Source organism: Pseudoalteromonas pernae (assembly GCF_039831865.1).
Classification (GTDB): domain Bacteria; phylum Pseudomonadota; class Gammaproteobacteria; order Enterobacterales; family Alteromonadaceae; genus Pseudoalteromonas; species Pseudoalteromonas pernae.
Map to the genome: position 1 here is coordinate 865,073 of NZ_JBDODM010000001.1, position 57,671 is coordinate 922,743.

The 57,671-nt window shown below is 44.6% G+C and carries 51 protein-coding genes (2 of these 51 running past the window's edge); 19 read left to right on the top strand and 32 right to left on the bottom strand.

Going from position 1 to position 57,671, the window contains the following annotated elements:
* From V1358_RS03755 to V1358_RS03765, 3 genes are all read right to left on the bottom strand, one after another.
* Window positions 1–987: the 5' portion of a TolC family protein gene (locus tag V1358_RS03755; RefSeq protein WP_347392636.1), read on the bottom strand. It extends 411 nt beyond the left edge of the window; only the first 987 of its 1,398 coding nucleotides appear in the window; its start codon is at window positions 985–987; its stop codon lies off the left edge, out of view.
* A complete protein-coding gene (locus V1358_RS03760) occupies window positions 987–1,481 on the bottom strand; it encodes a DUF411 domain-containing protein (protein WP_347392637.1) in 495 nt (164 codons plus the stop codon). Before V1358_RS03760 ends, V1358_RS03755 begins: the two co-directional genes overlap by 1 nt.
* A 101-nt stretch (window positions 1,482–1,582) precedes the next feature.
* The gene (locus tag V1358_RS03765; RefSeq protein WP_347388899.1) at window positions 1,583–1,981 is read right to left on the bottom strand and encodes a hypothetical protein; all 399 of its coding nucleotides are present in this window, start codon (window positions 1,979–1,981) and stop codon (window positions 1,583–1,585) included.
* A 220-nt stretch (window positions 1,982–2,201) separates the two neighbouring features.
* On the opposite strand from V1358_RS03765, the gene V1358_RS03770 reads away from it, so the two are divergent.
* Window positions 2,202–3,065, top strand: a complete 864-nt coding sequence (locus tag V1358_RS03770; protein WP_347388898.1) for a helix-turn-helix domain-containing protein — start codon at window positions 2,202–2,204, stop codon at window positions 3,063–3,065.
* A gap of 83 nt (window positions 3,066–3,148) precedes the next feature.
* Window positions 3,149–4,543, top strand: coding sequence for a S41 family peptidase (locus V1358_RS03775; protein WP_347392638.1), 1,395 nt, complete (start codon window positions 3,149–3,151; stop codon window positions 4,541–4,543).
* Between the two features lie 132 nt (window positions 4,544–4,675).
* Here V1358_RS03775 and V1358_RS03780 read toward each other — a convergent pair whose 3' ends face one another.
* From V1358_RS03780 to V1358_RS03800, 5 genes are all read right to left on the bottom strand, one after another.
* A complete protein-coding gene (locus V1358_RS03780) occupies window positions 4,676–4,924 on the bottom strand; it encodes a hypothetical protein (RefSeq protein WP_347389497.1) in 249 nt (82 codons plus the stop codon).
* A 68-nt stretch (window positions 4,925–4,992) separates the two neighbouring features.
* Complete coding sequence (locus V1358_RS03785) at window positions 4,993–5,805, bottom strand: hypothetical protein (RefSeq protein WP_347392639.1); 813 nt, start codon at window positions 5,803–5,805, stop codon at window positions 4,993–4,995.
* Between the two features lie 12 nt (window positions 5,806–5,817).
* Entirely contained in the window at window positions 5,818–6,075 is a 258-nt protein-coding gene (locus V1358_RS03790; protein ID WP_347392640.1) for a hypothetical protein, read from the bottom strand.
* A 51-nt stretch (window positions 6,076–6,126) separates the two neighbouring features.
* The gene (locus tag V1358_RS03795; RefSeq protein ID WP_347392641.1) at window positions 6,127–7,113 is read right to left on the bottom strand and encodes a nuclease-related domain-containing protein; all 987 of its coding nucleotides are present in this window, start codon (window positions 7,111–7,113) and stop codon (window positions 6,127–6,129) included.
* A gap of 115 nt (window positions 7,114–7,228) precedes the next feature.
* Window positions 7,229–7,483, bottom strand: coding sequence for a DUF3297 family protein (locus tag V1358_RS03800; protein ID WP_347388894.1), 255 nt, complete (start codon window positions 7,481–7,483; stop codon window positions 7,229–7,231).
* Between the two features lie 183 nt (window positions 7,484–7,666).
* On the opposite strand from V1358_RS03800, the gene V1358_RS03805 reads away from it, so the two are divergent.
* Window positions 7,667–8,815 (top strand): PA0049 C-terminal domain-containing protein, encoded by a 1,149-nt coding sequence (locus V1358_RS03805; protein WP_347392642.1) that lies wholly within the window; start codon window positions 7,667–7,669, stop codon window positions 8,813–8,815.
* A 221-nt stretch (window positions 8,816–9,036) separates the two neighbouring features.
* On the opposite strand, the gene V1358_RS03810 is transcribed toward V1358_RS03805, so the two are convergent.
* From V1358_RS03810 to V1358_RS03825, 4 genes are all read right to left on the bottom strand, one after another.
* On the bottom strand, window positions 9,037–10,038 hold the full coding sequence (locus V1358_RS03810) for a family 43 glycosylhydrolase (RefSeq protein WP_347392643.1): 1,002 nt from the start codon (window positions 10,036–10,038) through the stop codon (window positions 9,037–9,039).
* Window positions 10,039–10,208: 170 nt separating this feature from the next.
* Window positions 10,209–10,565, bottom strand: coding sequence for a cupredoxin domain-containing protein (locus V1358_RS03815; RefSeq protein ID WP_347392698.1), 357 nt, complete (start codon window positions 10,563–10,565; stop codon window positions 10,209–10,211).
* Between the two features lie 12 nt (window positions 10,566–10,577).
* A complete protein-coding gene (locus V1358_RS03820) occupies window positions 10,578–12,818 on the bottom strand; it encodes a heavy metal translocating P-type ATPase (protein ID WP_347392644.1) in 2,241 nt (746 codons plus the stop codon).
* 240 nt (window positions 12,819–13,058) lie between these two features.
* Window positions 13,059–13,709 (bottom strand): cupin domain-containing protein, encoded by a 651-nt coding sequence (locus V1358_RS03825; protein ID WP_347392645.1) that lies wholly within the window; start codon window positions 13,707–13,709, stop codon window positions 13,059–13,061.
* Window positions 13,710–13,917: 208 nt separating this feature from the next.
* On the opposite strand from V1358_RS03825, the gene V1358_RS03830 reads away from it, so the two are divergent.
* On the top strand, window positions 13,918–14,607 hold the full coding sequence (locus V1358_RS03830; RefSeq protein WP_347392646.1) for an alpha/beta fold hydrolase: 690 nt from the start codon (window positions 13,918–13,920) through the stop codon (window positions 14,605–14,607).
* 88 nt (window positions 14,608–14,695) lie between these two features.
* Here the strand turns inward: V1358_RS03830 and V1358_RS03835 are convergent, their stop codons facing one another.
* The 3 genes from V1358_RS03835 to V1358_RS03845 all read right to left on the bottom strand — a co-directional run bounded on the left by V1358_RS03835 (window position 14,696) and on the right by V1358_RS03845 (window position 19,407).
* On the bottom strand, window positions 14,696–16,189 hold the full coding sequence (locus V1358_RS03835; RefSeq protein ID WP_347392647.1) for a hypothetical protein: 1,494 nt from the start codon (window positions 16,187–16,189) through the stop codon (window positions 14,696–14,698).
* A 275-nt stretch (window positions 16,190–16,464) separates the two neighbouring features.
* Window positions 16,465–18,240: a sodium:solute symporter family protein gene (locus V1358_RS03840; RefSeq protein WP_347392648.1), complete on the bottom strand. Its 1,776-nt coding sequence runs from the start codon at window positions 18,238–18,240 to the stop codon at window positions 16,465–16,467.
* A gap of 27 nt (window positions 18,241–18,267) precedes the next feature.
* Complete coding sequence (locus V1358_RS03845) at window positions 18,268–19,407, bottom strand: Gfo/Idh/MocA family protein (RefSeq protein ID WP_347392649.1); 1,140 nt, start codon at window positions 19,405–19,407, stop codon at window positions 18,268–18,270.
* Between the two features lie 438 nt (window positions 19,408–19,845).
* Between V1358_RS03845 and V1358_RS03850 the strand changes: the two genes are divergently transcribed.
* Both V1358_RS03850 and V1358_RS03855 read left to right on the top strand, forming a co-directional pair.
* Complete coding sequence (locus V1358_RS03850; RefSeq protein WP_347392650.1) at window positions 19,846–20,631, top strand: IclR family transcriptional regulator; 786 nt, start codon at window positions 19,846–19,848, stop codon at window positions 20,629–20,631.
* Between the two features lie 321 nt (window positions 20,632–20,952).
* Window positions 20,953–23,751, top strand: coding sequence for a TonB-dependent receptor (locus tag V1358_RS03855; RefSeq protein WP_347392651.1), 2,799 nt, complete (start codon window positions 20,953–20,955; stop codon window positions 23,749–23,751).
* A 100-nt stretch (window positions 23,752–23,851) separates the two neighbouring features.
* On the opposite strand, the gene V1358_RS03860 is transcribed toward V1358_RS03855, so the two are convergent.
* Both V1358_RS03860 and V1358_RS03865 read right to left on the bottom strand, forming a co-directional pair.
* On the bottom strand, window positions 23,852–24,298 hold the full coding sequence (locus tag V1358_RS03860; protein WP_347392652.1) for a MarR family winged helix-turn-helix transcriptional regulator: 447 nt from the start codon (window positions 24,296–24,298) through the stop codon (window positions 23,852–23,854).
* 113 nt (window positions 24,299–24,411) lie between these two features.
* Window positions 24,412–25,239, bottom strand: a complete 828-nt coding sequence (locus V1358_RS03865; protein ID WP_347392653.1) for a helix-turn-helix transcriptional regulator — start codon at window positions 25,237–25,239, stop codon at window positions 24,412–24,414.
* Window positions 25,240–25,351: 112 nt separating this feature from the next.
* Between V1358_RS03865 and speB the strand changes: the two genes are divergently transcribed.
* Together speB and V1358_RS03875 are read left to right on the top strand one after the other, a co-directional pair.
* Window positions 25,352–26,314 (top strand): agmatinase, encoded by a 963-nt coding sequence (speB, locus tag V1358_RS03870; protein ID WP_347392654.1) that lies wholly within the window; start codon window positions 25,352–25,354, stop codon window positions 26,312–26,314.
* Window positions 26,315–26,361: 47 nt separating this feature from the next.
* Entirely contained in the window at window positions 26,362–27,765 is a 1,404-nt protein-coding gene (locus V1358_RS03875) for an APC family permease (RefSeq protein WP_347392655.1), read from the top strand.
* 81 nt (window positions 27,766–27,846) lie between these two features.
* Here the strand turns inward: V1358_RS03875 and V1358_RS03880 are convergent, their stop codons facing one another.
* Window positions 27,847–29,436, bottom strand: coding sequence for a Na/Pi cotransporter family protein (locus V1358_RS03880; RefSeq protein ID WP_347392656.1), 1,590 nt, complete (start codon window positions 29,434–29,436; stop codon window positions 27,847–27,849).
* Window positions 29,437–29,651: 215 nt separating this feature from the next.
* Here V1358_RS03880 and V1358_RS03885 point away from each other — a divergent pair, with 215 nt between their 5' ends.
* Window positions 29,652–30,416, top strand: coding sequence for a substrate-binding periplasmic protein (locus tag V1358_RS03885; protein WP_347392657.1), 765 nt, complete (start codon window positions 29,652–29,654; stop codon window positions 30,414–30,416).
* Between the two features lie 15 nt (window positions 30,417–30,431).
* Here the strand turns inward: V1358_RS03885 and V1358_RS03890 are convergent, their stop codons facing one another.
* The 5 genes from V1358_RS03890 to V1358_RS03910 form a co-directional block, all read right to left on the bottom strand.
* A complete protein-coding gene (locus V1358_RS03890) occupies window positions 30,432–31,079 on the bottom strand; it encodes a lysoplasmalogenase (protein ID WP_347392658.1) in 648 nt (215 codons plus the stop codon).
* 326 nt (window positions 31,080–31,405) lie between these two features.
* Entirely contained in the window at window positions 31,406–32,626 is a 1,221-nt protein-coding gene (locus tag V1358_RS03895) for a S8 family peptidase (protein ID WP_347388878.1), read from the bottom strand.
* Between the two features lie 11 nt (window positions 32,627–32,637).
* A complete protein-coding gene (locus V1358_RS03900) occupies window positions 32,638–33,195 on the bottom strand; it encodes a hypothetical protein (RefSeq protein WP_347392659.1) in 558 nt (185 codons plus the stop codon).
* A gap of 358 nt (window positions 33,196–33,553) precedes the next feature.
* Window positions 33,554–34,174, bottom strand: coding sequence for a response regulator transcription factor (locus V1358_RS03905; protein ID WP_347392660.1), 621 nt, complete (start codon window positions 34,172–34,174; stop codon window positions 33,554–33,556).
* On the bottom strand, window positions 34,171–37,692 hold the full coding sequence (locus tag V1358_RS03910; RefSeq protein ID WP_347392661.1) for an ATP-binding protein: 3,522 nt from the start codon (window positions 37,690–37,692) through the stop codon (window positions 34,171–34,173). Before V1358_RS03910 ends, V1358_RS03905 begins: the two co-directional genes overlap by 4 nt.
* 296 nt (window positions 37,693–37,988) lie before the next feature.
* Between V1358_RS03910 and V1358_RS03915 the strand changes: the two genes are divergently transcribed.
* The gene (locus V1358_RS03915; RefSeq protein WP_347392662.1) at window positions 37,989–38,336 is read left to right on the top strand and encodes a hypothetical protein; all 348 of its coding nucleotides are present in this window, start codon (window positions 37,989–37,991) and stop codon (window positions 38,334–38,336) included.
* Window positions 38,337–38,371: 35 nt separating this feature from the next.
* The gene (locus tag V1358_RS03920; RefSeq protein ID WP_347392663.1) at window positions 38,372–39,610 is read left to right on the top strand and encodes a hypothetical protein; all 1,239 of its coding nucleotides are present in this window, start codon (window positions 38,372–38,374) and stop codon (window positions 39,608–39,610) included.
* A 248-nt stretch (window positions 39,611–39,858) separates the two neighbouring features.
* Here V1358_RS03920 and V1358_RS03925 read toward each other — a convergent pair whose 3' ends face one another.
* Complete coding sequence (locus V1358_RS03925; RefSeq protein ID WP_347392664.1) at window positions 39,859–41,211, bottom strand: M24 family metallopeptidase; 1,353 nt, start codon at window positions 41,209–41,211, stop codon at window positions 39,859–39,861.
* Window positions 41,212–41,534: 323 nt separating this feature from the next.
* Here V1358_RS03925 and V1358_RS03930 point away from each other — a divergent pair, with 323 nt between their 5' ends.
* The gene (locus V1358_RS03930; RefSeq protein ID WP_347392665.1) at window positions 41,535–43,316 is read left to right on the top strand and encodes a PKD domain-containing protein; all 1,782 of its coding nucleotides are present in this window, start codon (window positions 41,535–41,537) and stop codon (window positions 43,314–43,316) included.
* 61 nt (window positions 43,317–43,377) lie between these two features.
* Here V1358_RS03930 and V1358_RS03935 read toward each other — a convergent pair whose 3' ends face one another.
* A complete protein-coding gene (locus V1358_RS03935; protein ID WP_347392666.1) occupies window positions 43,378–43,935 on the bottom strand; it encodes a hypothetical protein in 558 nt (185 codons plus the stop codon).
* Window positions 43,936–44,403: 468 nt separating this feature from the next.
* Between V1358_RS03935 and V1358_RS03940 the strand changes: the two genes are divergently transcribed.
* The gene (locus tag V1358_RS03940; RefSeq protein ID WP_347392667.1) at window positions 44,404–45,171 is read left to right on the top strand and encodes a hypothetical protein; all 768 of its coding nucleotides are present in this window, start codon (window positions 44,404–44,406) and stop codon (window positions 45,169–45,171) included.
* Window positions 45,172–45,375: 204 nt separating this feature from the next.
* Window positions 45,376–45,954: a hypothetical protein gene (locus tag V1358_RS03945; protein ID WP_347392668.1), complete on the top strand. Its 579-nt coding sequence runs from the start codon at window positions 45,376–45,378 to the stop codon at window positions 45,952–45,954.
* A 134-nt stretch (window positions 45,955–46,088) separates the two neighbouring features.
* Here V1358_RS03945 and V1358_RS03950 read toward each other — a convergent pair whose 3' ends face one another.
* Window positions 46,089–46,790, bottom strand: coding sequence for a hypothetical protein (locus V1358_RS03950; RefSeq protein WP_347392669.1), 702 nt, complete (start codon window positions 46,788–46,790; stop codon window positions 46,089–46,091).
* Between the two features lie 221 nt (window positions 46,791–47,011).
* Here V1358_RS03950 and V1358_RS03955 point away from each other — a divergent pair, with 221 nt between their 5' ends.
* Window positions 47,012–47,320 carry a hypothetical protein gene (locus V1358_RS03955; protein ID WP_347392670.1) on the top strand — a complete coding sequence of 103 codons (309 nt, stop codon included), beginning with the start codon at window positions 47,012–47,014 and terminating at the stop codon, window positions 47,318–47,320.
* Between the two features lie 136 nt (window positions 47,321–47,456).
* Here V1358_RS03955 and V1358_RS03960 read toward each other — a convergent pair whose 3' ends face one another.
* Together V1358_RS03960 and V1358_RS03965 are read right to left on the bottom strand one after the other, a co-directional pair.
* A complete protein-coding gene (locus V1358_RS03960; protein WP_347392671.1) occupies window positions 47,457–47,849 on the bottom strand; it encodes a hypothetical protein in 393 nt (130 codons plus the stop codon).
* A 15-nt stretch (window positions 47,850–47,864) separates the two neighbouring features.
* Window positions 47,865–48,539: a hypothetical protein gene (locus tag V1358_RS03965; protein ID WP_347392672.1), complete on the bottom strand. Its 675-nt coding sequence runs from the start codon at window positions 48,537–48,539 to the stop codon at window positions 47,865–47,867.
* A gap of 172 nt (window positions 48,540–48,711) precedes the next feature.
* Between V1358_RS03965 and V1358_RS03970 the strand changes: the two genes are divergently transcribed.
* Window positions 48,712–49,020, top strand: a complete 309-nt coding sequence (locus V1358_RS03970) for a hypothetical protein (protein ID WP_347392670.1) — start codon at window positions 48,712–48,714, stop codon at window positions 49,018–49,020.
* Window positions 49,021–49,299: 279 nt separating this feature from the next.
* Here the strand turns inward: V1358_RS03970 and V1358_RS03975 are convergent, their stop codons facing one another.
* Window positions 49,300–49,917: a YkvA family protein gene (locus V1358_RS03975; protein ID WP_347392673.1), complete on the bottom strand. Its 618-nt coding sequence runs from the start codon at window positions 49,915–49,917 to the stop codon at window positions 49,300–49,302.
* A 275-nt stretch (window positions 49,918–50,192) separates the two neighbouring features.
* Between V1358_RS03975 and V1358_RS03980 the strand changes: the two genes are divergently transcribed.
* The 3 genes from V1358_RS03980 to V1358_RS03990 are packed head-to-tail and all read left to right on the top strand — an operon-like array spanning window position 50,193 to window position 52,121.
* Complete coding sequence (locus V1358_RS03980) at window positions 50,193–51,308, top strand: hypothetical protein (protein ID WP_347392674.1); 1,116 nt, start codon at window positions 50,193–50,195, stop codon at window positions 51,306–51,308.
* A gap of 12 nt (window positions 51,309–51,320) precedes the next feature.
* Window positions 51,321–51,638 (top strand): STAS-like domain-containing protein, encoded by a 318-nt coding sequence (locus V1358_RS03985; protein WP_347392675.1) that lies wholly within the window; start codon window positions 51,321–51,323, stop codon window positions 51,636–51,638.
* A 30-nt stretch (window positions 51,639–51,668) separates the two neighbouring features.
* Window positions 51,669–52,121, top strand: a complete 453-nt coding sequence (locus V1358_RS03990) for a hypothetical protein (protein ID WP_347392676.1) — start codon at window positions 51,669–51,671, stop codon at window positions 52,119–52,121.
* 1,194 nt (window positions 52,122–53,315) lie between these two features.
* Here V1358_RS03990 and gcvP read toward each other — a convergent pair.
* From gcvP to gcvT, 3 genes are all read right to left on the bottom strand, one after another.
* Window positions 53,316–56,210, bottom strand: a complete 2,895-nt coding sequence (gene gcvP / locus V1358_RS03995; protein WP_347392677.1) for an aminomethyl-transferring glycine dehydrogenase — start codon at window positions 56,208–56,210, stop codon at window positions 53,316–53,318.
* A 160-nt stretch (window positions 56,211–56,370) separates the two neighbouring features.
* Complete coding sequence (gene gcvH, locus V1358_RS04000; protein ID WP_347388844.1) at window positions 56,371–56,760, bottom strand: glycine cleavage system protein GcvH; 390 nt, start codon at window positions 56,758–56,760, stop codon at window positions 56,371–56,373.
* A 30-nt stretch (window positions 56,761–56,790) separates the two neighbouring features.
* Window positions 56,791–57,671, bottom strand: partial view of a glycine cleavage system aminomethyltransferase GcvT gene (gcvT, locus tag V1358_RS04005; protein ID WP_347388843.1) — the 3' portion only. Its footprint extends 202 nt past the window's final position; 881 of the gene's 1,083 nt are visible here — the last part of the coding sequence; its start codon lies off the right edge, out of view; its stop codon occupies window positions 56,791–56,793.

Below are 57,671 nucleotides of genomic sequence, written 5' to 3' on the forward strand. Positions count from 1 at the left end.
AGGTAAGTCGAAAGTGACCCCCACGGAGAAGAAATCGGCACGGCTATCGCCGGAAGGCATGTCGTCGCGGTAACCATAACTGGCATTCACACCCCACTGTGGTTTGTAACTTTGCTCCGCTATTTCAATGCCTTTAGCGAATGCCTGCTCTTTTGCATCAATAGCCAACAGTGCAGGATGTGCAGCCAATGCTTGGGCAAGGCGATTGCGCGAGTAAGTATCCGCTGAAAGTAGTTCATGGTTACTTAATCGCAGCATTGGCGGCTCGTTAACCACCGCATTGATGTAGTTGCTGTGGTCATAGTTAAATGCCAATTCTGGCTGGCTTTGGTCATACACATGCAACCATTCATTGAGTTGTGCAAGGCTGGTTTCCAACTTTTGCTTTTCAACCGTTAACCTGTCTTCCAACTGCACAATTTCCAGTTGCGCGCGAATGACATCTTGTTGACGTGTTTTACCTACAGCGCTGGCGTAACTCGCTTCAGCAATTTCGGCAATTTGCTCAAACAGCACGCGGTCTGACTCAATAAGGGCAATGGTGCGCTGCGCTAAATACACATCCAACCATAATTGCGACACATTGCTGCGCAATTGGGCTTTGCGGTTTTCACGCAATAAGGGATATTGGCTTGCCTGCAATTGCAATTGGCTGGCTTTAAGCTGCAAACTATCACCACGGGGAAACATTTGACTTACACCCACTTTCAGCTGGGTCATGCCCTCTTGCTCGAAATCCCACGTATCCACAGGCAGATTCATCAACCCCACTGATACTTGCGGGTCCGCTAAGGTACTCGAGGCGATGCTCTGATTCTCAAGCGCTTGCTGCTGTAGACGATTCCCTTGTAGCCACGGATCGTTTTGCTGTGCCAGTGACACTGCTTGTTCAAGCGAAATTGATGTTTTCCCATAGCTATAAAGTGCATTGCTGCTCAAACTCAACCCCAGTAAGAGCATGACTGAGTGTTTCATATTGAATGACATTAGAACTGCTCCTCGTAGGTATTCACCTTGGCGTAGGGCTTACTCGTACCATCTTTAAAAAGTAGTAACACTTGGTAAGGCATGAACTTGTCTTCTACTTCCATGCCGGGCGAGCCAATAGGCATAGCCGGTACCGAAAGACCAATTGCATCCTCATGTTTTTCAGAGAGAAACTGGCGAATAAACTTCGCCGGAACATGGCCTTCAAATGCGTAACCTTCACGTGAAATAGCTGTGTGGCAAGAGCGGTAATTCGGGGCGATACCTAACTGAGATTTAAACGGGTTGATATCGTAAAAATCCTTACCTTCGGCCTCAAAGCCTTGTTCAACGATATGGCTTATCCACTTTTTGCAGCAACCACAACTTGGCGTTTTCAGCACAATCAGCTCTATCGCATCGAGCGGTGCATCTGCTGCCTTGTGTTGCTCATTTGCATCAGCAAACAGTGGGAAAATAATTAGTAAAATTATTAAGTTAAAATAGGTTTTCATTGTTTTCGTCCTGACAAAACGTCATTTTAGCGCTCAAAATTAGCGCATATTACTGGCGTAAAAATCGATTGTGCGTGAAATTTGGACGCACTGACCCTGTGTTAGGCGAAGATGGGGGGACGGAATAAAGATGTAGAAATAGAGTTAGGTTGCGCGATTCGCAGGCTGTTGACCTCTTCGCTCACCTTGGCAATACCAGCAGCTGAGGTATTCATATTCACTAAGGTGACGGATGTACATGCATTCGTAGGACAAAAACAAGTCACTTCACAGCAATCATCTGCCATGTCATCACCGTTTTGCGTGTATGAGTGCATCATGTTGTCATGGCCCATTGAGGAATGGTCCATCATAGAAGACATGCTCATATGAGACATATGTTGTTCACCAGCCATTTCACAGGACATCGCGCTTGCCATCGAGCTCGCAGCAAATACTTGTCCCACAAGGGCAACCAGCATAACTGTGATGATCAGTGCGTTTGAAAATAGCTTAGACATATCAATCTCAAATGAATTTACCCCAAGAGGGTAAGCCAATTTAAGAAAAATGTAAATGCCGCATAGTCACCCCTATACGGCCCGACATAAAAGCGTATTAACAAAGTTAATAGACTTTCACTAGCGACGATTGAAATCTTTTGTGACATCTTTGCAGTGCAAGTTCGGCGCGTATTCAATTACATTAATACTAGGAAAATCATAATTTTGGACTGAAGCATTGGCGGATTACATTGAAGTAAAACCACCCGCATGGTTATCGCCATATATTGAAGCGTTTTGGCTACGAAAAGTAAGCGGCAGTGTTTCTTTGTTCCCCCAAGGTGTGTTTGACCTACTGCTGCATAACGAACCACTGAGCTATTGTGGTATAAACAGCCAAAACAGCTCCCTTCGTGCGGGGATGAGCCTGCTGGGACAACAACTCTACGCCTATCACATCACCAGTAGCCAGCCACAATGGGTGTTAGCCGTGCGATTAAAACCCTTTGCGTTTTTTCAGCAATCGCATATCAGGGCATACGACATAAAAAATGGCTGCGAAAGTGTCAATGAGTTATTTATCTCATCTTACAATTTTGAGCCCTTATTCACTTGGCTTAACGCTTTAAATGATCAGGTCGACAACGACGAAATAAGTCGGGGCATCCATTTGTTAGCGCCTTGGTTACAGACACAGTTTTGCAGTAGCCACTTTGCCTTGTCGCCAACACTGCGCGCGCAAACCAACTCCATTCTCGATACCCGCGGCAATATTCTTATCAGTGATATTTGCCAGCGCTTTGATACCAGTAAAGTGACGTTGCGTAGTCATTTTATGTCACATGTAGGCCTGCTCCCCAAAGAACTCTGTAAGGTATGGCGAATCAACCATTTTCTTTTACATGCTGCGAACTCTAACCTGAATTTGACCGAGGCATCGTACAACGCCGGCTATTTTGATCAGGCCCACCTCAATAGAGAATTCAAATCCATGTTTGGGCAAACTCCCAAAGCCTTCCTTAAAAGCCAAGTTGTGAGCACTCCACAAATTGCTAGCCTATCGATTCAAAATCGTTTCAGCGGACAATACGATCCTTTTTAGCCCCCTTAACTTTTTTACAATTTTTCGCCTTTGAGATGCGCTTAACTAACTCTACATACTCCTCTAACTTAGGGAATAAGTGGATGAAAACAGTAAAAAGAACCGCACTTTCATTGGCCTTAATGTTGAGCTTTGTGAGCTCTACAGCATTAGCCCAACCTATTGATAAACAACAGAAGAAAGCTGTTGTAGAGCGAATTTCTTCGCTTATGAATGAGCATTACGTCTTCTCTGCAACTGCACAAGCAACGGGTGAGAAGTTAACTGCTGCGCTCGCACAAGGCGAATTCGCTCAATATGAAGACAGCGAGGCATTCGCCGAAGCTCTCTCTACATGGCTACAAGAACACGCCGAAGACCGCCACCTTCGGGTGCGAGCAAATCCTGTGAAAAAAGAAATCACTGGCGCAGAATCACAACTAAGAAAAAAGCTAGTGAGCCAACCCAGATATGGCTCACTCACCAAAGGTGTGGTGGCAGCGCAAGTACTTGAAGGCAATATCGGCTACATGGACTTACGCGGCTTTGCACATCTACCTGAGAGTAAAGAGTACTTGGATTCAGCAATGAAACTGCTCTCAAGTAGTGATGCCATCATTATCGATTTGCGTAAAAATGGAGGGGGTTCGCCCACAACCGTACAGTATTTATGTAGTTATTTCTTCGATGAACCGCTACTTCTGAACAGCCTGTACTATCGTGAAGGCGATGAAACTCGTGACTTTTATGTGCTTGATGAGGTCAACGGCAAAAAGATGCCTGACGTTCCATTGTTTGTGCTCACCAGCGACCGTACCTTCTCCGGCGCAGAAGAGTTTAGCTACAACATGCAAACACGTAACCGCGCAACCCTCGTGGGGCAAACAACAGGCGGTGGCGCAAACCCCGGCGGTATGTTCACTATAAATGACGACTTCCGTATGTTTATCGCCACTGGCACAGCAATCAACCCTGTCACAAAAACAAACTGGGAAAGTGTGGGGGTAAAGCCTGATGTGGAGGTAAACGCGGATGATGCTCTGGACAAAGCCATCGCCTTAGCTACGGAACAACTCGGTGGGGACTGGCAAAAACTCAAAGCTCAGCGCGAAGTCGGTGCTGATAAACTGTTTTCATTATTGGCTAATGTAAAAGCAAGCGATGATAGCCTCAACAGTATCAATAAGGCCTATCAAAATGAGGTCTCGAAGCTCATTACTTCATTAGCTATATCAGACCGTGAACTGGCCTATTTGGCGCATGAGAGTTGGGAGCAACATCCTAAGTATGCGGCTTTTTTGCTGGAAATCGCGGTGGGTATAAATGACACAGAAACCTTCCTATATGAGTATTGGGCACGTTCATTAGCAAAGTTAAACAACCCTGAGAAAGCTAAGCAGATCATTGACCTAGGGCTCACAAAAGTTGAAGGCGAAGAGCACATAGCCATGTTAAAAGAGGCGCTTGCTGAAATTACAGCCGAAACGAAAAAGCTATAAACGTCTAACTGCAAGACTTAGGTTTTTTTATTTAGCTGGCTTTTTTAATTGTTGGGCGAATCCCCCCAAATATAAAAAAGGCCAGCGCTGCTGACCTGTTCAATCTACTCGTGTAAACAATAGCACTGAAGATTAATGCTTCTTCGGCGCGCCACCTTGAATCATTTCTTTACCATTTTCATAAACAGAGGCACTCACCCAACGCCCATAAAGCAATTGGTGGTTTTGATCCAATACCGCTACAAATGGACGACCATCCGCATTGTTGGTTGCTAGCGCAATACCGGTTGCGTTTTCAAGGCCCAAACTGCCACTCTCAACTAAACGTAAGAAAGCCTCTAACTCGTCCAATGTTTCAATGATATCGTTATCGCTAATCATCATCTTTACTCAATTACTACTTAATGAGCCTAGAGTACCAGTTTCGCGCAAATGGATAAATAATGCCTTTACGACTTAGGTTTGTATTCCCTAATAAAACGCAGCTCAAAGTCGGCATACGGCAACTCTTCACACATATGCTCAAAGCCATAATGCATGACGGTATTAATGTCAGATTCAATCGGCACTTCATTAACCAAACGCTGCATGCCACTGAGCAACTGTTTAGCACGCTTATCCTCACCGGTGCAGCCATACTGTACAACGGAATAAAATTTAGCGTACTGGTCACCACCATCAATGGCCGTTTGCAGCATATCACTGGCCTTTTGCCCCTCATTCACTCTGGCCAAAATAAAGGCGGCACGTGGTTCTTGGCGATAATTAACCAGATAGTTAAGTATGGTTTTCGCCTTGAAGGTTGAAAGTGGGTACTCACCTTTGTGTCGACCATACGCATCAAAATGACGGCCAGTGTAGTAGCTGTACGCGTAGAATAGCGCTTCCTTCGTGGTCAGGGTATCGAGGTGTTTAGGGGTCACATCAATATTCTTCGCTTCATGACGCTGCACACTTTTTTGATAATCTTGTGCCCAAGCCAGCTGTTGATTCACACCATGAAAGACATGTATTGCAAACGCTGTTGCCGCACTTGTGATGGTAGAACCCACCAGCACCAAGGGTATAGCCAAATACCATCGGTTTTTTGCAAGCTCCCCGCTGCCATGACTTTGCTGCTCAGTTAACACATAAAACGCATTGTTCTCGGTCATTGGAATGCCTTTTCGAGCAAAAAATGCCGACGCCCAAGCACCAGATAGAAATAGCCCTAGCAAGATAACCCCCCATATCGTGCCCGTGATCACAATGCCAATATTCATCGCAACGACCACCTACACAACGTAGGCAACCAAGGCGATAAGGGCAAACCGACGACGATAACCGTGACCATGAACACGTACCGCAAACCCTAGTCCCACCCCAGCTAAAAACAACATCATGGGCGAAAAATCAGGTGCAAAATAATAGACTCCATACCAAGTCAACAGCAGTGGAATAGACCATATCGCGGCACCGATCGCGGCTTTGATAGCGTGCTGGTTATTGAGTTTTGCGTTAACGCGTTCGAGTTGAGCTTCATCTACGTGCATAGTGTTATCTTATTGTTTTTATGTCTATTTCTTAAATTAATTAGGTTTACTTCAGCCTAAATTAGCCATGCGTTCAGTCACTTGGCGTAGGTGCTCTCGGTAATCCTCTTTTGTCGTTTGCTCCTGCCTTAGTGACAGTAACACATTGATTTGTGCGAGTTGCTCGGCGCTAAACCTTTCAATTTGGAAATTGAGAATGTAGCGGCTCATTTCACTCAACATCACAACATTAGCTGGCATGGGTGTCTTAAACGTTGCTTTGTCATTGAAAACTACCAGAGATTCGATACCACTTTGCAACTCCAAAAATGCCTGTACTGCTTTACAGTGTTTAAAATTCTGACGAAGGGGATTCATAAAGGGCGTTTTTGAGCGCACAGTGCTCTGTGTCCACTTGGTTTGATGCTCACTCCCAAATATCCACCCCTGATAATTCTTACTTTCAATGACGAATATGCCATACGGCGTAACCAATAAGTGATCCACTTCTGTCCATTCACCATTTTCAGCCCTAAACAGCATATTCTTGTATAGAGTAAAGCCAATTCTTTTAGTCATTACTTCGAGCAACCGATTCACCTGCCACTCACCGATTGCTCCCGCTTTTACAGTAACTGTGACTCTAATTGCAGCTATTAATACAATGGCCAGTAAAAACCATAATCCAATCGGGATCAGGCCTTTCAACATTAACTCAAATGCATTAACGGACTGTGTTGAACTAGAGGTTTGAAGTGTATGGTTACTATTTGCAGGCCTATCAATCGCTGCCACTGGCTGGCGAACTTCGCCACCATTCGCTTTCTGTTTAGGTGTATTTGTCAGGTACGCCGCTCTATTGTTGCGCTCGACAACTCTAGGTTTAATACAGTGTTTATCTAGTTTTTGTTTGGCACTGCGGTACTGCGTCGACAATTTATTGTGGCTAAAATCATTTGCTTGATGTTGCAGTAGGATGCACTCAGACTCAGTGTATTGCTCGTTAGCGAGAAGAAAATTAGAAAATAGCGACAATGCTACAAAGAGAATCCATTTCATTGATATTTAAGTAACCACGTCCAGTGTGAAGGATTAAGAGTAAGCGCCCTGACGCTTATTTTCAATCACAAAAAAAGCAGGCATAGGTGCCTGCTTTTAAAATCAATATGAATGCTTACGATTCGCGGTAGAAAACTTCCACTGTGCCTTTGCTTTTAAGCAAAAGAGGTTGGCCGCGACGGTCAAGTGCTTTTGGAGAGGCAACTTTAATCCAACCTTCACTGATGCAGTACTCTTCTACGTCAAAACGCTCTTTACCGTTAAAACGAACGCCGATTTCATGCTTTAGGATTTCTTCGTTGTAGAACTTGCTACGCGGGTTGATTGAAAGCATATCTGGAATTGCTGGCTTTGCACTTGAATCTGTCATTGTGATGTTTCTTTGTGAATAAATGTGAGCGCTATTGTAGGTAATAGCGCTGCGTTGCTCAATCTTGTTTCGCATTTTTTGTTGGCTGGATAACGGCTACTAACTCATTTTGTTGCGCTCTACATACAGACGTAGGATAGTAAGCCTGTACCCGCAATAATAAAAACACTGTATAGGAAAAGCATGACTAAAGTACTTCTTGCCTCCAGCCTAATTCTATCTTCTTTCTCTGGCCTCGGTGCAGACCTAACAGTGGAAGAACAACGCATTGAAAAAGCCACACAAGCCATGCCTCAAGTCATGGCTGCATTTAAAGGTGATATCAAAGCCTTTGAAAAGAAATGGAAAAAGGCCAACAGCTACCAACAAGCCAAAGACTTGGTACTCGATTATTCGAGTCAGTTATGGCGCGACGCGAAAAAACGCATCACGACGGCCAACAACTTTGATGACCGTGAACTTTATTGGGCACGCCTGCTCTCAAGCAAAGTAATGCGCTCAAGCACACCCAAATTTGCTATCAGTGACACTGAGCGCTCCGCGCTATTAGCCTTATTAGAAAATGGTAGTCGTGGTCGCACAGATTTAGAGTACACCCAAGGCACAACCAAAAAGATTCTGTTAACTGGCTTTGACCCCTTCTTACTCGACAAAAACATTAACCAAAGCAATCCATCCGGCGTTGCAGCGTTACTACTCGATGGCCAAGTAATCAGTTATGAGGGCATTGATGCTGAGATAAACACGGTGATGATTCCAGTGCGCTACGAAGATTTCGACAAGGGTATGATTGAAGAGCTTCTTGCGCCCTACTATGCGCTCAATAATGTCGATATGGTGGTCACAGTGAGCATGGGCCGCACCGACTTTGACTTAGAACGTTTCCCCGGTAAGCGCCGCAGTGTGACGGCCCCTGATAATGCCAATATTGTTTATGGTGGCACGCAAACAGCGCCGAAGATTTCGAGCCTAAATGGCCGCCCTCTGCCTGGCAATGAGTTTGTCGAATTCAGTTTACCCGTGGCTTATATGCAAAAGGCACAAGGGCCATACAAAATTAATGATAATCACGAAGTCACAACCTTAGAGCAAACCTTTAGCCCTGGCAGTTTAAGTGCACTGAAATCTGCGATTGCCGTTAATGGTGGTGGCGGTGGTTACCTTTCAAATGAAATCTCTTATCGTAGTATTCGTTTACGTAATGAGCTCAATTCAAGCATTCCAACTGGGCATATCCACACTCCACGAATCGCCCAGTTTGAACCAGAAACAGAAGAAAAAATCGTTAAACAAATCAAAGCTATGCTAGAGCAAAGCTTACCGGCATTGTAAAACTACGGGTATTAAAAAAGCCGCCTGTGTGGGCGGCTTTTTCGTAGCTCAAAACGAATTATACCAATTCTGTTAAATATGTGATCAGATATAGCGCTAGATAAATGACGTGCTAACAAGGCGGAATTTTTCATATGTAGTTATTCTCCATAGAAAAATTACAACGCAGTAAGCATGGTATTTAGCTCGCTAGAATGATTAGCTATTTAAGTGAATTGGTATCAATACAATTCGAATAGTGGTCTGCCATTGGTATCGAACTTCACTTCCATTACACGGGCATGACGGTTGGGATCATAAAGTGGATCTTTTTTGATTTCTTCGAGCGAACGCGTGTCTGTTTTTGGCACCACACTGGGTTCACCTACAGCATGCTCATAGTCTCGAGCATGATAAACACACAGTGGCGTTTCATTATCTTCAGCCACCGTGAAGCAGTTATGACCTGGGCCAAAAATCTGCTTATCATAATCCGTTTCCAACACCGGCATGCGTGTTTTAGTCCACGAGTTACGGTCTAACAAGTCTGCATTTTCATCCGCTTCCATGTAGCCCATGCAGTAGCAAGCACCGGTTGCACTCGCTGAGAATGCGATGAAAATTTTGCCATCATTTTTGAGAACAGCGGGCCCTTCATTAACCCAAAAGTCCACACGCTCCCAATCGTAATCAGGTGTTGTGAGCATAAACTGAGGCGTTTTCAGCTTAATCGGCGATTCCATCTCGGCAAGATACAGGTTCGAAGCGGCAAATTGGCCACCCGTTTTCTCAGCCCAACAGAAATAACGTTTGCCATTGTGCTCAAACACCGTGCCATCAAGGGAGAAATCAGTGAATGACTTTTCATCACCTTCGGCAGCTTGCATCATGCCCAACTCAAGCCATTCATCGTTAAGCGGGTCTTGACCTTGGCACTCCAACACATACGGTCGCAACGCCCAAATATCGTCTTCTTCGCTGGCGGCAAAATAGACATACCATTTACCATCAAGATAATGAATTTCAGGCGCCCAAATATGACGGCTCATGGGGCCGCTGTCATGTTTGAACCACACATCAAACGTTTGCGCGTCTGCCAGACCTTCGAGTGTTTCTGAACGTCTTAACTCGATGCGATCATAGGTAGGCACAGAGCCGGTGAAATAGTAGAAACCATCAGTGTGCTTATAAACAAAAGGATCTGCGCGTTGTTCAACTAGTGGGCTGTTTGTATTAATTGCCATCTTTCAACCTGATTGTGAATGAGTTACTTGCTTTATTTAATATTATATTACTTTTTATTTAAAGCTTAAACACGGTTTTTTTCATTACAGCTTGGCTACACCGTACACAGCATTTCATGAAGCAGCGCGCAAAACTCACATGCAAGCTAATAGCGGCAACTAGTCTTTTACTATTCAACAACTTTTAGCATTCCTCGGTACATTTGCATTTGGCAGTGAAAGGCATATTCTCCGGGAGTTAAGTCGTTGAGTGTTACAGACGTCACTTCTCCTATGGGCAATTGCTCACTGATATCGAGGGCTGGAAATAGCACAGTTTCGGCACAGGGCGATTGATCTTCTCGCTTAAAGTTTAACGTCACGCTTTGGCCTGCTTTGACTTGAATTGACGATGGCGTATACACCCCATCAGCGACCTCAATTTGCACTTCTCTCGCATCAATAACTGTATTGGTCGGTTTATATAGCCAAAACCACCAAACGATGACACCAATGAGCGCAAAGCCGATTAAATTAACGATTATCATCACACTGCTCCCCTAATGTTCTTTAGCTTTAAATAAACGCAATCGATTGGCGTTTGACACCACGGTCACAGATGACAGACCCATCGCAGCCCCCGCAACAACAGGGCTTAACAGCACACCAAAGAATGGATAAAACAAGCCGGTCGCGAACACAATGCCGATACTGTTATAAACAAAGGCACCAAAGAGGTTTTGTTTGATATTGCGCAGGGTGGCCTTACTCACCGCAATCGCATCGGCCAAGCCATGCAAAGAGCCGCGCATCAACGTAATATCTGCACTTTCAATAGCCACATCCGTACCAGTGCCAATCGCAAAACCTACGTCGGCCAAGGCCAGTGCCGGCGCATCATTAATACCATCACCTGTCATGCCTACAATGTGGCCTTGCTGTTGCAATTGCTTGACCTTATCAGCTTTATCTTCTGGCAACACTTCAGCCATAAACTCACTGATCCCTGCTTTTTTAGCCACAGCGGCGGCCGTGTCTTTATTGTCACCGGTGAGCATAAACACCTTGATATGGTTGGCTTTTAGACGCTCAATCGCGGCGATAGAGTCTTGTTTAATCGGATCTGCAACCGCGATTATAGCGGCAAGTGCACAATCCACCGCGAAGTACATTGGGGTTTTCGCTTCTTTCGCCAGCGCTTGAGCGCGTTCTGTGTAGTCATTAAGTTCAATACCCTGCTCTTTCATCAGCTTTTCATTGCCAAAGATCAAGGCTTTGCCCTCACAATTAGCCTCTACGCCTAATCCGGTTAAGGCATTAAAGTCGTCAATTTTGAGTAGTTCAATGTCTTGCTCTTGTGCACTTTCAACAATAGCTTGGGCAAGAGGATGCTCTGAACCACTTTCTAAACTAGCAGCCAGTTGCAGCACTGTTTTTTCATCGTCTGCATGTGCCAATACAATGTCCGTAACCTTAGGTGCACCTTCGGTAATGGTGCCGGTTTTATCCAAAATCATGGCACTGATTTTTGATGCGGTTTGCAACGCCTCACCATTTCGGATCAGTACACCGGCTTCGGCCGCCTTACCGACTCCCACCATAACCGACATAGGTGTTGCTAGTCCCAACGCACAAGGGCAGGCGATGATCAACACAGTCGTAGCACTAACAACAGCAAAGGCAACAGCAGGTTGTGGCCCAAAGTTGAGCCATGCCAACGCACTGAGCACACAGATGATCATTACCGCAGGGACGAAGTACGCTGAAATAACGTCGGCCAATCGACCAATCGAGGGTTTAGAGTTCTGCGCCCGTTTCACCATATTGATGATCTGCGCCAATGCAGTGTCTTTACCTACCCGAGTTGCACAAAAGGTGATCATTCCAGATTTATTGAGTGTTCCAGCCACCACTTCATCATCTTTTGCTTTTTCGACGGGCATAGGCTCACCGGTGAGCATTGACTCATCAATGGCTGTTTGACCTTCAAGCACTATGCCATCGACTGGTATTTTCTCACCCGGTTTAACTTTTACTTGGTCGTCTTTAAGCACATCTTCAATAGCAATTTGTAACTCTTTGCCATCGCGGATCACAGTCGCGGTTTTTGCTTGTAAGCCAATCAAACGCTTGATTGCCTCTGAGGTTTTACCTCGAGCTTTTATTTCTAACGCCAGCCCCAAATCAATTAAGCCAATGATCATCGCTGTTGCTTCAAAGTAAACGTGCCTTGCCATCATAGGCACGGCTTCGGGTGTGAGTACAACCACCATTGAATACAGCCACGCCGTACCCGTACCCAGGGCTATCAGCGTATCCATATTCGCTGAGTGATTCTTAAAACTTCGCCATGCGCCGACATAAAAGTGGCGGCCGGAAAAATACATCACTGCGAGGGTTACCATCCCAACCACCAGCCAAGCAATACGTTCTTGCGGGGTGTTGACCGTCATCGCCCCACCAAGTAAGCCATAAGCCATTAAAGGCACCCCCACGGATAAGGCAATAATGGTGTGACGAATAAGCTTCTTGTAGTAGGCCCAATCTGCAGCTTCTTTTTCATCAAAGGCCTTGCTCGATGAGGAAGTATCAAATGCTTTGGCATTGTACCCAGCGGCTTCAACAGCTTGGATTAGCGCCTCAGTGCTTGCCGTGCCCGTCACTGCAACGGTCCTATCGGCAAAATTCATCTGTGCGCTTTGCACGCCTGAAGTTGCACTCAACGCTTTTTCGATTTTACCAACACAGCTAGCACAACCTGCGCCTTCAATAATGAGCTGCTGCTCAACTGCCTTTGACATGCATGTCTCCTTGTTGTGAGTGTGCACGTTAAAAATCAAGTGATTAATACAATGATACTGGTGCCTAATGAGGTAAATTTCAATTATCCCTCACTTATACCAATTGTATTAGAAAAGCCACACTCTAAACCTTGGACTCACTCCAAGGTCAAGAGCAGTTTAGATGGAATTTTTAGGCAAGCATTTGATGCAGATTAAGTGATATCAGTGGCTATGCGCGCTTTATCAAAGCACTTACTATCAAAGAGGTAGATGGCCCACTTTTACGAGAATCACGGTTTGCTCATCCACGTAAGGAGTATGTTCACTCATGTGTGGGCTGCGCAACCATGTGCCTTGCGGGTAGCTGCCGTGTTCGTCAATAAACTCGCCACTGAGGACTAAAATCTCTTCGCCTCCGAAGTGCCTATGCGGCACAAACTGCTCCCCTGGCGGCCATTTTACTAACGCCGTGTGTTCATGCTCGAAGCTATGCAATGGCATAACTTGTAAGCCTCCTTGGCCTGGCTGCCACGATGTTTCATTGGTATTGATACGTACGGTGGCCAAGTCTTGCTCATGAAACTGATTAAGCTTCACGAAAATCACGCAGCCTTGCTCGCTAAACGGTGCATGCACACTGTTGGGTGGATTACGAATATAGGTGCCTGCGGGGTAATCACCGTGCTCATCAGAGAACACACCTTCGAGTACAAAAATTTCCTCACCTAACGGGTGTGGGTGTGGTTTAAAACGCGAGCCCGCCTCGTACTTCACAATGCTGGTTGTGTGACCCGATTCCTTCTCTTCTCGCTCAAGTGGCTTACGCCATACTCCTTTCGCTGGGCTCGCAAGCCAAGGTTGTTCTGCCGTTTTGATCGCAAGCTTTTTGGCAAAATCCATATTTAGCATGGTTACTCCTAGTTAGCTAACACAGGGTGATGTCATAAAATACATTTGTTAAGAATACTGTACTAGCAACAATTTAGTTCAATTAACGCAGCTTCCTCACTGAATAGTATGCTAGGTGCACCGATTATGGTCACAGCACCAAAGTACTATGTTCAGCACTGTTCAACTTTTATACGTTGTAAATGAAACGTTAAAAGGAGAGCACACAATGATACGTTTATTGACCATAATTGCGCTATGCGCAGGTATGAGCACAACCGCATTTGCGGCGTGCAGAGATAATGTTGTTTTGGTACATGGCAATACGGCATCGCCATCAAGCTGGAACAATACGATTAACGAATTACTCAGCAAGGGTTATTCAAGTAGCGAAATTTTTACCCCTAACTGGGGTTCCAAATCTTGCGCAAGTTGCAATGATCATAATGGCAGCGAAGAAACGCCTGTGCGCAATGCCATTCTTTCGGCTATCAACCAATCATGCACTGGTAAGATTGATGTTATCGGCCATTCAATGGGCGTAACCCTTGCTGCACAACAAATCTATAAGCTGGGGATGGCATCAGATGTCGATACCTTTGTAGGTGTAGCGGGCGCTGCTCGTGGTTTGCTCAGTTGCGGTGTTTACCCATACAACGTGTGGAACAGTACCTGCGGCTACTATGGATTATCCGTTGGCAGCCCATTCCTCAATAGCATTTATGGTAAGGCTTTGGGAGATAAAGTGTATTCCATTAAGAGCTACTCCGACCAAATCGTTTGCTCAACGGGCACGTGCTATGTGTATGGCATCCACAGCAGCCGTCTGTGGAATGAAGATGCCACCTTCACCTATGTGCTGGGCCACTTCGGGCTACAAACCGATACCTATGTCAAACAAGTGAGTTTGATTCAGTAGCAAGCATAAAAAAAGCGAACCGCTTGGTTCGCTTTTGGGATAAAAAGGGAGATGTGGCGCCTCCCTTGGACTGGTATCGCGGATGCAATTATTTCAGTGATGACTTGACTGATAACACCACATCTACGGGCATTACCTCCCCCGACACTTTAACAACTTTTAAAGTATGTTGGCCGGGAGCTAAATTATGCTTTTCAAACACTATGCTTTGGACCTGCCTGTAATTATTGCTATCCAAAATAGAGTAAATACCTTGAGAAACACCATCTACAAACACTTCAACGTCCCCCTGATTGGCGGCCTTAGACGTTGCATAGACAATACTTGAGCCTTCAAAATCGTATGTGAAGTAGGCACCATTGACATCAGTGATGTGCATATCTTGATGGTATTCACCTTCTCCCGTATTCGACATTTGCAGCCAATCACCGTCTTTACTGTACACAATTCGCGGATCGTCATCGTTTACTAATTCAAGGCGCGAATATGTGGTGTCTGACGTTGTTCCCACCGTATTTCCAACGCTTTGAATTTGCACTAAACGGTCCACCAACCAAGTGCCATTAGGGTTGATAGCGACATCCAAAGTAGTGACTCCACCGGCTTCAGAAATGGCTTTTACACGCTGTGCCACCTCATCATTGCTGTATTTTAAGCTGCGCTTTACTTGGCCCCAGCCACCAAAAAGAGGGTCTTCCAATGACGTGTAGGTAAAGCCATGCCATTGCACCACAGTTCCGAGTGCTGTGCTCACAGCACCTGACTCAGGAATCGGTGGCAATTCATTGTGTTCACCTTGGGTGTAGTTACTCTGGGGATCATTGGGCACAAAACTGTAATCAAAACCATCGCTGATAGTGATCACCGCATTGGGGTTACCGCTTCTAACTGACTGAGCTAGCTTGTCGGCGACTGGGTATTCGTTTTCAGGGGCAAGGATTTGTTCTGACTCATCGGCCTGATACCAACCATCAAACCACCAGCCAGCAATATGCTCACCCCATGTTTGAGCTCGCTCGCTAACAAAATCCTCGATAAACCAATCAGGGTATTGCGCTTTCACTTTTGTGCCAGTCCATCTATCACCCAAATGTGATGGTAAGTAGGCAATCAGTTTGATGTCTTTTTCTTTGAGGGCTAATGCCAAATCCAATACTAGGTCACGCGTTGGCGTATAATCCGCTTGGTTTGTATTTTGCTGAACAACACACCCAGGTGCGATGTCTTTACTCGGGCAGGCGGGCGAGTGGGCATCGTAAATAGCACTTGTGGTTGAAAGGTACCCGCGATTTTGCGTTATGGTGAAGATAACGTAGCGGTAACCTAGCTTTTGCGCCTTGTCTGCATAGGCTTGCACATCGAAGCCATTAACGTAATTGTTCCACTCGTTGTAATCAGTAATGGTGTACCAAGCGTTATCCAATGTACCACCGGCAAGATAATGGTGGCTGATGCCCCACTTAGCTTCTTGCATCCATTGCACTTCAGACGGCACTTTTTGAGCACATGCGCTCACGCTTGTAACCGCGCTCACAGCCGCAAGGGCTGCCACTGGGATTAACTGCTGGACTGCTTTTTTCATTACTTCAAACCTACCACTCTCTTAACTGTCTGACCTCGAGTCTACATGTTCACATCTTAGTAACAAGTCACAAAGCGCACGATTTAAGATTGAATCTCACACATTTCAAATATGAATAATTGCGCATGATGAGGTTTGCTATATAAAACAATCAGGACTTAAATGACGCTCTAAAACAAGCGCTTATAACAACACAGGACAAAAAAAACTCTTTGCCCCGCTCATATACTTCACAAGTACAATGGCTCTAACAGAAAACACCAAGGTACGAGTAGCTAGACCTCTTGTCGTAACGCCGCCACAACTTTTGGCATTTTTCGTTGCACTACCCAGCCGGATAACACAATAAAGGCAAGGTATACAAAGAAGGTGTTCCACTGCTCGAATAACATGCTACCGATACCTAATAGCAGTGAATAAATAAACACGATGCTAGCTACACAGGCTATGGCGTTGTCTTTTATGCCAGCCGCAACTGGCTCTATTGCGGTCATCTCTCTGACCTTTTTCCACCCTCTACCATGAATTCTTATCCGCGAGTAAAACTCAATGGTTTTCGGGCTCGGTGTTTTGCTTGAGGTAAGCAAGGTAACAACTAAACTAACTCCCAAAGTCATGATAGTTGTTACTAACATGCGGACCGCGAACCATTTGGCCTCCCCTTCATCAGGTAAGAGGTACATCAATGCATTGCCCACCACCACAGCAGTAATGAGCGCACTGATCTCTGACCACACATTGATTCGCCACCAATACCAGCGCGCTATTAACACCACTGAAATTGGAATAATTATCACACTGATGTATTCATATGCTCCTAAAATACTCTCAAGTTGTGTTGTCACTATAAGGGCAACCAAAGTAAGCCCTAACATACTCAAGCGTGCGGCTTTGATGTAATGCGCCTTTTCTCGCCCTTTTACAAGGTAAGGCTCATATACATCATTGACCAAGTAGGACGACCCCCAATTGAGCTGAGTGTCCAACGTACTCATAAAGGCTGCCAGTAATGACGCGACCATGATCCCCTTTAATCCGATTGGAAGAAATTCATCAATCATTCTCGGGTAGGACTGCTCTGCATCTTGAAGCGCAGGGAAGTAAACCAACGAAGCAACCCCAACAATAATCCAAGGCCAACTTCTTAGCACAAGGTGACAGAATGCAAACCAGTACAGACTTAACATCGCATCTTTTTCACTTCGTGCAGCCAAAGTACGTTGTAAAAAAAAGCCAAAACCAGGGGCATAATTCAACCAGCCAATACCCACCAAAATTAAAAACGTAGCTGTTTTTAAATCCCATTCAAAGTCAGGGATCATTTTCAGTGTATCCGCATTAAACCCAGGAGCTGCCTCTACCGCAGCAACAATGCCGCCATGCTCTTGTAAATCAACATACACAATGATCGCTAGCACCACAGAGCCAATAATGGCTAAAGCAAATTGAATTAGGTCGGTGTATACCACTCCATATAGACCAGACATGGCGGTGTACAGCACAGCGGCAACCGCTAATACAACAAGAATCAGTGTTGTAGCAGTAATGCCACCAAACAGAGGAATGCTAAAAAGAGGCTCGGGAGAGAGCCCCAGGATCACCACAATGATTTTCGACATCGCAAGAGTCACTGAGGCAATTATGATGCAATTTACGAAGACACCATCAAACAGCGCCTTGAAAATACGTAAAAAATCAGTGGCTTTACTTTTATCATAGCGCTGTGAAATCAACTCTATTTCAGTCAGAGCTTTAGAACGGCGCCACAGGCTCGCAAAGAAAAACACCGAGATAATGACCCCGATTACACTGACCCACCATATCCAATTGGCGTAAATTCCTTGTTCTCGCACCGCCCCAGCAACAAATAAAGGGGTGTCTGATGAGAAAGTTGTCGCCACCATAGACGTGCCAGCGACATACCAAGGTAAAGAGCGACCTGCGACAAAAAAGTCAGCTGTACTTTCACTGGCCTTTTTCGTAAACAGCAAGCCAATGACCACTGCGGCTACGACATAAAAGGCAACAATTAGCCAATCTATCAAGACCATGTGAATTACCTCATAGCGTTGTTATTATTATTTATGTAAATAGCTATCAAACTTCTTCCATGTTTGAGTCATGTCTATCACCGCACTTTTTTGACGCGCTTCATCCAGCTTGATTGCTGTTAGACCCGCTTGCAAAGCATCGATAATTGATACCGGTAAGGGAGTGCCTTTTTCAAAAAAGGCAATCCAATCCGCCGCCATCTGCTCTTCAGCACCATAGTGCATGGAAATAGAGTCATCATGGTCATAGGTTTTATCCACCAGCGCCCCGGATGTAATACAGTCATGCACCTTGAGGTAGTTACGCACAAAATCGCCTTCCGCCATTCCTATCGTGCCAAACACACTGAAATGGCGATAATCATTTGGCACATTTAAGTTAGTGTGAAAACTTAAATTGACTCCGTTTTCGTACTCAATCAACACGGTTTGGTGATCTACCAATTCCGAGTCATTGTCGAATACTTCTTCAATACCCCTCCAGCGTGACTTACGCTGATGGTATACCGGATATTTTCCTAGGTGCTTATTTTTGGGAATAAAGGTGCGACGCCCACCAAAACTCACTAACTTCGCAGGGCGACTTTTTACCAGCCCCTGATAAAGATCCAAGTCATGACAACATTTCTCCAGCAAAAATCCCCCAGATAACCCCTGATGTCTGCGCCAATCACGCATAAAAAAGGCACCATGTTCAGGTGGGATATGTTCTGATGCTTCGATGCTGGTGATATCGCCCAATTGATTATTCGCCACGGCGGTCATTAAATCTTTATATAAAGGAGCATAGCGTAAAACCATGCCAACCAAGATGCGAGAGAACGCATTATGTTTGGCGATAAGCTCCAGCAGATCATAGGTTTGCTGTTCTGACATTACGATGGGCTTTTCTGCAAAAATTAACAGCCCAGCTTCAATGCCTAAGCGCATATGTTCCATATGCATGTGGTTAGGAGAACCTATCATCAGCATATCGAGCGTTTCATTTGCCAGCATGTCGGACAGTTCATCATAAGCTTTCATAAAAATGCCATGAGACTTCATGTATTCCACTTTCACCGACTCGGGATCCGCATACGCCACCAATTCAAAGTTTGGGATCAACTCATGCATTACCTTAGCGACATAACTTAAGCGATCGCCCAACCCACAAATACCTACTTTCACAATATTTTCCCAGCAACTGGTGTACTTAAGTACCTAACGTTAGAGATGGATAACTTCTGTGGTCAACTCTTGCTAAGAGCCAGCTAAGTAAGGTTTTTATGATGAAACAAACGCCCTGTAGAAATTTTATATACAAAACATTTGTACGTAATACGGCTTATTTACCACCATAAAAAAGTAAAGCATTAGCGCCTTAAAATGCCTCTCACGCCTGTAACCATAAAACCTCTGGGTACAATAAATATTTATCAACGCTGCTCACAAACCCATAATTTTTATAAAAATTCATGTTCCTAATTATTGACCGCGATGAAATAGATACGGTATACACATTAGCCGAGCATCCATTTGCAATGTAGTTAAGTGCACGTTAGTGATTGAAACGACTACACTTATGGATACAACATCGTTTTGAATAGAAGTAGTTAGACGTACTCAATGGCTGAAAAAGAAACTAAATACAAAGCGCCAGCGCTAGAAAAAGGCATGGCCATCATTGAGCTGTTAGCCAAAACCCCCGAAGGACTCAGCCTTACGCAAATATCAGAATCAATGGGGAAGTCGAAAGCGGAAATTTTCCGTATGGTTGCAGTATTGAACGATCTACATTATTTGGAGTTTTATCAAACCGAACGAGTCTATAGACTCTCACTCAAGCTTTATCGGCTCACCCATCGCTACGCGCCTGTGCACCACCTTAACACTGTGGCATTTCCCATAATTCAAACTTTGTGCAATGACATACAACAATCCTGTCACCTCGTTGTGTATTCAGATGGCGGTGGCCTTATTTTGTCGCATCAAGACTATGACACCAACAGCAACTGCTTAACTTTACCCGTTGGCGGGCGTGGACCGCTGACAGATAACTGTGCAGGCCACGTTTTGTTGGCATATGCCACTTATGACAATCGCGAGCGAATGCTCAAAGCCTACCAACACCACCACCCTGATTTATCTTTAGATTTAATGGCGCTGCGTAATATTTGGTTGCGCGTCAAAGAGCAAGGCCATGAAGCCATGCCAAGCCCAGTGCTCGCTGGAGTGTATGATATTGGCGTCCCCATTTTTGACTACTATCACAACGCTGTTGCTGTATTAATGACTTCAATCCTCACCTACAGAGACGAATCGAGAAATCCCAACTTTGACGTCATTACTACCAAGCTAAAAGAAACGTCTATGCTCATCTCAACAAAGATGGGGTTTCTTGAAGAGACATAAGCGTCCGAATTAATCAAAGTTATAAAAATCAACATGTTGAAAGTCAACAAACTCTTCGCAATATCCCATAACTCACTGTTTTATATATCCATAAAATACCTAAGCCTAGTCTCTTACTCGTTCAGCTAGGGCTATACTCAATTAACAGTCTTGTAACGAATTTTGTTTCATTTATGAAACATTCATCCTGACAAAATTTTAACCAAGAAACCTAAATCACCTAACCAATGAAGCGCGTTGACGGCATTTTGGACTTTATATATCACTGAATAAGCATTTGGGCATTTACAAGAACAATACGCGAAGAGCGATGAGGTCAATATGATGAAATTCACCAGAAGCCAAATAGCCTTATCTGTGGCACTTTCTTTAATTGGAAGCGCAGCATTGGCAGAGGAGAACACACCAGCACAGGATGCCAAAAACGATGATATCGAAGTAATCGCCGTTAGTGGCGTAAGACTGAGTTTGAAAGAAGCCATCGCAACAAAGCGCAGCTCCGACAAAATTCAAGATTCGATTGCCGCCGAGGACATGGGTAAATTCCCCGATGAAAACGTTGCCCAATCGTTGCAACGTGTCCCTGGTATCTCAATAGACAGACCAAGAGGCAGCCCGAACGGGGGGACCAACGGCAGCACTGATGGTCGCTTAGGCGGTCAATACGTACAGATCCGTGGCCTGCCCGTTGACTTCACACAGGTCACCCTCAATGGTCGTTCATTGTCGTCTGGCCGTAGCATTGGCCGACAATTTTCACTCGATGTGTTGCCCTCGGAACTGATTGGTCAGCTTGATGTTTATAAAACCGCATCAGCCGACATGCTCGAAGGTGGTATCGGCGGTAATGCCGACATCAAAACCCGTAAACCACTCGATGCCGACGAAGCAGGCTTCTCTGGTGCATGGTCAGCGGAAGGAGTTTACAGTGAACTTGCCGACTCAACAGACCCGCGTATTTCCGGCATTGTGAACTGGAAGTCTGATGATGAAACCTTTGGTGTGCTTGTTGGCGTTACCTATTCTGAGCGACAAACGCGTGAAGATGAGTACTTCTCATGGGGTAATGTAAACTTTGGCCCAGGCACGGGTGACGGTGTTGAAATTCGCCCCGACCTTGCCACTGTGCCTGGCGGCACAAATGATGGCAGTATTGACTACCCTAATTCGCTCTATCCTATTGAGCCACTGACTCAATATTATGGTGATGACAGAACGCGTACAGGGTTAAATGCCGTTATCGAGTTTGCGCCTAGCGATGAGCTAAACGTAACATTTGATGCCCTATACGCAACCTTTGACGTAGATGAAACAGCACTGCAATTACCTGCTCGTTTCCAATTCCGTGGCCCGCAAGATCCTAGCCAATGGGTTGCAGCTGACATCAACGATGTTAATGGTCGCGGTGTAGGCGGTATATTCCCTTTCCTAGTCACCGAAGCGGTAGTTGAAAACGACAACCTAGTGTACGCCGTTGCTCCACAAACACAATTCCGTAGTGTGTCAGAGTTAACCACCCTCGAGTCAGATACCCTTGCGCTAGGCACCCATGTTAATTGGGCACCTCATGATGATTGGGAGCTTGATTTTGATATCGGTTACTCTAAAGGTGAACAAACACGCGACCTCAAAAGCGTGCTGTTACAAGCATTTGCCGATGTAGTTTACGATGCACGTACCCCTGATAACGGTATTCCGGACCTGTACGTTACCGGTACTGATCTGAACGATCCTGCGAACTACCGTGTGGCCTTTGGTAACTCCAATGCACGTGACGTAAAAGACACATCCTTGTCATTTGCCTTTGACGCTAAACGCTTTTTGGATGGTGACTATTTCACTAGCCTAGAAACCGGTTTTCGCTACACGCAACGCTCTAAAGAAATCAATGCATACGTAGGTAACAGCTTCACTGGAGCCAATGGTGTGCCTGATGTACTGCCGACATCTGCCATTAACTTACTAGATTTCCCTGTTGATGACTTTTTAGGTGAAGCACCCAATGCCAACGTTATTCGCAGCTTTGTCATCGGTGATCCGCTTGATTTCCATGCCAAATACGGTGTTGAGCGCCAATTTGATAGCATCAGTTCATTCCAAGTCGACGAAGACATCACCGCCGCTTACATCAAAGCGAATATGGCCTTCGATATTGGTGATGTGCCAGTGAAAGGTAATGTGGGTGTTCGTGCTGTTAAAACGGAAGTAGAAGCAACCGGTGCACTCCCAGTCGAAATTATCATTCGCAGCGCTGGTGACTATGATGTAGTAGGTGAAACAAGCTCTACCAGCAGTGATTACACCAACGTTTTACCGAGCCTAAGTTTAACCGGTGAACTAACTGACGAACTTTATCTGCGTTTTGGCGCAAGCAAAACGGTCACGCGCCCTACGCTGTCGCAGCTTTCACCACGTTTTACATTTAGCACCACCACACTGACAGGCTCTGCGGGTAACCCAGCTCTTGAGCCATTTGAATCAGACTCATTAGATTTATCACTTGAGTGGTACTTCAGTGACACTGGTTTAGCGAGTGCTGCGCTGTTCCAAAAAGACATCGATGGTTTTGTGTTTAACTCCAGTGCGCCAGAGACGATCGCAGGAATTAACTGGGCATCCGTTGACCGCCCACGAAATGCAGCTTCTGCGACTATTTCAGGTGCCGAACTGAGTTATCAAACAACCTTTGATTTCTTACCTGCACCGTTTGATGGCTTAGGTATGCTCGCGAACTACACCTATACAGACAGTGATACTGACTTTGGTGATGGCTTCAGCGGACAAACGTTCAGCTACACTGGCCTCTCTAAAAACGTATATAACTTAGTGACTTACTATGAAAAAGGCCCAGCGTCAGTGCGTCTTTCTTACAACTACCGTGAGAAGTACCTACTGGAGCCATCGTTTGGTTTCTTTGCTGGCCCACGTCATGTAAATGATTATCAGCAGTTAGATTTAAGTACATCGTACAAAATCAATGATAACTATACGCTCACGTTTAACGTAACCAACTTGACCAATGAGCGTTTCGACCGTTACTTCAATAACGACGAATCAATTATCGCCACAACCAACTTTACAGGGCGCCAATATTTCCTCGGTATCCGCGGAACCTTCTAACTAATCGTGTTGTTATAAGTGGTAAACCCTGCACCCAAAGCCCCTTCCTACTGAGGGGCTTTTTTTTCATGGGAATCTAAATACCTTTTGTTATCGGATATTAGTGAGATGCTTCAATTGCTGAAAAATGTAGAGTAGTTAACAGGCCAGCACACTGTTCGATTTGCTTCACACTCATCATTTGTGTCACCTTTTTAGCGCCTTGCTCGATGCTATCAGTTGCTTCTTGATAGACTCTGATACCACTCTCACTGAGTCTGACTAAACTCATTCGGGCGTCTCTTTGATTAGTAACCTTTTCCACCAATCCAATTTTTTCCATCGGCTTGAGTAATCGGGTTACCCCAGACGCCGTTAAGCCAATACTATTCGCTAGTGATGCGCGTTTTAGGCTGCGATCTGACGCAACATTCAGCTTATGCATAACCAGCCATTCAGAAAAGCTCATACCATGTAACGAAAGAGCATTCTCAATAGGTTTAAGCACTTGCCCTTGTGTTTTCACAAGCGCCAAAATCAATTGCATCGAATTTGAAAGTTCTGTCACGATTCTTATTCCAATCTATATAATACAATTAAAATATACTTGACCACTCAACCATTAATCAAGCTTTTACTTTTTATGGAATGCTGATTTATCAAAAGTGATTGGTATGGGGTTTACTTATTTAAGTGCATGAGCGGGTCTGTTCTTGCGCCTTTGGGCAGGGCTTTTAGGGCAGTTATGAAGAGGTTAAAAAGCTCAGATTGAGAGTTTATATCTAGCTTACGGTACATATTCTTGCGATGGTATTTGATGGTCTCGATGGCGTTATCCATCTTTTGGGCAATAAATTTAACTGAGTATCCCTGCAAAGTGAAACGAAGCACTGCACACTCTTTTGGCGTTAAAACAGAACTACCGAATAAATTTAAGGCTTCATCTAACTGCCAGCCCAGAGGCTCTTTTGTTCTTTCGCTATTGGCCAAATACCAATTGCTTATCAATGCACCTATGACGGGGTAAACACTCTCTAAATCAGATATTTCTCGCTGTGAAAAGTTATTTTTACCCTCTGAGCGAACAAGAGACAAACTAAAAAACACCCCATCATCCACTCTAACGATGATGCACACCTCATCCCGAACGTTTATCAAAGAATAAAACAGCCGATAGTACTCAGATTCATAGAAGCCAGCAGGAGCTACACTCTTAAGTGCAAACACTCCAGTCGTTTGAGAATCAACGATGAGCCGATAAAATGGGTCCAGCAAATATGCAACTTCCGCATAATGATTGATTTGTAAATGTTTACTTTCAGATGCCAGCAAGCGCTGGTGAGTGATTTCGGGTTTATCACCAGCTACGTATTTTGTCGCCAGCCCACTTGTTGCATCAACCAACTCCTCCAAGGAGTACAATAGTGTGTTGAGTGAATCTGCGCGTTCGCATTGATTTAGCACCTTGGCTAAGTTTAGGTGCCAAGTAACCCATTTATTATCTTCCATAATTTGATAATGCCCGCCGTCATGTAGAAAAACGATCCCATTTTTAGGGGATCTACAATCCTATCGCCTGATGAAATACTGCCAACAGAATTTCCACCTACAGGAAGCGATTATGACCCGCCCAACTGATTTTGCAATTACCCGAGAAAACTTGCTCGGCACCGATATTGAACCCACCTTTGCTGGTGTACTAAGTTTCTTACGCAGGAAGTACAGTAAAGATTTAACCTATGCTGATGTGGCCGTTACCGGCATACCCTATGACTTAGCCTTAAGTAATCGTGCTGGTGCACGTATGGGGCCACGCTCAATTCGCGCCGCCTCGAGTAACCTGGCTTGGGGTCGGGTCGCACATTGGGGATTTGACCCTTTTGAACAACTAGCGGTAGTGGATTATGGTGATTGTGGTATCGATACCAGCTTACCTGAGCGCGCACCGGAACATATAGAACAACATGTTAGTCATATTTTGGCACAAGATTGCGCCAGTCTATGTCTAGGTGGTGACCACTTTATTACCTACCCTATTTTAAAAGCTTACGCCAAGAAATTTGGCACCGCCATGTCGCTCATTCACTTTGATGCTCATTACGATACGTGGAACGACTCCACAGGAAAAATTGACCACGGCACCATGTTTTATCACGCCGCAAAAGAAGGTCTCATAGAGCCAGAGCGTTCCGTGCAATTAGGTATGCGAACGTCAATTGATGACACCCTTGGCTTTCATGTTTTTGATAACAATCTAATTCATGCCAATCAACCCGCTTATATCGCCAAACAAATCAAGCAAATCGTGGGAGACAATCCGTGTTACATAACATTCGATATTGATTGCTTAGACCCCGCATATGCCCCAGGTACTGGGACACCTGTTGTGGGCGGACTGAGCACCTACCAAGCGCAGCAAATTCTTCGCGCTCTAGAAGGTATAAATGTTGTGGGCATGGACCTTGTTGAAGTATCTCCTGCTTATGATACCGCTGAAATTACATCACTCGCTGCGGCATCACTTGCGTTAGATTTACTATGTTTATATGCCAAGGCTAGCCACAGAAATACACACAATAAATAGCCACACCTGAGAAGCCATAACTAAAATAATAACTAGGAAAATATACAATGCTTCATACAAAAAACTTACCAAACATGTTTGGTTTCAAAGACATGGTTTTCTACTGTGTGTCTGCCATTTTATTAGTAGAACAAATAGCCATGTCAGCCTCTGTGGGACCTTATGCCGTATTTTGGTGGCTTGTTACAGTCATCTTTTTTATGTTGCCCAACACAATGGTTACCTCTGAGCTAGGTGCAAGTTACCCTGAACAAGGTGGCATCTATGCATGGGTAAGAGATGCATTTGGCGCTCGTTGGGGCGCTAGGATCACTTGGTTGTACTGGATTAACATAGCACTGTGGGTTCCTTCTGTGTTCATTATGTTCTCAGGGATGTTATCAGCGATGTTTATCCCTGACATGCGTTTGTGGAGCCAAATCGCAGTTGCTATATGTTTGTGCGTTTTGCTTGCAGCCGTGAACAGCTTGCCGCTTAACTACACAAAATGGGCTCTGTCCATTGCCACACCATTGAAGTTTATTATCGTATTGGTTATTGGCTTCGCTGGCATCAATTATGGCATGAGCAATGGCTTCGCCAATGATTTAAGTCTCGCAACAGCAACCTCGGATTGGTCTGCTGGGCTGGCTTATATCCCCGTTATTGTTTACGGGTGTTTAGGGCTAGAGTTGATTATGTCCGAGAGTAAGAAAATAATTTCTCCAGATAAAAACATCCCAAAAGCGATGTTCGCCTCGGGTCTGATCACCGCCATTCTATACGTGTTTGGTTCCGTTGGCGTGTTAGCGGCAGTCCCTGCTGAGGAAGTGGAAATTGTGACTATTTTTGCAGTCACACTGCAGGAGCTTTTCGGCGGAACGCCTTGGGGCGATAAGCTGGTTTTAGTGCTAGGCATAGCAACATTGTTTACCTTTTTTGCATCAATGATTGCGTGGACCCTAGGCGGCAATGCGGCGATGGCTGAGGCAGGCCAAGAAGGTGAGATGCCAAGACTATTCGCTATTTTGACCAAGAAGTACGACATGCCGTTAGGCTCCGCCGTCATACTCGCCAGCGTATGCGTCCTCATGTTGATAGTGTATGGTGTAATGGCTAAAAACGCAGAAGAATTATACTGGACCTTGTTCTCGTTTGGCGCAATTATCTTCTTAATGCCTTACATCGCGATGCACTGCTCATTTTTAAAGTTGAGACTCAGAGATCCACTTAAACCTCGCCCATTTAAAGTACCCGGAGGCATGGTGGCTGCGCACCTAATCGCAGGGTTGTGTATTGGCATTTTAGTGATGTCGATTACGCTATTCTTTTGGATCCCTGGAGAGCCATTTGACCTAAATTATGTATTGCAAGTAAGTATCGGTTTACTGATTACACTCCTTGTCGGCGAGGCGTTAGTTAGACGAAGTGAACACACACTAAAGCACAGCAAGTTCGCACCACACGTCTAACAAGGTCATCAGGTGTCATTGAGCCTGGTAATTTCAACTAGGCTCAACACCAAGCTTTGTAACTCAATCATCTATGCAACCTCATAGCTCAGCGTTTTTGTGGGAGTACATCTTGTGTAGGTTTAGGAGCTTGTCTTTGAGTCGCTGTGAGTAAGTGACAAAGTTTGTCAGGGCGCCAGCGTCTTTTCTGTTGGTATCAGCCAGTAACATTAACAGTTTACGCTGCGCTTGATTGAGGTGAAGTTGCAAGGACTTCGCCGCCTTATCGATTTCATCATTTTTGGGTTGGTCGAGGTGTTCACTGGTGTGGGTGAACAGGGTGAGCGTATCACTCGAGAGCTCGCGAATAAGGATCAAAATATCACTTTTGAGCTCAATAAATTGATCATTCATTATGCGTTTGCTTTCGAAAAGATCGGTAATTGAATCATGAATTTGGAACAAGTAATCGAAGCGATTAATTTGCAGCATTAACTCTCGTGACTGCTCTTCATCATTGATTTTACTCACAATCGTCGTGAAGTAAGTAATGTATTCCTTCTCTACAAAGCTGGCATATTCCAAACGCTTTTGAGCCGTGTCTTGAATGCCCTTGTAGTTTGTTTCTAAGCTTAGCGTGACTTGGTTGTAGTTCTCTTTTAAAAAATTGAGCAGCTGTTGATTACCTGACTCGAGCTTGTCCACAACGTGCTGAAACTCTTCATCTTCTTGGTAGGTTGGTAACTCAAGGCGCTCAAAATCCATCTTCCCCTCCCCCAGTAGGAAATCCACAAATCGCGTAAAGGGGTTAAGAAAAAGAATAAACACCAAGCTGGCAACTACATTGAAAATAAAGTGGATATTCGCCAGCGCGATTGCTGGGTCCATGGTGACTTCACTGAGTTTATTGCCAAAGAGTAAAATGAAGGGCAAGAACAACAACACTCCCCCCACATTAAACAAGAAGTGACTAAGCGCCGCTTTCTTCGCGGCGATGTCCATACCAAATACCGCTATCATAGCCGTTGCCGTGGTACCAATGTTGGCGCCCATAATGATAGGCACTGCATTCTCCAGCCCCAGTATTCCTTGTTGTGTAAAGACGATTGCCAGCCCAGTGGTTACCGAGCTTGATTGCACCATAGCAGTAAATACACAGCCCACTAAAATTGCAATCAGCGGGTTTTGCGGTTGCGTTAAAATCTCGATGAGCGCGGGGTTATTTTGCAGCGGTGCAAGTGACGAAGAGATCAGATTCAGGCTGAAAAACACAAAACCAAAATAGAAAATGGCCTTACCAAAAATCGAAAAACGATTACGTGTCAGCGACAAGAAAAAGCCAATAATAATGATCACTGGTGCAAACACTGTGAGTTTAAATGCCACCAGCTGCGCTGTGATTGTGGTACCCACATTTGAGCCAAAAATGATGCCGACACTGTTTTTGAACGTTAATACACCCGCGTTAACAAGACTGATAGTGATCACTGAGGTGGCCGAGCTTGACTGAATAAAGGCCGTAACCACCGCACCAATCAATACACCCACAATCGGAATGTTCGTAGCCCGGCTCAAAGATTTGCGAAAGCGTTCACCCGAAATGCTCTCGATTTCACGGGAAAAGTTCTCGAGCCCAAAAATAAATAAAATAATGGCGGTGAGCCCAGCCATGGCTATCGTCAGGTTTTCCATTCGTTTATAAGGTACTGATATTATTAATCAACATCGATACAAAAAGCATAGGTTTGCGCACCCTATAGCGCAATGATCGAGCACAAACTAACGTGAGTTTTGTAATCGCCCGCGGAGGTAAAACACATAATTTTGAGTATTTACCGCTACAAGGCTGGAAAAGAAGCAATAAATTAGGCAAGGTAGACATCTTGTTGTAAACAGAGTGTGAACAAATGAAAAAGTGTGCAGTATCCTTCATGTTGTTGTTGGCTGGGGTCTTTTCTAGCTTTACGTGGTCTGCGAATTCACTGCACTTTGTTGCCGAAGATTTATACCCCCTGCACTTTGAGAATCACGATAAAGAGCCACAGGGCTTTTTAGTGGATGTGGTAAAAGCAGTGCTAACACACTGTGGCTGCGATGGCCGGGTGGAGATTATGCCTCAAGCGAGGGCGTTCAAAGAGTTACAAGAGACTCCAAATATCCTAATGATGTCTCTACTGAAAACTCCTAGCCGTGAACAGCAATTTAAGTTTTTGGGGCCAGTGTATAACGCCCACGCTTATTTGTTGGGCTTAAAAGAAAGGCAATTTACACTTACCGACTTGCAAAGCGCACGTGGTCTGCGCGTAAGCACAGTTCGCGGTTACTATAGCCAACAGTATTTAGAGCAAGCCGGCTTCTCACTGGAACGCGATTTAGTATTGGCACCGGAGCCAGCTAGTTTGATGAAAATGCTTTACAAGGAGCGCACCGACTTGGTGCTGACTAATACCTTATCCTTGGATAAAGAGCTCAAAAACATTGGCCTAAACCCAAGGTTACTCGAGAAAAAACTGCGTCTAAACGACTTCCCTAATGAGCTACACATCACTGCCAATAAACAACTGCCGCAAGAAACTGCCGATAAAATCAGCGCATCCCTTCAAGCAATTAAAGAGTCTGGGCACTACCAAGCGCTGCTAAATAAATGGCAACTTAAATTAGAAACGGAATAAAGCAAACTTGCACGTTTAATTAGTCAAACTCAAAGCAATCAAGCTTTGCGCAAGGTAGTAAGTGGCAAGAATCGCCCCTTGGCTCCATGCATAGCCTTTTACGAAGCGACGGTAGGCAAGAATAGAGTCTGACACCATAAACAACACGGCTCCGACAAAGGCATACAAGCCCAGTTCGTAACCGGATACTTGAAAGAAACTATAGCTGGTCAGCACCATCAAAGTAAGTACTGTGGCGTAGGCATAAACAGGGATCCGTAATTTACCTAATTGCTTGTTTAATATCGTTATTAATAACCCTGCGTAGGCAAGTAATGCCACCAGTAACACAGTACTCAACGCAAACTCCGAGGTGTGAGTAAAGGCAATCACATACGCGACATGGGCCACAAAGAACGCTATTAGCCCTTGCAAGAAATAGTCTTTTTTCAACATCAAGAAGATGTCGCCAATCAAGGACAACGCCAAACCCGCAAATACCCAATAATGCACAGGGGTAAATGTGCTGGTTTGTGCCCAAGCCAAAGCAATGACTAACAGGGTTGTTAAGGGTTTAAAGACATAACAAAGCACATCTTTTTTTAAGTAATCAGCAACAATATGGCTAAATCCAGACAACACGATAACTAGCAGTAAGACGTTGAACATAATCAGTATTTTCACAAAATAATTGCGACCAACATACGCAGTATGAGTGCAAAATACAACGGCAAGAAGGTTGCAGTGTGGTTTGTAAGCGGGCAATAATTAGAGTGAGTCAGTGCTTATTTATGCAACTGGGTTAAACACCCTAAAACGACCTCAGCCTGCTAACGCACATCTCACCCACAAAAAAGCCACTTCGTTGGAAGTGGCTTGAGAGGATACAGAAAACCAGAACTATACCTACTTATAGCCCCCGCTTCCCTGTAATAACTTGTGCCTTCAATAGAGCCTGCCCATGGGTGTGTGACCCGCCCTCATGAATTCACAAGTATGGGGGTTAGTGTCTATTTAACACCACGACCATCACAACTGTTTTCAGTTAGGTAGTCGTATGCTGCTTTCGCCTGAACGAGGCCGTGACCATATTTATAGTCGTAACCTTCATCACCTAGGTCTTTCGCTGAATTAGCTAAAGCAGCACGGATCTCATAGTTGTTACAATGCGGGAAGTAGCTCCACACCAACGCAGCTACACCAGCAACGTGCGGGCTCGCCATTGAAGTACCACTCATGTAAGCGTACAGATCCTGTGTATTGCCTGGGATTAGATTTCTAGCAACCGTAGAGACAACATCTACACCTGGTGCAGCCAATTCAACTTGAGAAGTGCGTTGTGAGAATTCTGCATGCTCCATTTGATCATCCACTGCAGCAACTGACACCACACCGTCATAAGATGCAGGGTAGCTATGCGTCGCATTACCATCGTTACCTGCGGCGGCTATCAATAACACGCCTTCCTTTTCTAATCGGGAATAGGCGCGCTCTTCTACCTTGGTCGAGAAGGCACCGCCCAAACTCATGTTTACCACCTTTGCGCCCGCATCAGCACAGTCATTCACAGCCCCCGCTAAGTCGGACGCATAAACGAAGTTGCCATTGTCGTTGAATACGCGTGCAATGTGCAGCTCTGGCATACCTGAACCAATCACACCTGTTAAGGTATTTTCGCCTGTACCATCTAAACCTGCGATCGTGCCAGCAACGTGCGTACCATGACCATGGCCGTCTTGATACCAAGGACCTGCTCCCTCGCTGTCACCATCTACCGTTGATGAAGGCAGGTCGCCGTGGCCTAAGTCATAACCCGTGTCGACGATACACACCTTGATACCGCCCATATACTTTAGCTGATCTGCCTGAACCATTGGCAAACCGTAAGGTACATAATCTGCAAAGTTTGCTGGTTCCGCGTCAATTTCCATTTGCGGTATTGCAAAACGCTTAGCATCAAATTCTGCCGATTTGATAGCTTTGCTGTCTTTGATTTGTGCATATACATCTGCATTGATAGTCGCTGCAAATGAGTTATCAATATCTAATTCACGAACGATTGTTCCGCCAGCAGTTTCAATCGCAGAGATTAATTCCGCCTTGTTGCCTTGATGATACTCAAACACTACGCGTACTTCGCGGTCTTGCGTGGCATCAGGATTATTAACTAATTCAGCATTGGCAGAAAAGGCACTAGCCACTAATACGGCAATTAAACTTTTGTTTTTCATTTCGTTACTCCTTATTCTGACTCTGTTTCTTTGTTTTTATCCGGGCAACTGTGTGTTTGAATGTTGCCATTCATGGTGCCTGCATTGAAATACCCAGCATAAGGACCACTATCCAAGTTCATAGCAGTAACAACACCGTGGAAGTTTCCTTTGCCTTCTCCAGTATCTACGAAGCACGCAAAGCCAGTACCTTCACCTTGCGCCTGAGGATTTTTTGAATCATAGCTAAATTGCGCTTCAAATTGATTTTCGCAATTACAAGGAGTTCCATTCTCCAGATCCTCTATCGCTCCGAGTGTACAAAAGCCAAAATCATCTACTTTTGCGTTGAAACTCACGCCGCCTACTTGTTCAAAGTCAATGGCTGAATGGTCGATGTAGTTCACTTGACCTGACGCTTCTTCCCCACAGCTTTCAACATTGAAAGTGAAGACTGCATTTTTGTCGCCACCCGCAGATGCCATGGTGCCGCCACCTGTCATCTTATGCTCACCGACAAGAGTACAGCCCGTTGACAATGTGCCTACTAACAGAGCCATTGTGATTACTTTTAATTTTTTTTGGACCATCGAGTCCCCCTATTTGATTCTTGTTTATTGGGATTTTGCGTATGGGTTTATCACGCAAAGTTTTGTGGCTTCGCTGGAGAACAACCTCATAGGCTTCAGTAAGGAGTCAGCGCATAATCATTGTGGTTGGGGCCCAACGCCTTACTGATGAAGGGACAGTTTATGGGTTTACAATTAATTAAAATATTGAACATATAACCCAATTTTCTGAGTCTTGAGACTTAAGTCATTTGACTCAAAAAAGGGAATTGAGCAGCTTAATCAACTGAAAAAAATGAATTATTTGTAAAACAACGATTCTTTACATTGAAATAGGATTTTACGAAGAGCGGCCTGGAACAGGCCGATTGGGATGAGCTTATTGATTCAATAGTTGTTGGTATTTAACTGTGGCTTGTGTGCGATTTTCTACCTCCAGCAGTTTGAATATCGTATAGGCATGAGAGCGTACCGTTTTCTCAGAGATATTGAGCTCATTGGCTATCGCTTTATTACTCAAACCTGAGGCTATCAAGGCCATGACTTTTTGCTGCTGCCGAGTAAAAATAGGTAAGCTCGCAGACGCACTAGGCACATCTAATATTTTACCGATGTCAGCATGGTCATCGTCTAAATACTTGGCGATGAGTTTAACGATGTCAGTATCAATTTCCGTTTTCGATACGAACGCAGAAGCCCCTGCTTTTAGGCAGGCATTCATGCTTTGAAAGTCATCATGTGCACTGATGATAATAAGCGGTAATGCGGGGTAGTTTTGGGCAATGTACTGCGCTCCCTCAACGCCTTCGCATCCCGGCATGGATAAATCGACGATGGCCAAATCAAGGTCGTCTTCTTTGTCACCCAACAGGCGAAAAAGTTGCTGATAGCTGTTGGCGCTGTGGATAACAGCATCAGGCCATATAGCCTTTATTTTTTGCTCTAGTGCGAACACAAAAAGCGGGTGATCATCAGCAATCACAACCTGAAAAACACTCATTGCTTTAATCCTCTGATGAGAAGTTGCTCTAACTTTTTAAGCTTTATGGGCTTTTTCATAAAGTACGCACCACACCCTTTCGTTAGACGTATCTTGGCATTTTCATTCCCAGAAACATATACGATCACACCACTGTTTCTCAACTTTTGCCGATAATCGCCCATATGTTCAATGCCATCTTTAGCTTGTGCTAAGTCCACATCAGAAATAATTGCAGCAAAATCATCATCGCTACACGCAATAAGTTCATCTGCATTTGTAAAGCCATGAACCTCATACCCTATCTCGCCAAGTGCGCTTGCCAGCCAATCAAGTTGTTGAGGGTCATCTTCAACAACTGCCAGCTTAGCGTTCACTGGAGATGGCAGTTGCGAGTCATCCTCACAATGGTTCTCAGTGAGCGTTACAGTGGGCAGCACAAGCTCAAAAATAGCACCGTGCGGATGCCCATTGCGATAGTTTAAGGTGATATTCAAAAGCTCTGCTATTTTGCTCACCACAGATAAGCCCAAACCACTGCCTGTGTAAGTGTGGGTTCCTCGAGAAAAAGGCGTTATCGTGTCGAGGCTGATTTCATCCGGTAACCCCGGCCCAGTATCTTTCACTGTTAAATGGCATTCATCACCGACGAGCACAGCACTAATGGCTACCTCACCGTTTTCTGGGGTATTTTTAATGGCATTATCGACTAGGTTGTTGACCAAGCGTAAAAGTAAGTGACCGTCTGTATGGACCCTCTGGTCGGCCGTCGCTGTCAATTTCAATGTCAGGTGTTTGGACTGGCACAGCGGTGAAAATACGTTATCAACAGACTGCAAAATATCGACAATAGCCACATCGCCTTTTATAGGCTCGATGATCCCAGCATCAAGTTTTGACAACTGCACAATGTTGTCCGTGAGATGATCCAAACTCTCTACGATGCTGCCGACATGCGCGTCGCTTCGCGCTTTTGGCGAGTCATCCGGCGAGCGCTTAACCACATTGAGCTTTAGCAAACTAACAAGGTTTCTTAAATCATGACTCGCGCCAGTAATGAAACGCGCCTTTTCTTGCTGCTCTTTAATGCGCATTCGCTGCTTGTGCTCTAGCTCTTCAGTAGTTTGCTTGATTTGATGCTGTAACTCACGTGTGTACGCGTCTTGTAGGGATTGTTGCTTCTCTAAATAACTCAGCCTATCGAGTTTGTTGCGCATTATCAGGCTGTAAATCCAAACAATAAACGCGGCGAATAAAAGCGTGTATAAGATAATTGCTGGCAGCTGCAGCCACATTGGCGGCTTAACTTTGAATTGAAATTTAAGGGTATTGCTTAGTGTGCCGTTGTTTAAACGGGCGCGAACAAAAAGCTGGTATGTGCCGGACGATAAGGAAGGCAGCGTCACCAAGGTTTCCTCTTGCTTTGTCCACTCCCCCTGCTGGGAATTCAGGGCGTATTCAATGAGGGTATCGTCATTGAGCGATGTAAAACTCAGTGCAGTTTTGAATGCCAACATATCCGGCGCGGTAAATACTTGCTCGTCGTCATAAATAGTGAATGACTGGCCGTCGACCTTAGAACTGACCCAATTTAACTGAGGCCGAGGTTTGCTCGGCACCTTATCATGAAATATCGTTAGCCCATTAATGCCCACATTTATGGTGCTGTTATTTATTTTCGTGCAGCCAAACTGAATGCTTTCACGATGGCTCAGGCCATCATCCATGGTTAAATAGCTTTTTAAAGTCAGCGTGTTATCAAATACAGCCACCCCGTTGTTAGTTGACACTATCCAGTCGTCATCCAAATAAGGCGCCATACACAAAGTGACCTTGTTGATTAACAAGTCATTGTCGTCAATTTCAATTACTTGAAATCCCTCTGGCGTGGACGAAACACGAGATAAACCATGCCCTAAAGAGAGCATCACTAACGAGTCGTCACTTTGCTCGATACCCGTTAAATTCTTCTCTTTGACTGAAATTTGCCAATTTTCGGGGGCCCTCTCACTCTGCCAATCCGCTATTAATAACCCGTCTTTGAATGTTGCTATAAAGAGTGTGTTGTCTCGCACGGTTACACCAAAAGCGAGAGCGGTTGGCAATTGCGTACGCCACTGAACAACATACTTGTCAGCGTTTTCGCGCATAAACACCAATTCATCAAGATACAACAGTAGCAAATCGCCTGATGCGAACTCGTATACATCCGACAACGGCGTCGTCTCTTTCGCTAATTCTGGCATAAGCGCACCTAGAGGCTGCCACTGGCCATTAGCGTAGAACAAGGCGCCCGAACGATAGGAGTTTAAGTAAACCCGGCTGGGCGTTTCAATAAAGTGAACTGGCTCAAAGGCCTCTGGATAGTCTTGCTGCTCAAGTAAAGTAAGCTCACCGCGCTGCTCTTCAAAATACAGCAACGAATTAGACCCCGCGACCACCAAACGCGGCATCTCATTTACATCAATAGCCGCTGCCGACAACGGCTCTTCGCCAAATAAGGAATCAAAATCGGGGTAGCTTGAAATGGCGGCGTAGCTTGAGGGTAACAGATACAACCCCTCCATCGCGCCAATAAGAATATCGCCGTTCTCGCTAAGCAAAAGGCTTTGGTAATGCAGTCGTTTGTTAAAGATGTTTTTATGACGCTCAGTGGTCAATAAACGGATATCGCTCAGCGCTGAATCAACAACAAATAAGCCTTCGCTGCTTGTCATAAAGAGTTTGCCACCTTCGAACACAACGCGCCCCGCTGAGGCAACTTCGCCGCTATTGTTCACCAAGCTCACAGCTTCACATTGTTGCTCGTCGCACCGATGTACACTCCCGCCGAGCGACACAACCCAAAGAAAATTATCACTATCGACTGTGTAGCTAATGACTCTGCGTTCGCTCGGTACGGGATACGCGGGTGTGAGTGCGAAAGTGTGCGGGTCAACCCAGCTAAAGCCATCGGCTTGTTTGATTAACAATCGGCCATTAATGGCGACTTGGTTATGTACGGCTTCGAACGAATCAGGAGCGTTTGCAACGCTAAGATCCGTTGTATCAATCAACACTAGTTGGTTATCAGCAAGTACCGCTACGCGGCTATCATCCCATTGAATTAAGTCGATGAACTCCTGCGCTTCAGGAAGAGTGGGAACGAAGTCAGTCACCTTGTAACTCAATGTATCAAGGCGTTCGATACCGTGGTTTGATACCACCCAAAGACCATACTGATGATCAATCAGCAGCTCGTAAATATAACTGCCTTTGAGCCCTTGCTCTTCGTGCGACGGGCCAAATGCAACCACCTGATTACCATCAAGCATGTTTACGCCATCTTGGGTAGCGACCCAAAGCCGAGCAAACTTATCAAACTCGATATCTTGTATGGGGTTGGCTGATAGGCCATCGTCTACATTCAGCGTACTGGCATTCACACTATGTTGGTGCTCAGCTTTGAGAACGAGGTTCGCGTGTGCATGCGTGGCAAACCCAAGTAAGCAACTCAGTACCACCAGAGCCAGCAATGTATGAGGCCTAAATTTCATCATAGAAGTATTTTGAAGGTTAGTAAGTTATCGCTAACCTTAGTCTGCACTCAAATCTAAACACCGCGGCAGTATAACGAGAAAAGTGATTCAACATCTAGCAAAACTGCATAAATACCCACCACCTATAGGAACAGCAAGCGCGAGTCTTTATCACCGAGCCATTGGCCTTGCAGGTTAGTATTAAAGGTAGGTACACTGGTATTCAAAACACTGCGGCTACAAAAGCCACTACCTGAGTCACCCGCACCTGATTGCAGATACGAGTCTCCATTCAATAAAAAACATGGACAGGTATAATGACCCCAGAAAAGGAAGCACAATCACTCACCACCGAAGAGCTACTTGCACAACTTCGAGAATTGGATTTAGAGAGTGATTTATACCTTACCTATTACGACGAACTAAGACGACGAAACGTTATTGAGGATGGTAGAGGTTTTATCTACTGGTTTTTTGTTTTAACCCCCGCCATACCTATATTTGGGTTGTATTTCGACCTATTCCGTTTTACAGAACAAAGGGTAATACCAAAAGAAGGTGCCACCTTATGGCTGATGTTTATGCTATTAATATGGGGCCTTGGCATCTTTCGGTATACAGTTCAAATAAATCTGTGTAAAAAATACGCAAAAGAAAACAGGTAGTTCCAAAGTAGGCAATTTTATAGGGAGTGTAATAAATGCTTAAAAACGTTATACCTTTAACAAGCTCTAATAACTGGCAATCTGGTTGGATTATGCGTGTTGCCGAGTCGAGTTATGGCAAGCCTTTAACTGGGCATAAAAGAAATTTAGTTTACTCGATGTTTTTCGGGGTATTTGCCGGTGTTGCTCTCACGGCGTTAGCGTTATGTATTTCGATTTTCTTAATCAAGCATCCCTTTACTAGTGAACTAGTATTAGTTCAAGGAATAGTGTTTCTAAAGTATGCAGTTTTTGTTTTTTTAGTTTCAATGATATCAACAGAAGCAGATGTTCTTGCAAAGAAAATAAAGGAAAATAGGAAACATTACTTTGTACTTGCAGCATTAATAAATATAGGTGCGTCCATAATCGTAGTTTTTCTTAGTCTTGTGTTTTATTTCTACTTCATTAAACCCAGTGAATCTTTTAACACAACTGAATTATACCCCTACGCGAGCCCTAGTGAGGTATCGACCATACAGCCCAACCTTACTTTATCCAACGTAAGAGAGATTTCAGAAAAGAATCTGCTCAAGGTTGAAGATGGAAAAGGAAAAAGTGAGTTAGTTGCGGGTATTGATTTTGACACATTATCAATAGACAAATTTGACGAGTTTCTAGTTAACAGTGGTTTTGAAGAATTCAGCATCAAAACTACCGAGGCACAAATGATATCATCATTTGGCGAAATCAGCCTCTTTCCGGATAAGAATGTAGATTGGAAGCAGTTCCTAGTAGAGCTGGATGATGTGGCTCTCAACAGCCCTCGTTATGTAGATTTTAAGATATCTTCGGCAATAATGAAGGAAGTTCCACTTGAGATTTTAAATGATATCTTAAATAGAGGTCACGAACTCAATGGAAATCACATTACAGGTCTAGCTAAATATTTCACCGTTGAAGAGTTCCAGCAATTGGAGAACTATGGCATTGATTTGTCCGCACACGATTCAATTGGTGGTAGCGCGTTAGATAGATCTTTAATGAATAAACAAGGGCCTGAACTCTTCGAGTACTTATTGACAAAAGACGAATTGGTAATGGCGGAAGACGTCAATGTCGTAAAGGAAGCATTAATGCTCTCTAGCAAATTCAATCGTTCAATAAAATATACTCAACAGCTAATAAACAGAGGCGCGCCTGTGACCGACGAGACAAAAGAGTGGATTGAAACGGAGCTGCGTAAAGAGAATCTAGTCTATTACGCCATTGTAAAATCTCAACTGACCTATTAAAAACAAAATTAGTGCATTATTAAAATCCAATACGACCCATCACTTTTATTGTACTTACTTATTCATACATATGATTTTTGGCGATTTTATATATAAAAAACCACCTGTGTAGCAGGTGGCTTTTGCTTTATTCAACTCCTAATTGCAACCGACGCTCAGCCTCTTCTTTCGACTCCTTACATTGGTGTCGTGCATAGCGCCTTTTTATCTCTTCAATGGCTGAAACTGTGAATCTTTCGCTGCCCTCACTACCGAATAACATGCCAGGTGGTTTGGCGACCCGCTAAGTACCACACTTCTTTGCCATCAAATACCGCGCCTTGCTCTAGCTTAATTTGCACCCATTGGTTATCCCACTCGGGCACCTGCGTTTTAATATTTCCTTCAATGGCATAGGCGGTATTGGCGTACAACGGCCAATCGCCTTGCACTGGAGTTGGGCCTTGGTTGTCCCACATGCCAATGGTCGGCCCCGATGCGTGACCCACAAAACCTAGAGGGTGGGTGTAAGTGCTGCTGAGAATGTTTGCCGCCTTACTGTCTTTAATGGTGTTAGCCAGTATCTCGTTACCCGTTAGCCCTGTTTTGAAGTTGCTGGTGAGGATATCTTGCCAACGATTACCAATCGCCAATGCGTTTTTGAGACCTTGTGGCACATCGGTTTCACCCAATTTAAGTACATAGCCCATTTCTTGGGTATCAGTGCAAAGGTTCAAGTAACAAATGCCCACATCGGTGTGCAATACATCGCCTGGCAGAATAACGCGGTCGCTCTTGCCCATGTACACATCGTCTTTTTTTGTGTCATCACCTTGGCGTTGAATATTCACATAAGGCTGGAACCAAGGGCGTAGTTGCAGCTCTTCAAAGCGTTCACGTATGTACCACGCCACATCGTCGGTGGTGGTCGCCCCGGGAGTGATGACTTTATTTGAGAATGCCTCGGCAATTACACGCCGTGCAATCGTCACCGCCTGCGGATACACATTGAGCTCTTTGTCGCTGCGCGTTTCTAACCATCGCACTACCAGATTTTCAGCGCTCACTAAGCGCTGTTCATACTTCTTCGGCAAGTACTTAACGAGTTGCTGATGCAAGCCAATACTTAAACCATCCGCTAAGGCCCAATCTTTGCTGATATTAATGCCGATACGCTGTGGATCTCGCTCTGCCACGACCTCTGCTAAGCGTTGCCATTGATCTTGCAATGTGCCGCCCTCCCACACCGTTGGGTAAAGCTCGCCAATGGGGTAACGACTCACACTAAAGCGCTCAATACTGCCGTCTTCTTGCTTTGCAAATACCAAAATAGTGGTTCGCCTTGCTGCAAAAGTCGGTTGTGGCACCAGTGTATAAAACAAACGGTCTTCCCCGTATTCACGGTTGACCACCAACCACATATCCAAATCCGCCTCGCGCATTAGCTGTGGCAGTAAGTTATCCAGCCTGTCTGTGACCATGTCATTAATTGGTGCTACGCGGTCTTTAAACGACAATACATCCGGCATCTCGCTAATTTCGCGACCCTGTGAAAATTGCTCAGCAGCGACAGGAGTCCAAAGGCCTAAACAGACCAAAAGTGAACTCAGTAGTGTTTTCATTATTATCCAAGTATTAATTAACTGTCTGTAAGTTAACCAAAACTATAAGAGGTTGTGGTGATAAAACCAAATGGATTGCGTTTAAGCGGATAAATAGTCGCTGTGCCCTTGAAGTAAAAATTACGGCCAAAACCCTTAGGGCTCGTTCAACTCAGCGATTCACTTTTAAGAAAAGATATAAAAACGAGAATAAAAAGACATTAAAGATGTTGCCAAAATGGCCACAAAGTAACAATCTTAACATTTCATGACAATGCATTAACAAACCCAATCCTGCCTTGTCGTGAGCTCAACTAAATCCCAACCAAAAGAGGATGGTTACTATGTTTTCATCTCGTTATGTTCTAAAGCCACTGTTACTTAGTACGATAATATCAGCCCCACTCGCTGCTACCGCTCAGCCAGAGATATCTGAGCCACTGCAGCTGTTCACTCAACCTGCGTTTTCAGTATTGCCATCGAAGCATGGTTTGTCTGCCGTAAGAGGTAAATTGAACGCACAGGCAGTGGTTAATGGCACTGAGCAGATGCTGATGACTCTGCCAAATGGCAGAACGATTACGCTGCAGCGTCACAATAATCGCGGACAACTCAATAATGCCTCGTGGCATGGCCAAGTAATGGGCCGAAAAGACAGTGATGTTAGCTTAACGGTATACAAAGGGTTGGTATTTGGGCGGATCGGCTTAGGTCAACAGACCTATGAAATTCGCAGCAAAGGCGGATACACCGTTGTTGAACAGTTAGACACAGAGTCATTTCCTGAGTGTGATAGCGCCAGCCACGACTTCAATACCGCAAACAACTTTGTTGAGCAAAATGAACAAGCCGCCAATGAGGAAAGCGGCACAGTGATTATCGATTTACTGTCTGTTTATACTCAAGATGCTATCGACAGCGCCGGTGGTGTTGCCGAAGTTAATGCGCTTATACAAGCCGCGGTTGATGTTGCCAATACAACCTTTATAAACAGCCAAGTAAATGCTGAATATCGTTTAGTGCACACTGAGCTCGTAGACTATGACGGCACGCAATCAACTACAGGTGAAGCGCTAAGCTGGGCAAAAAATAGTCCACAAGTGCAAGCTCTACGCGACCAGTACAGTGCCGATATGGTTTCTATTGTCTTAGACACGCCATCAAGCTGCGGCACTGCATACGTGCAACGCTCACCAGGTCTAGACTTTGCTCCTAGCGCTTATCAAGCAACTGATGTCGATTGTGCGGTTGGGAATATGACATTTAGTCACGAGCATGGCCATAACTTAGGCATGGAACACAATCCTGAAAACTCCAGTGCCACGCCCGATAGCGCCTCTTACGAATACTCCTTTGGCCTATACCATGACGGCGATTACCGCACGACCATGTCTTATTCATCACCTTGCAGCAACGGCTGCAGCCGTGTTCCCTACTTTTCCAACCCAGATGTGGTATACAACGGCAAACCCACTGGTATTGCGAATCAGCGTAATAACGCGCAAACAGCGCGCAATACCACACCTATCGTAGAGCAGTTTCGCGCCTCGGTTCCCCCTAGTGGCGACCCTAACGCACAATTTGATACCAATGTGAGTGGCTTAACCGTTAACTTTACTGACTTGTCGGCTGATGCCAATGGCACCATTGAAAGCTGGTTGTGGGACTTTGGCGATGGCGCAACATCAAGCGAACAAAACCCCCAGCACAGCTACCAAGCCAATGGCACTTATTCGGTAAGCTTAACGGTTACGGATAACGACAACGCTACGGATACCAGCACCCAGTCTGTAACCGTGATGGCTCAAGCTCCGGACTCACCGAGCAATTTAGTAGCGAACTACACCTACACTGGCAAAGGAAAAGATAAAACAATCACCGAAGTCGTGTTGGTGTGGAGCGACAATTCCGGCAATGAAACCAGTTTTGAACTAGAACGTTGCTTTGAGACAACTTCGGGCAAAGGCAAAAACCAAACCGTCACCTGTGATTACAGCCTATATCAAACACTCGCGGCGGATACACAAAGCACATCGGTGGGTACTGAGTCAGGCTGGCGCTATCGCGTTCGTGCGCTGAACAATAACGGGGCGTCTGATTATTCAAATTCGGTTATCGTGGACTAAAACCAACAAAAGACTGAATTTGAGTTAAAGAAAAAAGCCGAGCGCTATGCTCGGCTTTTTGTTATCGAGGCAGTGCCTCTTTTCTAGAGCGAATCCCCTTGGAGATTAAAGGCTTGATGCATAAATGCACCAATATGGACACAACACTGAATATTACTACGCCAACAAAAGGCATTGCTGGGCCGGTGAAGAAGGTTGAACCTAACACATAGCCGAGAACACACTCCAAGCGATGTAGTGGGAATACCAAGGCTGCGAGTATTAAGCCAAGTAACACAAACATTGCCACTTCATGATAGCCAAGGCTAAATACCGTTGACTGTGCAACACTAACTAACAGCATTGCCGAAAAAGCGATGCACACATTGCGGTAGAACTTCGATTGGCCACCAGCGTGGTTTGCAGCTCGTTTTTTAATACTGTAAGAGGTGCATAAAACAAGCACAGGCAAAATCACCAGCCCCCACCAATTTGAGACACCCGGCAGGTCTTTTCGCATAAGGAAGTGGTGAGTTACCACTCCACCATTCATAAACTCCCATGCTAAGCACAGCGCTTGAAATACCATTACCCCAATCAGCACACCAATTGTTATTTTATTATGTTGCTGCGTATTCATATGACATCCTTTTATCATTTTTAGTAACTAGACGCGGTTAATTAGCAATTATCGAACCAAAACATAAACCACTAATTTTATTGGCATTTCATCATTTTCACTTGGTCATATTCGTTAAGTTTCGTTGTTTTAAGCTAACTATTAACGCATTAGTCAAAGTGCGCGAGTACACAGCTATCGATTGAAGTGAGGTACTTCTCCTGTTGAGGAAGGAGTGATTCAGTGAGTTGAAAGTGGTTCTAAGCTAGGGCTAGAGCAGTTGCACACAGCAGAACCTCATTCCAAATGCCACTAGAACGAAACGCCAAAAGCATTTTAAGTAGATAGTTCTGCAATCGTTAACTATGGTTAATCAACCTGTTATTCAATGTGAGAGTAATAATCATGTGATGAGCTTAAGCTCACAGCCTTGCAGTAGCTGAATTGAACTTCAAAGCCTCCAAGATTCTATATCTCTAGGGAATGGAAATGAACAAAGCACTTTTTCTGATACTGCCCACCATTATCCTCTTTTCATTTAGCGCTAATGGCGCGCCAAAATCACCAACAACGGATGTTTCCTCAACTGAAACACGCACCTCAATGATTGAAGATGAGAATGGAGCTTATAACGTACTCTCTATTTTTGAATTTGAATACAACAAACGCGGCGAGCTACTCAGAAGAATTCAAAAAGCAGGAAGTGGCGATGTTACGGTTACTTATGTTCATAACAAAAAAGGGCAACTAATAGAAAAACACCTCGTGTATTCAGACCAATATACGAATAAATATACATATAGCTACAACCCAGACGGCACATTTTGGAAGCGAGAATACGATTTACTCAATGACGGCTCTGTTGAGCGCAGTGTTGAAGTCATATACGACAACAATGGCAATATAATGGAGGCGATTCATTTTGGAAACGGAACTTACTACTCTTACAGCTTCGACTACCTCACTCCTACCGCATTTGTAAAAACTCACAGTAATACTGGAAATTTTGATTACTACACCACCGATGATAACGGTAACATTGTGACGAAAAGCCATTATCTAATGGACCAAGTTTACGCCGTGGATCTTCCTCAGTATTCGCTATTGTCTATCTATAACAAGCAAGGAGCATTGCTCGCGGAGTATGAAACCAATGGCTTTGGTTTGGATGCTAAGCGACGATCATACATCTACAGTTACGATGGGGGTTATAATGGCCCTCAACTAGACGATTGGATATACAACTACCTTCAATAATCAGCAAAACGATAAGGAGTTGTGAGAGTAAATCAAGAGCAGAAATAAGGAAAACTTACCTTACTATTGCAGTGCGGTTTGTGAACTAGGTGCTTGCGTCAAATTAATCGGCAACGAGTAGAATGCGTAAGCACTTTTGTTATGCGGCGACTTTAGGGGTACACTCATCTAACAACGTGTAAATACTCAACCCAAGGAAAGGTTATGACTAGATGGACTGTGTTGCTTATAAGCTTACTGTATTCGTTCATGATTAACGCACAGGAATACCCACACCGCCAGAAGCCAACAGATCCCCCGTTATTTGAAACGCTCGCCAAAATGCAAAAGGAGATACTCACAATTGAGCCAAGAAACGGAGTCATCATAGAATATCAGACCATCGCGACTCGAGATTCTGGCTTCTTCCTTTTAGATATTTGTGAAAATACAGATGCCGAACACATTGAGTACGGCTGTTCCACATTCTCAACACTGGGTGTGGACATAGAGTATGGCTTACCTGAATACGGGCAACACAATATTTACTACAAACCTGACTTCATCATAGATGGTTATAAAGTACGTGAAGCTGTAATTATTGACTCAACACTGCAAGAGATCACCTTCAATGACAACTTAACGGGTAGATACTTTCGCATTGGCAGCAATAACGTACTGCACGACCTTATAAAAATGAAAGTCACTCTCGATGATCTCAACCCCTCTGATAATTACTTGGGCACAGATGAAGTGAATAAAGATGCGTTTAAACTGCGAGAAACACGGCCAGTGCAGAATTAACGTTTTTGGCCACCTATAGACACCCTGAGCGCCTATAAATGCCTTGTCTACTTTGTCTTTTATTTATTGAGGGGTGAGGTTAAAGATAGTGCAATCTCCAAACCTGTATCTATGCCCCGTGAAACCCATTGTCCTTACTCAATCAGCGGGGTAATGCTTTGATATTCACAATTCAAGTATTCAATGTGTTCAAGCTCGCTGTTTCTATAGGGGACTAATTGCATAACCAGCTCTCGTGCGTTCCCGTTTCTTTTATATTCGTTTGAATAGGTAAATTTTTGCCTGTTGTCTTGTTGTGAAATGCTCAACGTATCCCCGTTTCTTGACCACAGCATCGGTATCTTATTAACCCTTGCATTGCCGTCTTTGCCAAAGGTGAGTCTGTAGAGCTCGGAACAATTCGTGCTGGTAAATTCGACTTCTGTAATATCAACGGCAAAGTCTGCAGCCAACTGCTCCTGCATAGACATCAGGCCGTTGGTCTTTACTAGGTATAGACCAATATTGTGACCGTCCCGGTATTCGTGATTTCTAACCCTGTTTTTGGCAATGAGTCCTGTAGGGTATCCCTTCTCATTGATGATATTGAGAATTTTAACCAAATCGTCATTATCACCATTATCTTGGGGATAAATAATGAAGCTGCCGAATGCCAGTAGTGGTGGCTCGCGTTCACTTATCAAGACATCAAATCCTGTTGCTTTCAATGCCATCACTATTTCTTTTGTATTGGCTTCAGGCACGTTATAGCTATGAAGATGAACTGTAGTAGGGGCACACGCTGTTAAAGCGAACATGAGAAAAATAACGTAAGTTTTGACCAACTCCTTCGGCATAATAATATCTCTTCCTTAAAAAACGCTTGGGCTGCCCTGTTCAAATAAAAACTAAGCATTAGTGGGACACACACTCTAACATTTCACAAAGCAAGACCAACCTCAATAATATTTAAAACATTATTAGCTAGACACCAAACCTACTATTTTCCACATTCCATACCGCTCTAGGTCCAGTTATAATTAAGCTTTGTTACCCTAACTCCTTATCTCGAACTTCCATGAAAAAGCTCTCCAAAGTCCAGCTAAAACAACAAGCACTGGTGCTCAACGTTGCCGATGCACTCGAACAACAAGCGCGCGCAGAAATACCCGGCATGTTGCAATGCTGGTTTGATGTGGAATACCACTTGTTCCCCGGCTCCCTGCTCCTGTGTTTTCAGTTCGAAAATGACCAAGCTCTAAAGGCCGCAGAACCTCACCTACTCAAATGGCAAAAACGCCTAAGCGCCGCCATGCTGAAAAAAGGCGTGATCCTAAAAGATATGCGCAAGCACTTAACCTTTACCCTGAAAGGGCCAGAGGATTGAGATAGGAGATAAAAGAGGTCAGGTGAATTTGCTGGACTGCACAATGCAAGACCCGCCCCCTTTATTTCCTTCTAGAGTGGGTGTCTGTGTTATTTTTTCCTCTCATGTAAATTCCCTTTAATTTATCTCTAGTTGTTTATTTACCATACACTGTGATTCGAGAGTCTTGAGGAGGTTTGTAAAAGCTAATGTTTTTATAGCCTTCGCTCTCTAGCAACTTAACAAGAGGCTCCAGTTCCTGGAGTTGGTCTGTGCCTGTGGTCGCATCATAAAAACACCCAGAAATTTCAGATTCAAAAGAGCGCGCTCCTTCAACCGAGTCATCGAACACCACATAGTGGTCATCAAAATATTCAGGCCCCCAGATTTGTTGTTTGGCGTATGTCTTCTTTTTCCAGTTCTCCAAACAAGCAACTTGATCTTTTGTCGCAATAAACACTTTCTGATCTTTAGGTTCGGACATTCCCTTGAGCAACACTGCAACCAATACGAGATTGAGTAAAACTGAGGCTATAAGCTTCTTGTCCATCGTTTATCACTCCATTTATAAATGAATATATCGCCGTGTATTTTCTTTGTTCTTTACAGGCACGAAGTTAGAGTGTTCTTCCATTCTATCCCCACGTAAATTTGCACTTACCAAGAATTCCATGGGCAATAAAATAAGAGCTTGATTAAGCAAACGGTAGGCCTTTACCAGACTTAAAGAGCCAGCAATAACCATAATGATAGGGATTATCATCGCGAGAGCACTTTCTAAACTAAAGTACTTATATGCAAACTGATAAAGTACTGCGCCAAAAACCCCTGTGATGGAATAGAAAAAAGATAGAGAAATGAAGCGCCCAAAACGGCTCCACCCACTGTTAAACTTTTCCCGCCATTTAAACGCGTCTTTCTCGTAATCTATATCTATAAATTCGATTTTTTTTCCATACTCTTGAAGGTAGCGAAATGCACCCGGCGTCCAAATGAACCATTCAATTTCTTTATTCGTAAGGTGAGCCCGCGTGAACAAACGTAAGATGACTAAAATTTCTGACAAGTTGGTATTCGCATCAGCACCACAAAGCTTTTGTAATTGCTGGTATAACTCAACTCGTTTGTAGTTCTGTGAACTAAGATCTATATGGATTTTGCTAATAGCGAGCGCAACAGCAAAGACACTAGCTAATAACTTTGCAATTGGCTCAAGGTCAAAATTAAGGATTGCTTCCATTCTTATCGATTAATTCCATGTATAAGTGCTTATTCTTAGCCTACCTCAACTGATAGAGGCATTGCAAAAAGCAAGACTTAGCCCCCCCTCCCAAATATTTTCCACATTCCATAGCGCTCTGGACGCGGTTATAATTATGCTCTATTACCGTAACTCCTTATCTCGAACTTCCATGAAAAAGCTCTCCAAAGTCCAGCTAAAACAACAAGCACTGGTGCTCAACGTTGCCGATGCACTCGAACAACAAGCGCGCGCAGAAATACCCGGCATGTTGCAATGCTGGTTTGACGTGGAGTACCACTTGTTCCCCGGCTCCCTGCTCCTATGTTTTCAATTCGAAAATGACCAAGCACTAAAGGCCGCCGAACCTCACCTACTCAAATGGCAAAAACGCCTAAGCGCCGCCATGCTAAAAAAAGGCGTGATCCTAAAAGATATGCGTAAGCACTTAACCTTTACCCTGAAAGGGCCAGAGGATTGAGATAGGAGATAAAAGAGTTCAGGTGAATTTGCTGGACTGCAGGATGCAGACCGGCCCCATTTTTTTTCCTTTTTGGAGGGGGTGTCTTGTTATTCCCTCCTCCGTAGCAGCCTAGAATTGTTTGCTTGAATATCAGCCACACCCTTCTCGACCCGTTAACGCCTATAGTTCCTAATGAACGGATATTTCAGATGACGTTACCTTTTAGGATTTATCATATTGAACACAAATATTGGTTATTTCTGCAGTCAAGCCAAATGAAAATATCCTCTCTGTATCTTATCTACCTGAAGTGGGTGTTTTGTTTGTTCCGGTTTGGTCCACTTGTTCCTCCCCTTCATTCCTACCAGCTTCACTATCATGGAAATCAACCACTTCTGCCCTATCGATTACTGAACTTTCACTCTCGTCAGAACTCTCAGCAAAATTGGCCCACTTAACTTTTGCCTCATTTACGTGCTTTTCCGTTATTGCATCTCCAACATTTTTTGCAGTCAAAGCTAATGCAGCGACATCGTCAGTGAACCCCACTCCCGCTATAAAGTCAGGAACTAAATCAGTGGGTAACACAAAGTAAGCGAGGCCCGCTCCTAATATCGCTTTAGTCTGAGTGGGTGTATCCGTGTCAACCATCGCTATGTAAGTTTGCATTACCAGAACATATAACTCTTCACCGACTTTCTTTGCCGAACTTTTAAGCTTTTCAGCGAGAGAGCGCTTGTCTGGAGTTTCGCTACCTCTTGTCCAATCCTCTATTACAGCTAAGTTAATGGATTTAAGTTTAGCTGAAACCTTTTTACTAACTCCAGCTTCATCAAACTTATTCTTAATATTGTTTGATGCCTCACTAGCCGAGCTAGCTACTTTAGCTGCTTTATCTTTAAACTTTTTAAACATTTCGACATCCTTGCTTTGAAATATAAACCTTCATTTAAGTCTGGTTAATTCGTAGATAGAAAAGCTTATTCTGAACCCTCTAAATTTACCCTACTATTACTTTGTTAACCTTTGACAACTCGATAGCTCTAAACCCACTTTATCTAGGTAAGTAATCGTTAGCAAAAAGTAATAAAAGTGAGCGTCTTATCTATTTTATCTGCTTGAGAATTAAAATGTTAGCGATTAACATGACAGATTAACAAGTTATATAATGGATTGCGGTTGAACGAAATATGCGAATTAGGGACTCAAAGCATAAAAAAGCTAACCGAAAAATATCAGAGAAGCGTTTGCGCTCTCAGCGAGGCGGTGGCAAAAAATTTAGCGGTACGAGGAAATATCCAGATAAAAAATCTCGCTTAAAGTCAGAGCTGAAAGTTATAGCGCCTCAGCAAATAGACTTATATAAGCCTAAGGTACATACTAAAACAATGGCGTTCATGATCAATCTTGAGAAGAAAGCCGTCGAAGCGAATGCTAGCGGAGCCACACTTCGGATCTGCTTTAGGAACACCTCTTTAATCACTGCAGCTGCAGGTATTGTTCTACTCTCTACGACGGAAGTTTTGCTTAGGCGCTTTCCTACGCTAAAGGTCAAAATCACGAGACCTCCAAATACCAGAAGTAAAAATGAGACTGAAAGAACAAATGTTGTACATGCTGTTTTAGAACGAATTGGGTTCTATCGAATATTACGTTTAGGTCCTTTTAAAACAAAGTCATTCCCACATGTAGATAACTGGTACATTGGTTCTTCCGATCAAGTTGAAGGGGAAAGCTTGTCGGATGCAATTAAAATTACAGGAGATCTTGGCGTAAAGACGAAAGAGCTATACCGCAGTGGTATTGAAGCTATAAGCAACGCAGTTGAGCATGCATATTCTAATTTAATTCCAACCCGAAAACTTTTTCCAGTAAAGAAATGGTGGATATTTGTTGGAATAATTAATTCGCAACTCATAATTCTAGTATGCGACAGAGGCCATGGTATCCCAAATACACTGCCCTATACTCAAAGTGAATCTTTACTCAAACAAATAACCCAAACCTTAAAGAATTTCTATAAGGATAAGAAAAACCAATCTCCCGTCAGTGGTGACGCTTTTCAAATTCATGCTTCCACACTAGTGAAAGAGACGAGAACAAAAATGACTCATCGAGGCAAGGGGGGACAAGACATAAAGAGCTTTGTGACAGCTCACGATGGAGCTCAATTGATAATATTTTCTAACAAAGGGACTTATCAATACAAAGGAAAAGGGTCAAAGTACGTTGAATTAGGTTACAATAACCACCATTCTATAGGTGGGACAGTAATACAGTGGTCAATACCAATAAAACCGGAATAAGAGTGCTACAAAGTGCAAATTATTAAAGTAAAAGATTTTTCAAGGTTCCCTGGACCTAGGTACATAAAGCTAGGTAAGTATAGCGGAGAGGAATTTCGCGATAATGTTTTGATACCTGCAATTTTAGAGCATAATCTTGTTAAAGTAGATTTGGATGGAACAGTTGGATATGGTTCATCATTTCTCGACGAAGCTTTTGCAGGTTTACTCCGAAAAGGTATTTCTCAAGACATTGTATGGGGCATAATCAACCATCTAAAATCTGACGAAGATGAAATTCTCATAGAAGAGATAAAAGGTTATGTCGAAGATGAAATAGAAAAAGATTAATGAATTGTTTCTATAACGTCTGAGGCCACTATGCATTTAAATGGAATAGCTTGGTTAGAGCTAATAATCTCGATACTTTTAGTACTACTGGGTACTGGAATCGGTTTCTTTATAAGAGCCTTTTTTCAAAAGAAGAAATCTAGAGTTGATATTACGAATAAGCTAATAGATAAGCTAGAGGCAATATTAGACGAAATGCGTGGCCATGCATTTGAACTTATAAAATCTGACGAATCAAATTTGATAGAGGTAACCCATCATATATTTGTGGCTCAAAACAGTCGTATTAAGGCTGTATGTAATCAACTAAATGATATAAATCCGCACTTTCCCGCTGTTCAGGATAAGCTCCTAGAGTTAAAAAAGAGCTGTGACCAAATCATTGAACATCAGAGTGAAGCGACAGTATACGGAGCATTAATCTCCGCTCAACAAGAGCTTCTACACACATACAAATACGTAATATCTGGCTACTTCAAATGATATTTGGAGTAATATCTCAGGTAAAAAGTTACAATTTTTAAGTTACCCCTTGATATATGGTTAATTAGCACCAAGTACTTTCAAATTTATTTAACTGAAGTTTTGGCTCCAAAATACAAAAATCTCAACAAGATATCCAAGTATAGATTCGCGTTTCCGAGCTCAGCTTTTGTTACGCAGTGTGTTGGTGACAGCTAAGCAGGACGCCAAGCTAGAGCTAGCATTCATGTCAGCAGCTCACAGCATCCAGTCCCCCTGCATTTGCGCTGAGCATGACGGAGTTGATAGCACAATTTGACCTTGGATGGTCAAATTAAGCGAACCGAGGCAGGGATAGCCGAGTTTCGCTGTGTGCGTGGGCAACGCCAACAAGCGCAAGCAAAAAGCGAATGCGGGGGTGTCCTAGGAGATCCAAGAGGAAATGGACAAGCATTTCCTTTTGGCCGAAGTCGGCGGCCCGACCAGGGAGTAATTTGAAAAGCCATGTTATCCAGCATTCCTCAGCAATTATGAAATCTTATATTAGCCTTTGTCGGCCTAAAGACCGACCTACAACCTTGGCGGTAAAGACCAACCTACAAGACATGCGGCCTTATTGGCAATGTGCCACCGCATTGTCGGCCTGAAGACCGACCTACAGGTCGCCAAGTTTTGCATTATTACAACAGCTCAAAACTTTCCGCCATGCACCCAACTAACAGCACCCTATCCCCCGTTAAATTCGCGCTGTAGAAATCAGCTTTTGTTGCGAAGCGTGCTGGTGTCAGCGAGGCACGACGCCGAGCTAGATTTACCAGCACAGGGATGTGCTGTTAAATCGTGTCAGCAGCTAAGCAGAGCGTTTAACAAAAGATATGAGTTCGAAAGCAATTGCGAATTACGGGTTCGCGGAGTTTCCAAAGAGGGAGTCGAATCACTCCCTCTTTGGTTGTCGTCGCCAACGCGACAAAATACCAATGTGAAAGAATACTCTCACCCGTTAACACCAGAGCAAATTCGAGAAAATAACCCTTTATTGTCGGCCTTATCGGCAATATGCTCCTGCATTGCCCTACTACCGACATCCATGTCGGCAAAGACCGACCTACAAGCGAACTACTAGCGACCTACAAGCACAAAAAAAAGCGCCCCTTTTCAGGGGCGCTTTCCAAATGTTGTTAATCAGCCCTCGCTCTGCAGCGAGAATAAAGCCAATTACTCGTCGCGATACGTATCTACCGCAGGACAAGAACAAATAAGGTTACGGTCACCGAACACGTCATCGATACGTGTTACTGTTGGCCAGAACTTGTTCTTCGCTACGCTTTCAACTGGGAATGCAGCATAGAAACGGTCGTATGCGCGGTTCCAGTCGTTGCCTAGTACGTCTGCTTGCGTGTGCGGCGCGTATACTAGCGGGTTGTCTTCAATTGACCATTCGCCGTTAGCAATCTTGTCGATTTCGCTCTTGATTGACACCATCGCTTCGATGAAACGGTCGATCTCAACTTTAGACTCAGATTCAGTTGGCTCAATCATCAATGTGCCCGCTACTGGGAACGACATTGTTGGTGAATGGAAACCGTAGTCCATTAAGCGCTTAGCGATATCCATTTCAGACACACCAGTGGCTTCTTTAAGTGGGCGTAGGTCAACAATACACTCGTGCGCAACGCGGTTGTTACGGCCACGGTATAGAATTGGGTAATGCTCGCTTAGCTTTTCAGCTAGGTAGTTTGCATTCACAATCGCTGTTTCTGTTGCTTCACGTAGGCCTTCGCTACCCATCATGGCGATATATGCCCATGAAATTGGTAGGATTGCCGCAGAGCCGTAAGGAGCAGCTGACACCGCGCCGTTGTCTACGTTTGTACCCGGTACGTTGATTACGCTGTGGTTAGGCATAAATGGCGCTAGGTGTGATTTAACACCGATTGGGCCAACACCTGGGCCACCGCCACCGTGTGGGATACAGAATGTTTTGTGTAGGTTAAGGTGCGATACGTCTGAACCGATAAAGCCTGGGCTTGTTACACCTACTTGCGCGTTCATGTTCGCGCCATCCATATAAACTTGGCCGCCGTGCTGGTGCACGATGTCGCAAATTTCACGGATTGTTTCTTCGTATACACCGTGTGTAGACGGGTATGTGATCATGATGCACGATAGGTTCTCTGACACTTCTTCAGCTTTCGCTTTAAGGTCAGCCATATCCACGTTACCTTGCTTGTCGCAATCAACAACCACAATCTTCATGCTAGCCATTTGTGCTGATGCAGGGTTAGTACCGTGTGCAGAGCTTGGGATCAAACATACGTTACGGTGACCTTCGCCACGTGACTCGTGGTATTTACGAATCGCGATAAGACCTGCGTATTCACCCTGTGCACCTGAGTTAGGCTGTAGTGATACTGCATCGTAACCTGTGATGTTTACTAACCAGTCGTGTAGCTCGTTGATCATCACTTGGTAACCTGCCGCTTGATCCAATGGGCAGAATGGGTGCAAGTTTGCAAACTCTGGCCATGTGATTGGGATCATCTCTGCTGTCGCGTTTAGTTTCATCGTACATGAACCTAACGAGATCATTGAGTGGTTAAGCGATAAGTCTTTGTTTTCTAGACGCTTGATATAACGAAGCATCTCAGTTTCGCTGTGGTACGAGTTGAAGTTCGGGTGCGTTAACACTTCGTCATCACGTACTAGACTAGCTGGGATAGACTGTGAACCATTGGCGCTGATTTGTGCATCAAGTGCTGCTACGTCTAGACCATGACCTTCACCTAGGATGATGTCGAATAGCTCTAGTACGTCTTCACGAGTTGTGGTCTCAGATACAGAGATTGAGTACTCACCTGCGTGGTTAGTCGCGAAGTTAACTTCTGCTGCCAGTGCGCGTGCAATAACTTCGTCTTTGTTATCAGCAACAACAGTGATGGTGTCGAACCATGTGTCGTGCTTAAGCGCTACGCCTTTCTCTTTAAGGCCAGCAGCTAGGATGTCAGCAAAACGGTGGATACGCTCAGCGATTGTTTTCAGACCTTGTGGGCCGTGGTAAACCGCGTAGAACGCTGCCATGTTCGCTAGTAACACCTGTGCAGTACAGATGTTTGAGTTCGCTTTTTCACGGCGGATGTGCTGTTCACGTGTTTGCATTGCCATACGCAATGCGTCGTTACCTAGGCGGTCTTTTGACACACCGATGATACGACCTGGTAGTGAACGCTTGTATGCATCACGCGTGGTGAAGAATGCCGCGTGTGGACCACCGTAGCCCATAGGAACACCAAAACGCTGTGCAGAACCAAGTACCACGTCTGCACCTAGTTTACCTGGTGCTTTAAGTAGCATAAGCGCCATGATGTCTGCAGCAACACACGCAAGTGCTTTTTTGCTTTGTACAGCAGCGATAAGGTCAGTTAAATCAACCACTTCACCGCTTGTTGTTGGATACTGGAATAAGGCACCGAAGATCTCATGGTTTGCAGCTTCGCTTGCAGGACCAATGATGATGTCAAAACCAAACTGCTCGGCACGTGTTTTTACTACGTCGATAGTTTGTACGTGAACGTCTTCTGCGATGAAGAATGCATTCGCTTTTTTCGCTTTAGAAACGCGCTTTGCAAGTGCCATTGCTTCAGCAGCAGCAGTTGACTCGTCAAGTAGTGACGCGCTTGCAAGGTCAAGGCCGGTCAAGTCCATTGATAGCGTTTGGAAGTTAAGTAGTGATTCCAAACGACCTTGTGCAATCTCTGGCTGGTAAGGCGTGTATGCTGTGTACCAACCTGGGTTTTCTAAAACGTTACGCAGGATCACGTGAGGTACATGTGTCGGGTGGTAACCCTGACCAATGTATGATTTGAATACCTTGTTTTGGCTAGCTACTGATTTTAGGTAGCTCAGGGTTTCAACCTCAGTGCGGCTTTCGCCAATTTGCAGGCCGTTCTCAAGACGAATGCTAGCAGGAACAGTTTGTTCCATAAGCTCTTCAACACTCGATACTCCAAGAGCGCTAAGCATGTCGCTCATTTGCGCCGGGCTCGGGCCAATGTGACGACGAATAAAATCTTGCTTTTGCTCTAACTGTTCAAGAGATTTGGCATTTGACATATGTCCAGATTCCTATGATCCAAGAAATTTAATGCGATTTGGTGGGGGTTTTGCCTACAAACAAGGCGTTACACCAAACCTGTAAAGGTGCCGATATGGCGGCACATAAACTTAAAAAGCCCCGAAACGGGGCTTTTTAGGGCCGCAGCCCAAACGAATATTACTCGTCGTCGATGCTGTTCGTGTAGCCTTCAGCGTCAAGTAAGTTATCAAGCTCAGACTCGTCTGACGCTTTAATACGGAACAACCAGCCGTCACCGTATGGGTCTGAGTTAACTGTCTCAGGCGCGTCTTCTAGTTCTTCGTTGATTGCAACGATTTCACCGCCGATTGGCGCGTAGATGTCTGAAGCAGCTTTTACAGACTCAGCAACTGCACAGTCTTCACCTGCGTCAACTTCGTCACCCACTTCTGGTAATTCTACGAATACCATGTCGCCTAGAAGCTCTTGCGCGTGCTCAGTGATACCTACAGTGTAAGTACCATCGCCTTCAGCGCGTACCCACTCGTGTGAACTAGCGTACTTTAACTCGCTTGGAATGTTGCTCATTGTCTGTTCCTTTGGTGTAAATTTAAATTCTTATACTACGGCTTTACCTTGACGCACAAAGCAAGGCTTAACCACTTTAACATTGACTAATTTTTTACGCATTTCAACTTGCGCTGTGTCGCCGATTTCGCGCGGTACACGTGCAAGTGCAATACTGTGACCTAGTGTAGGTGAGAAAGTACCCGAGGTGATCACCCCTTCGCCTGCATCACAAATTACTTTTAGGCCACCGCGTAACACGCCTTTTTCTTCAAGCACAAGACCAACAAGTTTGTCAGTGCTCTTATCAGCGCGTTGTTGTTCTACTACTTCACGGCCGATGAAGTTACGCTCAGCTGGTTCCCAAGCAATGGTCCAAGCCATGTTCGCCGCAAGTGGCGACACGCTTTCGTCCATGTCTTGACCGTATAGGTTCATACCCGCTTCAAGACGTAGTGTGTCACGAGCACCTAGACCTGCTGGCGCTACGCCTGCGTCTAGAAGCTGCTGCCATAGGTCAGCTGCTTGCTCGTTTGGTACTACGATTTCGTACCCATCTTCGCCAGTATAGCCTGTTGTGGCGATAAATAAATCACCCGCTTGCACACCAAAGAATGGCTTCATGTCTGCCACTGCTTCTTGTTGCGCTGCGCTTAATACTGTTGCTGTTTTCGCTTTCGCGTTAGGGCCTTGAACCGCAATCATTGCAAACTCTGGGCGCTCTGTAACAGTCACGCTGAAATCAGCAGAAACTACGCTTAGGTGCGCTAAGTCTTTTTCACGCGTTGCTGAGTTAACAACTAGGCGGTACTCAGTGTCGCTGAAGAAATAGATGATCAAATCGTCGATCACACCGCCTTGCTCGTTAAGCATACCTGTGTAAAGTGCTTTACCCGGTACAGTTAACTTAGCAACGTCATTAGCTACAAGTT

Excerpts from the sequence above, each read along its gene's own strand:
- V1358_RS03760 (WP_347392637.1), bottom strand. The coding sequence starts at position 1,481 with ATGAAAACCTATTTTAACTTAATAATTTTACTAATTATTTTCCCACTG.
- V1358_RS03950 (WP_347392669.1), bottom strand. The coding sequence starts at position 46,790 with ATGCCGAAGGAGTTGGTCAAAACTTACGTTATTTTTCTCATGTTCGCT.
- V1358_RS03820 (WP_347392644.1), bottom strand. The coding sequence starts at position 12,818 with ATGTCAAAGGCAGTTGAGCAGCAGCTCATTATTGAAGGCGCAGGTTGT.
- V1358_RS03965 (WP_347392672.1), bottom strand. The coding sequence starts at position 48,539 with ATGGAAGCAATCCTTAATTTTGACCTTGAGCCAATTGCAAAGTTATTA.
- V1358_RS03810 (WP_347392643.1), bottom strand. The coding sequence starts at position 10,038 with ATGGCAATTAATACAAACAGCCCACTAGTTGAACAACGCGCAGATCCT.
- V1358_RS03940 (WP_347392667.1), top strand. The coding sequence starts at position 44,404 with ATGAACAAAGCACTTTTTCTGATACTGCCCACCATTATCCTCTTTTCA.
- V1358_RS03885 (WP_347392657.1), top strand. The coding sequence starts at position 29,652 with ATGAAAAAGTGTGCAGTATCCTTCATGTTGTTGTTGGCTGGGGTCTTT.
- V1358_RS03920 (WP_347392663.1), top strand. The coding sequence starts at position 38,372 with ATGCTTAAAAACGTTATACCTTTAACAAGCTCTAATAACTGGCAATCT.
- V1358_RS03850 (WP_347392650.1), top strand. The coding sequence starts at position 19,846 with ATGGCTGAAAAAGAAACTAAATACAAAGCGCCAGCGCTAGAAAAAGGC.
- V1358_RS03825 (WP_347392645.1), bottom strand. The coding sequence starts at position 13,709 with ATGCTAAATATGGATTTTGCCAAAAAGCTTGCGATCAAAACGGCAGAA.
- V1358_RS03785 (WP_347392639.1), bottom strand. The coding sequence starts at position 5,805 with ATGAATATTGGCATTGTGATCACGGGCACGATATGGGGGGTTATCTTG.
- V1358_RS03980 (WP_347392674.1), top strand. The coding sequence starts at position 50,193 with ATGCGAATTAGGGACTCAAAGCATAAAAAAGCTAACCGAAAAATATCA.
- V1358_RS03805 (WP_347392642.1), top strand. The coding sequence starts at position 7,667 with ATGACTAAAGTACTTCTTGCCTCCAGCCTAATTCTATCTTCTTTCTCT.
- V1358_RS03935 (WP_347392666.1), bottom strand. The coding sequence starts at position 43,935 with ATGAATACGCAGCAACATAATAAAATAACAATTGGTGTGCTGATTGGG.
- V1358_RS03765 (WP_347388899.1), bottom strand. The coding sequence starts at position 1,981 with ATGTCTAAGCTATTTTCAAACGCACTGATCATCACAGTTATGCTGGTT.
- gcvH (WP_347388844.1), bottom strand. The coding sequence starts at position 56,760 with ATGAGCAACATTCCAAGCGAGTTAAAGTACGCTAGTTCACACGAGTGG.
- V1358_RS03970 (WP_347392670.1), top strand. The coding sequence starts at position 48,712 with ATGAAAAAGCTCTCCAAAGTCCAGCTAAAACAACAAGCACTGGTGCTC.
- V1358_RS03780 (WP_347389497.1), bottom strand. The coding sequence starts at position 4,924 with ATGATTAGCGATAACGATATCATTGAAACATTGGACGAGTTAGAGGCT.
- V1358_RS03815 (WP_347392698.1), bottom strand. The coding sequence starts at position 10,565 with ATGATAATCGTTAATTTAATCGGCTTTGCGCTCATTGGTGTCATCGTT.
- V1358_RS03990 (WP_347392676.1), top strand. The coding sequence starts at position 51,669 with ATGCATTTAAATGGAATAGCTTGGTTAGAGCTAATAATCTCGATACTT.
- V1358_RS03905 (WP_347392660.1), bottom strand. The coding sequence starts at position 34,174 with ATGAGTGTTTTTCAGGTTGTGATTGCTGATGATCACCCGCTTTTTGTG.
- V1358_RS03880 (WP_347392656.1), bottom strand. The coding sequence starts at position 29,436 with ATGGAAAACCTGACGATAGCCATGGCTGGGCTCACCGCCATTATTTTA.
- V1358_RS03900 (WP_347392659.1), bottom strand. The coding sequence starts at position 33,195 with ATGGTCCAAAAAAAATTAAAAGTAATCACAATGGCTCTGTTAGTAGGC.
- V1358_RS03790 (WP_347392640.1), bottom strand. The coding sequence starts at position 6,075 with ATGCACGTAGATGAAGCTCAACTCGAACGCGTTAACGCAAAACTCAAT.
- gcvP (WP_347392677.1), bottom strand. The coding sequence starts at position 56,210 with ATGTCAAATGCCAAATCTCTTGAACAGTTAGAGCAAAAGCAAGATTTT.
- V1358_RS03895 (WP_347388878.1), bottom strand. The coding sequence starts at position 32,626 with ATGAAAAACAAAAGTTTAATTGCCGTATTAGTGGCTAGTGCCTTTTCT.
- V1358_RS03775 (WP_347392638.1), top strand. The coding sequence starts at position 3,149 with ATGAAAACAGTAAAAAGAACCGCACTTTCATTGGCCTTAATGTTGAGC.
- speB (WP_347392654.1), top strand. The coding sequence starts at position 25,352 with ATGACCCGCCCAACTGATTTTGCAATTACCCGAGAAAACTTGCTCGGC.
- V1358_RS03800 (WP_347388894.1), bottom strand. The coding sequence starts at position 7,483 with ATGACAGATTCAAGTGCAAAGCCAGCAATTCCAGATATGCTTTCAATC.
- V1358_RS03925 (WP_347392664.1), bottom strand. The coding sequence starts at position 41,211 with ATGAAAACACTACTGAGTTCACTTTTGGTCTGTTTAGGCCTTTGGACT.
- V1358_RS03795 (WP_347392641.1), bottom strand. The coding sequence starts at position 7,113 with ATGAAATGGATTCTCTTTGTAGCATTGTCGCTATTTTCTAATTTTCTT.
- V1358_RS03865 (WP_347392653.1), bottom strand. The coding sequence starts at position 25,239 with ATGGAAGATAATAAATGGGTTACTTGGCACCTAAACTTAGCCAAGGTG.
- V1358_RS03855 (WP_347392651.1), top strand. The coding sequence starts at position 20,953 with ATGATGAAATTCACCAGAAGCCAAATAGCCTTATCTGTGGCACTTTCT.
- V1358_RS03910 (WP_347392661.1), bottom strand. The coding sequence starts at position 37,692 with ATGATGAAATTTAGGCCTCATACATTGCTGGCTCTGGTGGTACTGAGT.
- V1358_RS03875 (WP_347392655.1), top strand. The coding sequence starts at position 26,362 with ATGCTTCATACAAAAAACTTACCAAACATGTTTGGTTTCAAAGACATG.
- V1358_RS03960 (WP_347392671.1), bottom strand. The coding sequence starts at position 47,849 with ATGGACAAGAAGCTTATAGCCTCAGTTTTACTCAATCTCGTATTGGTT.
- V1358_RS03945 (WP_347392668.1), top strand. The coding sequence starts at position 45,376 with ATGACTAGATGGACTGTGTTGCTTATAAGCTTACTGTATTCGTTCATG.
- V1358_RS03915 (WP_347392662.1), top strand. The coding sequence starts at position 37,989 with ATGACCCCAGAAAAGGAAGCACAATCACTCACCACCGAAGAGCTACTT.
- V1358_RS03835 (WP_347392647.1), bottom strand. The coding sequence starts at position 16,189 with ATGAAAAAAGCAGTCCAGCAGTTAATCCCAGTGGCAGCCCTTGCGGCT.
- V1358_RS03975 (WP_347392673.1), bottom strand. The coding sequence starts at position 49,917 with ATGTTTAAAAAGTTTAAAGATAAAGCAGCTAAAGTAGCTAGCTCGGCT.
- V1358_RS03955 (WP_347392670.1), top strand. The coding sequence starts at position 47,012 with ATGAAAAAGCTCTCCAAAGTCCAGCTAAAACAACAAGCACTGGTGCTC.
- V1358_RS03830 (WP_347392646.1), top strand. The coding sequence starts at position 13,918 with ATGATACGTTTATTGACCATAATTGCGCTATGCGCAGGTATGAGCACA.
- V1358_RS03840 (WP_347392648.1), bottom strand. The coding sequence starts at position 18,240 with ATGGTCTTGATAGATTGGCTAATTGTTGCCTTTTATGTCGTAGCCGCA.
- V1358_RS03930 (WP_347392665.1), top strand. The coding sequence starts at position 41,535 with ATGTTTTCATCTCGTTATGTTCTAAAGCCACTGTTACTTAGTACGATA.